Raw genomic sequence first — 57,671 nt, forward strand, 5'->3', positions numbered from 1 at the left:
CTTCTGTCGCTTTTCTTTTCGATAAACAGTACGCTCTTGTCGCAATCATTCTAATTGTCACCTCTTATTCTTTCACTATTTGATTACGGTGCATCACAATTTGTTTCGTCACTTGAAATTGCTGTTGACCATAAAACTTTATAAGTTTCTCTCCACAAAATAGGCTCACAATATTGATATGAGATATCTCTTCAAGCAACATTGTAAGCATCTTCTCACCAATATCTTTATTTCTTACACTCTCATGCACAACAACATCTTCTAAGTACGCTCGAAAAACACCGTCTGAAACAACTCTAGCAAAACCAATTAACTCATTTTCTTTCCATACCCCAATTGCTATACTGTTTTTTAACATTTTTTGAATATCGATTTCTTTTCTTTCTGGCCACCAACCGACAGAATCGTAAAGCCTCTTTAATTTTTCTGAACAGATTGGTTTCTCATCTTGTAATTTATACGTATACATTTTCTTTCTCCCATTTAACATATTATAAATTATTATAAATGATTTTATAAATTTATAATATGGATTTTACAATTGCAATATAAACAATTCTCTAATACCTTTCCTATCTCCTCTATTAAGTTAGATCATTTCAAATTAACAAATTTATGGAAATACAAAACAACTAATAAAATATTTACCTATTAAACTTTGAATTACTTGTAAGAAATGGCAGTAGTTTTAGTTAAAACTTTTAATTTGAAACCTACAGGTGCAGACGTCAATTTCCCTGATGTTCCACCTAATCATTGGGGTTACAATTATGTCAAAATTTTAGCTCAAAATAATATTACAGCTGAATTTCCTGATGGTACATTTGGTCCAGATGTAAAAGTAACTCGTGAACAGTTCGCTGCATTTTTAGCTCGTGTATTAGGACCTAGTTTCCGTCCGGCTTTTCCTAAGCCTAAAGGCGAGTTAGAAGTTCATTATATTGATGTAGGACAAGGTGATGCTACTTTTATTAAATCTCCAAGTGGCGAAACAATCCTTATTGATGGTGGTAACAACGGAAAAGGTAAAGTAGTAGCAAATTATTTAAAAGGATTAGGATTCCAAACTATCGATTATATGATTGCCACTCATCCTGATGCCTATAACCTCTTCTCTAAAAAGTGTTGACTATGCCCTTTAGGATGATCTTCAACAACACCATATTCTCGGTAGCCGTGCTTTTTATAAAATTCTGGCGCTTGAAAACTAAATGAATCTAATAATATTAATCTACAACCTTTTTCCTTCGCAATGTCTTCAATTTTATGTAATAGTTGACTACCATAACCATCATGACGAACTGAATCATCAACCCATAAAAAATCTATATGGAGATGATAAAAATACATCGTTCCTGTTACCCCGCCAAAGATTTTCCCAGCCTCATCTTTCAGAACAAAACTTACTTGTTCCATCGGCTGTTTTGCTTCATCTGTTAAAATAGACATGTTATATTGAATGACCTTATTTTTTATGTATTCTCCTTCAGCGCGAGTACCATTCTCTATATGTTTCATATATTTCTTCCTTTCAACTTAGTAAGTTACCTTTTATTTTTACTTTTCCTTTTTAAAATACTAATACATACGAATCCACCATAAGTAATAAAGCATGAAAAACCAATTATCCCTGGCACAGAAACATAGCCTACTCTTATATAACTTATAACTGCAAAAGAAGCGATAGATAGTAAAATAGATGGCCAAAATAGAAGACCTGTTTTTCTTCGTCTCTCTTTCGATGTACTTTCTTTCTCTTCAGAAACTCGTGTGCCAAAAAGTAATACAATACAAATGAGGATCGCTGCAAAATAAATGGTATCTAATGACAAATTGTGATCGTATAGTGCGATACCCACTTCAAGAGCAATAATCGTTACAATTAAAATAATGATTGTTGATGTCTTTAAGTTTCTTTTCAATTGCTCACTCCTAGCATACTTTCACTATATTCTTTGTATATGTATTTCAAAGCTACTGCAAAAGCTTCATCTACCTCTTTATTTTCACGTCGATTAGGTAAATCTTTTCCCCCAATAACATAAAGAAACGGGAATTTGTTGAATATTCCTATTATACCAATATTTATTGCAGCTGAAGATAGTCCACCTGTCATATGAGCTAAGTGATATGAATGTATTCCTTCATATTCACCTTGCTGTCTTACCATGCCGCTAATAATTGGTTCCCATAATTCTGCTTCTGATTTATAACCCTGAAAAATATGTACTAAAAGTGAAAGAATCTCATTTAATTCTCCAACATTTTTCTCATCCCTAGCGTCCTCTTGTATATGAATTTTTGAAAAGTACGTTTGGGCATACATTTTCACAGCATCCCATCCACCACAGTACATTACAACTGACTGTGCAACGTAACTATCATGACATGCTATCATTACTTCTACTGCTTTACTAAGTGTTAAAGTCCTTCTTCCTTGTAAATGTGGATACAACTGCGCACTATCTTCATTTGGATTAAATTTAACATGCTGAAGTATATCATTCCAATTACATGTATTTTCCTTCACCATTTGCGCTACTACAAATCCGATTACTACTTTTGCTGCCGATGCTAACGGAATATTTATTTCACTATTATATGAAGCAACTATACGATTGTTTTTTGTAGAATAAATAGCTATTCCAACATGATTAGATTGTATCTCTTTCATTTTTTGAATGACAGTTTCCATTTTCATTCCTCATTTCATATCGTTTTATCACCTTTAATAATTCAATATAGAATGTATAAACCCTTTTTAGTAGATTAAATCGGATATTACAAAAGGAAAAAGGTAACATGAATTGCTCCTTGCTACCTAAAAGATACATGTTTACGAAAAATCTCTATTCTTCTAAAGGATTTTTAGGGCCATTAAGCTCCAATTGATAAAAAGCTAAATCTAGCCATTTATTAAACTTATAACCAGCCTTTTTAATCGTCCCTGCATGAACAAATCCATAGTTTTCATGTAAAGCAATACTTCTCTCATTTTCCGCATCAATTCCAGCAATTAAAGTCATATACTCTCTTTCCCGTGCAATGGCTATCAGTTCTTTCATTAAAGATGTCCCAATTCCCCTTTTTCTATATTCCTTATTAATGTATATAGAATGTTCAATTGAATATTTATAGGCGGGCCAAGCTCTAAACGGACCAAATGTTGCAAATCCTACTACTTTATTATCTAGTTCGTATACAAAAATCGGATAACCATCAGCCTTTTTCTGTTCATACCAATCTATTCTATTTTTAAAGGTTACAGGTTTATATGCATATACAGCTGTTGTATTTAGTATGGCATCATTATAAATATCTAAAATGTATGTTACATCTTTTTCCGTTACGTCCCTTATCATGATTTTCTTCCTTTCAAAATGTTTACTCTGGTAATATAAATTCCCCTTTTTCCTTAGGAAATGGAACAACATCTATAATTGCATCTATATTAATTGCTCCGTAAACATGCGGATATTCTTGGCCGTTAGAAGCAAGTTCATATTTTATTTCTGCTTTCACTAAGGATGGATCAATTGTCAGTAATAAAACATCTTCTTCATGAATGAAATATTTTTCCGCAACGTTTAAAGCTTGTTCTAAAAATGAACAATGAATAAATCCCTCTTCTTTTAGTGAAACTTCATTAATCTCTCCATTTATCTTTGCGATTTCCCAATTTCTCTTTGTTATTACTTTTGTAATCATTATCATGTCTCCTATATATTTATAAAGTGAAACTTTAATCAGCCCGCGCCCCACCTAACTTCTTTACTTTCGCTGCATTTTGAGGTGGGGGTCTTACTGCCCATTAAAGCGTGATAAACTAAGAGGCTTTCCTATTCATTACTAGAAAAGCCTCTTGAATTTTTATTTCTTAATTAACGGAGATGCTTCCCCGCTATGGAAAATCCATAAATCATGAAGCGACCTTGTACATCCAACATATAATAACTTTGCATCATGTTTCGTATTTTTATAATGTTCTGCATCAACATCAATGAGTAGAACAGCATCAAATTCTAACCCTTTCGCTAAGTATACAGGTACTACTGAAATACCACCTTCATATTTACTTTGATCTGCTTCAATGAAGTTTACAGCCAATCCTGCATTTGTTAATTTCTCATATATATCGCGGCACTCACCGTCTGTTCTTCCTATTACCGCAATTGTTTTCACATCTTCACTTTGTAGATGTTTTAATGTCTTTACAATTTCAGTAAACTGTTCTTCTGTATGAATTATTTTCACTTCTTCACCACTACGGAAAACTGGCATTGCAAGCCCTACTGGAATCTCTGCATTTTTAATTATTCCGTTCGCAAATTCTATAATTTCTTTTGTAGAGCGATAACTTCTCGTCAGTTCATAATAACCTGTTTCTTGGAATACTTCCTTAAAAGCACTCCAATCTTCAATCCCTTGATAATCATAAATTGCTTGAGATAAATCACCTAATATAGTGAAAGAGTTACCTAGTGTAATTTCTTTTAATACATAAACTTGAAATGGTGAGAAATCTTGCGCTTCATCAATAACGACGTGATGAAATTTCTGCCCGATTTCAATACCTGTTATGCGATGATGTATGTAAATTAAAGCTGGCAAATCTTCTACATACACTTCTTTTTTACGACAACTCTTCTCCGTTTCTTTCACAAGTTCCTCGGGTAATACTTCGAGTATTTCTTTGCTTTTCAATATTGAACTATATATTGAAAGCGAGCTCATTTTCGGCCAAAACTTCATATAACTGTTCAATCTCTTTGTCGCTTCTTTTTTTAATAATTTCTTCTCATTTGTTTCTCCGTATTTTTTCAGTTCAATTTCAATCCATCGCTTCATTCGGCCAACTAAACGTTCTCTTCTTTTCTTTAATGGATAATGTTTATATTCAACTTGCATCCATTTTTTTATATCTTCCACTGGAATAACAGCCTTATCCCATGCCTCAAAATCACTTGTTGGTACTAGTTCTTTTTCAAATTGAACCATTTTCTCTTCAATAAAGGACTTAAATTCTATCGTACCTTTCAATTTACCAAGCATAATCTTTCTTTCATCACGATTAATAGAAAATGCTTCTTTCAATTTTTCTTCTGTCTGCTTCAGTTTCACCGAATCATCTAACGTACGTAATGCCCAGTCTGGAAATATTGTTTGACTAATATTCCCGACACCTAATTCAGGAAGTACACTCGAAATATAATCTAAAAACAGACTATTCGGAGCAAAAACAATCATTCTCTCCGCTTCTAATTGCTCACGATATTCATAAATTAAAAAAGCAAGACGATGTAAAGCGATCGTTGTTTTACCGCTTCCTGCAACCCCTTGAATAAGTAGTGGTAAGTTTCTTTCCGCACGAATAATATCATTTTGCTCCGATTGTATCGTCGAAACAATATCTTTTAGTTTATTATCTTTATTCTCACCTAATCGATATAGAAGAAAATCATCGGCATGCGAGACATCTTCATTTCCTTTCACATATGTATCAACAACACGTTCTAATTCTCTTTTTCGAATAGAGATGTTTCGCTTTAAATAAACATCACCTTCTACTAATCCGTCTGGTGATTGATAAAACGCTAATTCATCACCGCCGGTAAATGAATAAAACATACTTGCGACAGGTGCCCGCCAATCAATTACAATTGGTTTCATCGTATCTTTATCTGAAACACCTACTTTACCGATGTAAATCGGCATAACATCTTCCTTACCATCCTCTCGAAAATCTAATCTTCCAAAGTACGGCTCTTGTACACCAATACGTAAATTTTGTCTATTAGACTCCCTCATACTTTCAAGAATTTGTTCTTTAAAATCATCGCCATAATAAACCGGAATGTTTTCGAGCTCTTCTAATTGATCATCCATCGTACGTAATGTATCTTTCATTCTTTGTAACTCTTCTTCAAAAATGTTGTTCATATGATGATTCCCTCCTGTCCGTTCTAAATTTTCAGTCGAAATATAATTGTATTAAAAATCCATTTATAAAGTCAAGGACTTAATTTGTTTTTTCTGAAAAAACTTACTTTTCACCTTTCTAATATTGAAATTCAAATGATATTTTTACATTATAAGAATATATAACATCTAAATCATACAACTACACATATAATAAAGTGATTTATACAAAAGCTGCTATTTTCTATTGATTAAAAGGACTTTATACTATCTAACTAAGTTCCCCTTACATACTCTCCAGCTTCTTTTCTAGATATCTATTATTTCATTTATAAAATAACTAAAATCACAAAAACAAAAATAAAAGTAAAGGAGTCTATTCAAAATGACTGCTACCAAAAGAAAACCCCTTAAGTTACATTTACTTATTTTTGTGTTCATTGTATTGGCAAGTGGCTGGATTGGCGTAATTCTAGACTCTTTTCTAACAGATCAGCCTGAAGGAAACTCTTTAGGCATGGGGCTGTGGTTAATATTACCTTTCCTCTCATGTATTTTCCTTAGAGTTATTAGCCGTGATTGGAATGATTTTGGTATAAAACTAAATTTGAAGGCAAACTTTAAATGGTACTTCGTTGCGATACTAATTTACCCGTTCGTTACAGTAATAACGATAAGTTTAGCACTTATTTTTGGAGTAGCAAACATAACTAGTTTTGAAATATATTCGTTATTGTCACTCATATTCATGTCTACTATTGGTAACTTTATTAAAAATATTTTTGAAGAGTTTTCATGGCGCGGTTATTTAACTCCTAAGCTCATTGAACTAAAGTTAAACGATTGGTTTATTTATATTATTTCTGGTTTAGTTTGGGCTCTTTGGCATGCCGCTTATTATTTAGTTTTTTTACCAAATGAATATTTCGAATCTATTTCAAGGTTAAATATGCTTTTATCCGGTTGCATACTTATGGTTTCTTGGTCTATTATGTATGTTGAAATATATAGACTTACAAAGTCAGTATGGCCATGCGTTATCATGCATGCAATTGAAGATGCCGTTCCTACTGTTTTAGTTACAATAACAGGGATCATTGCACTTACTAACAGTAGTGATCTTTGGTTAAACCCTATTAGTGGAGTCGTTGCTACTATTATATTTCTTGGAATTGGGATCGTACTAAGATCTATAAGAATTAAAAAAGAACGACAATTAAATACGAAAGACAGTCAATGATTCACACTATAGAAGCAAAAAAGAGTAAGGAATTTAATCCTTACTCTTTTTTACTTTTATTCGATATGATAAACATTCATTTAACGACGCTTGCTCTTTATATTTTCCCTCTTCAAAGTCATACGCTCCTCCTGGGAAAATCCCAACTATACTTAGACCAGCTTCAGCACATAGATTACTAATCTCATCTACCGTATAACAACGTAAAGACTGTGTAACTATATCATTTGGATTATTAGGATGCCACCAATGATCTAACATTCTTTCATTTATGCTATCATATTCATATTTTCGCATAGCTGAACTTAAGAGCATTTCTTGTCCACTTACCTTTTTCCAATACAATGGTTGATAAATATCAATAAGTGCACATCCATCATCCTTCATCCAATTTTTAATCCGTTTCAATAGAATCAATTGTTCATCATCTGTTCCTACACCAAACCCATCTAAATAACTAACAACATCAAACTTTTCTTCAAAATTAATTTTATAAAAATCAGCGCAATGAATAGCAATATCATTAGTAGAATGCTCTTTTGCAAACATAACTAACTCTCGTACAAGCTCAACAGTAGTCATCTTTACACGTAACTTAGACATCGCCCTTGCAAAACCGCCATTTCCTGCTCCCAGTTCTAACATCGACTGAAATGGATGTCCAATTTGCTCTTTAACTTCTTTAGCGAGCTGCTCTAACCAGCTTTCTGTATTTATATCGTAATTCGACAGTTCAAATTGTTTTTGATAAAACTCCCTCACATCTAATTCGTTCATTATTCTCCTCCTGTAATAAGTTTTCCCGCTGTAGGTGACCGACTAATTTTCTGACACCTATGAAATTCCCTATATTCACAATTTATCAAAATAATAAGAATTTTGGAAGTAGTAAAACAAAAAGCAGATAACGGAAAATCCCACTATCTGCTCTACGGCTGCTCTTATTGTCCTTTTTGATATTCTACCCAATCACCAGAAATGATAACTTTCTTCAGCATCTCTTTGTCTTGAGCAACATACACAAATGCACGTATTTCTCTATCACTAAAGTATATTGTTTCGGTGATTCGGTCATATAAATCACTCTCTGCATTACCTGTGTATTCTTCCAGTTCATCTAATTTTTGCAGAACAGCATCATTTACTTCATAAACTTCTCCATATACCTTATCTTTATTTGAACAAATCATCGCTGGATACCCTTCGTTTGTATCAAATAATTCGCCATACGTCCATGCTTCGTCTGCAATGCATATTGCACCTTGCATATAATGAGCATTCGTTTGCTCTTTTCTTAGCGTGCCATACACAAAAACGTGATGCATAAATCCCTATCCCCTTTACATGTCACTACTTTCTAATTTGTAAATAAGCACGAATCATAAAGTAACTCACTTCATTCGGAAGTTGTTCCTTAATCGATTTCAGACCACCATCAGCATTTTGCACAGCAGTTTCAATCAGTTGTTCGTATTCTGCAGGAACAAAACTGTTCCAGTCTACTTCCATTCCATCTTCAAAACAACGAATTAAATGATTTTCAATCGTTTGTCTTGATAATCCACGTTCTTTCGCAATTTCATCTAGATTAATACCTTGTTTATACATTTCATACGTTTCCAAATGAGAATTTGCTGAAGCTTTCCCTGATTTTTTCCGCTCTGTCACCACTTCTGTTTTAATAGTTTCAGCATAGTTTGGATTTTCCTCAATAAAGTGCTGAACTGCTTGTAAGAAGTGCGAACCATACTTCACAAGTTTGTGTTCACCAATCCCTTTCACAGTTAAAAGTTCAGAGTCGCTTTGCGGCATTTTTGCGCACATATCTTTCAACGTTTGGTCAGAGAAAATAACGAATGGAGGTACCCCTTCTCCTTGCGCAATTTCTTTACGTACTTCGCGAAGTACTTCAAATAAAGGATGATCTTGAACGATTTGTCTTGTCTCTACTCGTTCTTTACGTAAAACATTCTCTTTACCAAGTAACACTTCTTTCCCTTTTTCCGTTACTTTTAGTGTCGGGTAAGTACCATGTTCAACTGCAATTAGCTCGTCTGAAATTAAAAACTCAATAAATTCACTCACTTCTTTTACACTACGATTTGATAAAAGTCCGTAAGTTGGCAAAGTATGAAAATTAAATTCAATGACTTTCTTATTTTTAGATCCAGTTAGTACTTGTGCAATCATTTGTTTACCAAATCGTTGGTTCGTCCTAATCATACAAGATAAAACCATTTGCGATTCTCTCGTCACATCGATACTTTCTCGGTCGTCTGTACAATTACCGCAGCGGCCACAATCTTCTTTTGGTTCTTCTCCAAAGTATTGCAAAATAAATGATTGTAAACATTGTTCTGTATGACAGTAGTCAGTCATATTTTGCAGTTTTTCAAGTTCATTTGAAAAACGAGACTCTCCTGTCGATTGATCAATTAAAAAGCGTTGTACTTGTACATCTTGAGAAGAATAAAGCAATATACATGCACTATCTAATCCGTCACGGCCAGCACGTCCTGCTTCTTGGTAATAACTTTCCATATTTTTTGGAAGCTGATAATGGATAACGTAACGAATATTCGATTTATCAATACCCATCCCAAACGCAGATGTGGCTACCATTACGCTCACTTCATCACGTAAAAAGAGTTCTTGTTGCTCATTTCGATCGTTATCACTCATACCAGCATGATATTTTGATACAGAAACTCCCGCTTTCATTAAATCCTCATACAACTGATCAACTACTTTTCTAGTAGCTGCATATATAATCCCAGATTCCTTTTGATTTTGACGAATATAATCCGCTAAATATGCATTACGATCTTGTCCTTTAATAACAGAAAATGATAAGTTCTCGCGCTCAAACGTTGTCATAATCGTGTTTTCTTGATTAATTCCAAGCGTGTTGCAAATATCATCACGAACTTGTGGTGTTGCCGTAGCAGTTAATGCTAATACGAGCGGCTTTTCTGGAAGATAATCTAATATACGGTGTATATGTAAATAGCTCGGACGGAAATCATGTCCCCACTGCGAAATACAGTGCGCCTCATCAATGGCAATCATCGGAATTTTCATATCGATCAGTTGGTCAACAAACTCCATTGAATCAAGTCGCTCTGGCGCTACATAAAGTAACTTATAATGGCCCTGTTTCGCTAATTGAATTCGTTGATTCGCTTCTGTAATCGAAATAGAACTATTAATATATGTAGCTGAAATACCATTTTGTACTAATGTATCTACTTGGTCTTTCATAAGCGATATTAAAGGCGATATAACTAACGTTGTTCCTTCAAATACTAATGCGGGAATTTGATAACAAATTGACTTACCACCACCTGTAGGCATAATACAAACTGTATCTTTCCCATCTAATACATTTTTAATTGTTTCATCTTGTCCTCTTCGGAATGACGAATAACCGAAATAAGACGCTAAAAGTTCTTGTGCTTTTGTAAACAAAAAAGAGTCACCTGCTTTTCTTTATCTTTCATCTACTCCTATTATATCATCTCTTATGGGTCATGAAAGCGATGAATACATGACTAACGTCCTGCTTTTTCATTATTTTATGCTTCTTTACGTTTTAGAGCTGGATTAACAACTATAACGAATTTCTAAATAAATACACATTTTATTAATTCTCCTTGAATACTACTAATCTTATACATATGAATTCAGGAGGTTACTATATGAAGCACCATAATATTAGTTTCATCAAACAGAAAAGCGTATCGAACCAACCCCAATTCTCAAATAATGAAGCGTGGAAATATGAATCATACTATAAGTACCAACCATTATTTTCTTATAGAAAGCTTTTTCATTTTCTTTCTCAACTTTTTAAACGTTAATACACGTGCGAAATAGATCGTTCCTAATAATTTTCTCAATATGAACCTTATAGACTTAATACAATACAGTTGTTAACATATGAAATATTCTGTTTGATCCCCCCCTTAAGTTGACCTGCTTATTTGTGCAGGTCTTTTTTGATTTATATATATTTCAGTACACTTTTAGATGTGATTGTAAATCTTTTCTCCATTTTATAACCATACTCCACTCACAACAAATGATGATAATAGCAAGAAGTAAAATATAAGTTTTTAACATTTAATAAAGTAAATCTTTTTTTCTCAATACACAAAACGAATTTCACTTGTTACTATTAAAGTACTCCAGATGAGTTTTTGCTCATCGACATTATCTAGTCAAAGGGATCTGCCGCGGGAAGCAGATCCCTTTGACTTTATTAAAGATACACTTTCATTTGGACACATTTACCAGGTTTTTTTAAGCGAATTTTATGATAATATTACGTAGTCGAGTCCGACATCTCGGCAATACCCTTTTGATGCTCTGCAACTTCCCTTGCAGAGCATCTTTTACTTTATATTCGTTTTATCTGTATATCACAATTAAAACACTCAATTTTTAAAAATAAGCGAGGACACGTAACTAAATATAAATTTCCATCATACTTTGAGTTATACATGTTCAAAGGAGTGTTACCGTTTATGTACCCTTATTGGCAATCGTATTACTCCCCCTATCATAACCCTTATGTACAGTTTGATACATCTGTACGTAATTACCGAATTAGTAAAAACGAGAATTTTTTAAAAGGTTATATGCGTTCCTTATGGGAACAACACGTTGCTTGGACGAGATTAGCTATTATAAGTATTGTTTTTAATTTACCTGACGTAAACATTACAGTTGGGCGGCTTCTTCAAAATGCAACACATATGGGACTGTCGCTTGAACCATTCTATGGTGAGGATGCTGTAAAAAAATATAGTGCACTAATTAAAGAACACTTAGTAATTGCAGCGGATCTTGTTAAAGCAGCAAAAGCTGGTGATCAAAATTCAGCTACTGCTATAGAGAAAAAATGGTACGCTAACGGAGATGAAATTGTTGCATTTCTTACTAGTATTAACCCATATATTGATAAAGAAGCATTTAGAAACATGTTTTATGAACATTTAGCACTAACTAAGGCAGAAGCACTGGCATTCCTAAATAAAGATTATGAAGCAGGCGTAAAACTGTACGATAAAATTGAAAAAGAAGCTTTAGAAATGGCCGACATGATAACAAACGCAATCGTAAAGCAATTCCCGCAAGTATTTCAATAACAATAAGCCGATTTGAAAACCAAATCGGCTTATTGAACTTTCTATCAATGATATTTCACCTGTCCTCTTTACATTTAACGTATATCGATATATTTTATTAATATCCGTTTTTTATAGGAGGAAACAGTTTGATTAACGCCATTGGTCTCGTATTTATACTCACAAATAAATATGAGAAAAAGAAGAAAGTTTATCTAAATGAAAAATTCGCATTAATAGACATTATTGATTCTAAGGAAGTAATTGATGATGAAGGAAACTCACTAGTAGAACTAACATGTAAATACAGTATATATTTAGATGAAAAATACTACTGTAAATCTCTTGATGATTATACTGGACAAGTCTTTCCTTTCTTAAGTGCTAAAATAGGAAAAGGAATTCTCAGAAACTTAAATTATTATTTTTCTTACGTTGATGTATACGATAAAAAACCACCGGTTAAAGAAATTAGACCACTTATGAAACAAGTAACTAACAGATAGCAAAAAATACAAAAAAGAAAGCATCTAACTCTGGATGTTTTCTTTTTTATTGAAAACTCAGCAAATTTCATCCTCTTCTAAAAGTATGTATCCAAGCATATTTTAAATTAAAAACATTGGAGGATTAGACTGAATGAAATACTCAGAAACTATTGTAAGTAAACGACTACGAACGCTTAAAATGACGGGTATATTTTTCATGCTAGTATTAATAGCATGGATTGGATATACAAAATTACTTTATAAAAACGGATTTCTTCAAGAAAAAAAGAATTCAGTAGAAGTAATGAATACTAGCATTACAGGAGAAATAGAGCAGTTTTTTCATATCAACTTACAAGGCTATCGAAAAACGAACCTTGATGCTGTTATAGAAGCAAGTAAAACAGATCCAAGCGAACTCTCCCTAATTGAACTAGTCAACAAATCCTGCTCGCGAGATTGCATAGGCGAACCAGTCACATATGTAAACTCAAACAATGGATATATCTTTTATAAGGAATCTAATGGAACTAATGTAGCTATAACGATTAAAAAGAAAGACACATGGTTAGTTGTAAAGCAATCTGTTCAAGATGGAATATAATCACCCCAAAAAAGAGTGCGTATCGTACTCTTTTTTATTATTAATACCCTTCCTCTTCATGCCTACAATGGCATTTCGCTTTTGTTTTACAATGACATTTTTCACACTCACACTTCGGTTTCTCTTTGCAACAACACTCGTGAAAATCATTGCGTTTACATCTATATCTCCCAAACATCAAATCATCCCAAAATTTATTACAATCTTGAAAATGTCCACAATGACAAGTATTTCTCATAAATATGCTTCCTCCTTGATAGAATGCATCATATTCTATGTTTAAAAGTATACAATGGCTTGTTTGTTAGTCTATTTTCTCCATATTATAAGTAGAGTTAAAAGATTACATAAAAATAAAAAACCGTCACATGACGGCTTTTTATTTAGCAAACTATTCTTTTGTATAAAAATATTTAAGTCCCTTAGCATCTAACCACGCTGTCGCTCGATCTAATTCATTCCCTTGGCGATATGCTGTTTCAAATCTAACTAATCCTTGTTTATCTCCATATGAGATAATACGAGATTCATACCCAAGAGCATCCATCATTCCTAACATTTCTACTACTAACGCTGTACCAAATTCATACGTAACAACTTTACTAAATTTATTCACTATAATTCCAACTCCTTCTTGTTTTGTCGATTGTTCAACAGTTTGATTAGTAAACCAAACTAACGGTTTATTTCCCATTAACTTATTTAAATCACATTTTCCTATGCCGGCTACATTCCCTGTTTCTGTGTATTGCCAAATATCACATGGGTAGGCTGGTTTGTTACCACCATAACGAGGAATCCATACAAAATCACAATTGACATTTGCCATTCCAAATGGAGCATACATATGATGAGCGATGTATAAACCGACTTTCTTAGCTCCTAATCTTCGTAATTCATCAATAAAAGCTTGTGTACCTGCTCTCATATCGTTCATTGTTTTTACTTCTATGTCAGCTACCCAAACTGTTGCATTTTTATCACCACGGTTCCAAAAGTCTCTCGCCTCTATCCGTGCATCCTCTACTGAAACGAAACGACAGAACGCATAATTACCAAACGGAATATTTCTTGCTTTCATTGCTTGTACATAATTTTTATATAAAGGATCTACATAATTTGAACCATCTTGCACACGTGCAATTACAAAATCTAATTGTGGAGCCGCGATATCCCAATTAATGTTGCCATTCCATTTCGAAATATCTACAATGTAACCCATTATTTAACATCTCCTTTTTCGTTATTATATTCAAAGCTTGTTTTTTTGCTATTATCATCTAATAAATAGTATGAGAAGTATTGTATTATTTAGTAATAATTTAAAATTCGGCTTATGTATTGAGAAAATAAAATATTATTACGGGTTTAATAAGTAAAGACTTACAAAGCTCTAAACTATAATCAGTAGGAGGCCACAAGCAGTGCAATTCCCAGCTAATTTCTTAGCTTCATCCGAATTTTGAGGTATGAATTTTACTGCCCATTAAAGCGGGATACACAAAACCACCTTTCTGACAGGTGGTTTTGTGTACTACTTTACATATACATTATCCATATTTATAGTTACATAATTATTAATTACTTAATATACTTGTTAACTAAAAATAAGACAATTTTTAGTTTTTAATCAAACTAATTTTCGTTTTATCTCAAGTACTCATAGTACCATTTACGTGCATCTAACCAAGCTGTAAATTTATCGATATTTCCGGACGGATAGCCATTCGTTATAGCATAACCAATGCCATCTTTCTGAACGACAATTTGTCCATCAATACCCGCATCAACCATCGCCTGAGCCAAAGCTTGTAAATTGCTAAATGCTACACCACCAGTTTTTACTTTGAGCAAGTCCGTTGCACCTCCTCCAGTTTGTCCTGTAAGAGCAAATACAATAGAATTAGCGATTTTATCAACATTCCATTTTGCCATGTCGGATTCATTATCAATAAATCCTAATTCAATAAGAATAGCCGGTGCCTTCGTTCCATTTAATACCGCTAAATCTGTACGTTGTTTCGCACCTCGATCACGCCATCCAATATCTTTTGCTAGTTGAGCTGATATTTTAGCCGCCAAATCTTTCTGATCATAATACAAAACCTCAACACCCTGTCCATTTCCATCACTTGCATTAAGATGAAAAGAAATAACTAAATCCACAGCATGGGAATTGCTATTCCGAATGATATTATTTAAATTTTGTGATTGAGTTGTCCCTACCTCGTCCGTATCGTCATAAACCGTGTGTCCTAGGGATCTTAACTTAGTCGCCACAGCATCTTTAACTTGCCTATCTAGAACGTGTTCTTTCCGATTCCCAAAATTAGCCCCTTGAACAATACTATTGTGTCCTCCATGCAAACTATATCTGGCCATTATTTATCAACATCTCCTTTCTTAATATCATATTCAAAACTTGTCTTATTGCTATTCCCTCTTACAATCTTAACTGTCCCCATACGTCCTACATTTTCTATAGGTGAAGGCAAATCGTTTTCGATATAAAAAGTGGTGACACGAACAAAAAGCATCACCTTTTTGGCGATGCTTAAAAACTCTATTTTACGTTTTAGCTCCTTAAAAACAGTTTAAGCTCATGGTGACCGAAACTATACTTATATTTCCTCCTCTTCCTTCACTGCCTCTTTCAACCTCTGCAACATATATCCAATTCCTTTACATCCTTCTAACGGATATGTAATCATTTCTTCTGGATATAGCTTTGTTACTACTTTTTTATGCTTTTTCCCTGCAAGTAAGACGATTTCGTCAAACTGTAGTAAACTTTTATCTACCATCTGTTTTTGTAATTGCTCTATACTTATTACCTTATCGCTCTTTGAATCAAACGCAAGATCATAGTTTTCTAGTACAATATCATTTGGCCTTAAAAATCCATGCTTCGCCGATAATATAACCCAATTCTCAAAAAACATCGTTGCATACGCCTGACACGCTTTTCCGAACGGGCTAATATATACATCTTTTGCCTCCATAGGCCCGTAATCCGGATACTTATCCCAAATTTTCTTCTTTCCGCATGGAATTATGCATAACCTTTTCATTTATCTCTTACCTCTTCTCTTGCATAAGTAAAATTAACTATTTTACACATTTTTCTCTCAACATGCTATATAATGATATTAAAAATAAAAAATATATCTTTTACCATAAAACCATCGTTTTTTACTTATAATTCACTTTTTTAAGATTTGAAATCCCATTGCCCTATTTAAACATAGTACACTTTTTGTAAATATTATAATACTACCAATAATGGTACATTTACTTTTCAAAGCTCTTAATGTTAATTAAAATATATGAATGACAAAATATTTTATCTTTAGAAGGAGGTGAATAAGTGAAAAATATACTCCCTGCACTAGTACTCTATATTATTGTTTGCGTAATCGCTATGATTGCTCCAGCATCTCAAGGTTATAATCATGTGGGCTGGAAGTTGTTTGTTGGGCAAGCGTATGCTATACCTATTTTTCTCATTACAGCTATTATTACATTTTATATAAACAAGAAAAAACCTACGAACAAACAGCTATAAGGATAGCTAATGCTATCCTTATTTTAATTCATTAATCAGATCAACAATTACACTTGCAGTACTTTCTATCCTTTCTTCCGAAAAATCAAACGTGACACCTGTTTTTTCATATATTTCTTGTATTGGTAGGTTCCAGTCTGCACTCGCTCCCTCTTTAAAGAAAGTAATCGCTTTTTCTGGATCCTCTCGATAAATTTGAAACAATTGCATTGCTCCTATTTGCGCAATTGCATATTCAATTTTATAAAAAGGAAACTGAACAAAGTGAAATGACTCTACCCAACTCGAACCAATTTCATCTTCTAATCCGTCAATATTGACTGATGAATATTGATACCTTTTGCATAGTTCAGCGTATTTCTTATCACGCTCTTCTGGTGTATGGTTTGGATTTGTATAGATCCAATGCTGGAATACATCTCCTGCAATTGACGACAATAATAAAGACAAAGCACGATATAATTGTACGCGCTGCACTTCTTTATATTCATCCTCTTGCTTGTAAAAAATAGTAAGCTTATCCATTACTAGTAACTCAAGACTGAGGGAATAAAGCTCAGCCACCTCTTCACGAAGATACCTTTCCTGCATGCTACTATCATTTTTAAATTGTTTATAAAAATGAAATGCATGTCCCACTTCATGTATGAGCGCATTAATCGCATAAAATGATGGACTAAAATTAGAATACACAAAAACCTCTTTACTATGAGGCAAGGTAAAACAAGCAGCTCCTGGTGCTTTATTTTCACGTTCTTCTACATCAATTAATCCTGCTTTTCGTATATGGATAAATTCCTCATAAAAATATAAATCTGTCTTCCGAAACATTTCTTCCAACCCATCCAATAAATCAATGGCATTTTGAAATGGAGCTTTTAGTATATTACATGGAGTAAGATCCCAAGGGCGATACGTTTTTACACCGAGATTCTTTTTAGAAATACTCCCTAATTGTTTCCAAATTGGTACAACATACTTTTCTATAGATTCATGGAGCTTATAGCAATCTTCAATGTTATAATCTCTGTTTTTTTGTTTATAAGCATATTCACTATAATTATGAAATCCTGCATTTAAAGCGAGCTCATTCCGTAATTGTACGAGCTCATTCATAATACAATCTATTTCCATCTTCACTGCACTTCTTGCTTCACATAAAGCGTACCAAGCTTTTTCACGAATAGCTCTATTAGAGTTATCTAGCTGTGCTTTAACGTATGCATACGTCTTTTGCTCTCCCTCCCAATTAATTGTTATGTTAGACATTATTTCTCTATACTTCGTAATAAGCTCTTGCTCTTTAATAGAAAGAGCAATATTTTCTTCATTAAACATTCTACTCTTCACAAATCTTGCTTTTTTCATAAATCCATATTTCTGCTCATCTAATAAGTCAGAAAACGGACACTCTCTAAATTTCTCGTCAAATTTTGCAGTGTATCTTTTTAAAAGTGGTTGAATTGTATTTTGATTATACATATGTAAATCACGCATATTTCTGTCATCTGTATCTCTATACGTGGCGATCAAACTACTTGTTATCTCCTCTTCTACTTCAGCGGTTACACGCAGTTCATCGAAAAGCCAACTTTCTAATTCTAAAACAGAAGTAATATTTCGCTCTAAAAGTGACTGTAATTTACTTTCGAATTCATTAAGCATACACAAACCCCCTATTAAAAATTCGAATTTTCTGTTTTATACAGATAGAAAAAGACAAGTAGCCAATCCGACTACTTGTCCTTTTCTATCTGTACTCAATAAAATTAAGCTTGGAATGCTTCTGTTAATACTGGTACGATTTGTTTTTTACGAGATACTACACCTTTTAATGTAGCAGTGTTGTTTTCTAGAGATACGTTGTATGCTTTCTCAACAACGTTTGCTGCTTTACCGATTGCAAGACCGACAGAATCGTTTGTTAAGATATCAGTTACAACAAATAAGAATAGGTCTAAACCTTTTTCTTCTACTACTGCAGAGATAACTTTTTCAAGTTCTGCTTGGTGTACAAGAACGTCGTTCGTATCAACAGCGTTTACTTGTGCGATTTCAACTTTCGCATTACCCATTTGGAATTCTTTAGCGTCAAGAGAGATTAATTGCTCCATTGTTTTTCCGCTTAAGTCAGCACCAGCTTTTAACATTTCTAAGCCGTAGTTATCAGCATCTACACCAGCGATTTCCGCTAATTCACGAGCTGCTGCTACGTCTTGCTCTGTGCAAGTTGGAGATTTGAATAGTAAAGAATCTGAAATGATTGCAGATAACATTAAACCTGCAACTTCTTTACGAATTGTAATGCCGTTTTCTTTGTACATCTTGTTTAAAATTGTAGCTGTACAACCAACTGGCTCACAACGGTAGTAAATAGGATCGCTTGTTTCAAAGTTAGCAATACGGTGATGGTCAATAACTTCTAACACACGAACAGATTCGATATCGTTAGCACTTTGTTGACGCTCGTTATGGTCAACTAAAATAACGTTGTCCACTTCGTTTGCAACTGTCTCAACAAAACGCGGTCCTTCTACTTTAAAATAGTCTAACGCAAATTGAGTTTCACCGCTGATTTCGCCTAAACGTACAGGCTCAGCATTCATTCCTAATTCTTTTTTCAATTCTGCATAAGCAATTGCAGAACAAATTGCATCTGTATCTGGGTTTTTATGCCCGAAAACTAGTACTTTTTCCATGTTTTCCACCTCTTCATGAAAAGGATATCTTAAAGAAGCAAATATGACAATATTTAAAGCATAATTTTTTATAAATAATTGCACTTTCTTCTATATTTTTCATCGTTTTTCGTAAAAAAAGATCATCTAAAATGAATTAGATGATCGAAATGTATATTTTATCCCGCTTTAATGTGCAGTAAGACCCCCACTGATTAAAGTTTCACTTTATTTAAAATAAGCTAGGAGCTTGCACTACATGATTTAGCGGAAAATTCGATGCCAAACCATTATTTACAAGGTTAACATCGATAACTTGATAAAATGCATTCCCAGTGTCTGCAATTTCCCACACAGCTAAAATAAGGTGATATCCATTTCTATCAGTAGGCACATTTGCTTCATGTGTTACGGAAGTTCCAGGTCTAGCTCCTCCATCATTTTTCACATAGAAAGGCACTAAATCTAAATCAGACCTCGTTAAAGGCTTATTTGGATTCCAATCTTTCTTCGTAATATAATATTTCCACTCTTTCGTACTATGAGGAGCCGTTAGTTTCCACTTGAATGTATTCGTCCCACCGTTTAAAGTAACTTTCTTCCACCTATCTACAGTCTGTACATCTAAAGCAGGGAAATGGCCAGCTCCTGCGATTTGACCATCCGAAGGTCCTGATTGCGGGAAGCCACCTATTCCTTCTACACTTTGCGGTTCATATTGAATCGGACCGCAATTTACATTTACCCCTTGCTTACATAAATAAGAGCGGCTCGCTGGTGATTCAACATATCCATGAGCGGAAGCTTTTTCTGAAAAACCGAAAGTTAACAATCCCGTAAGTAATATGCCACCACTTAATATAACTTTCTTCACCTTCTGTAAACCTTTCGTTTTCATCTCGTCATCCCCTTTCCCATAATAAAGCGAAAATAACTATAGTTGCCTAGTCATCTTCTCTACATCCATTATAAGTCGAGAGACCATACAAACAGAACCCTCTAAAAACTTTCTCAAATTCAATTTGTACATTAAATAAATTCAAATAACACCGCTAGAGAAATATAGACGGTGTTAAAAATGGTGGTTTATTATTTTGAGCATGATAGCTTTTTAATCGTAACTTATAAAACTTTATAATAAATAACTGTGGCATCTAAATTACCATTTGGAGAAATCGCGTATTCTGGTATTTTTCCAACTTCTTGATAGTCTAATGATTTATACAATCTATTAGAAGGGTCTCCTTCTCTCGTATCTAACACTAAAAGAGACCTATCTTCTTGCTTCGCTCGTTCCTCTGCTTTTTGCATAAGTAAACGTCCAATACCATTACGTCTAAAGTTGGGATGAGTCATTAACTTACAAATCTCGGCTCTATGAATTCCGTTAGGCTTTGTAACTAAATGTAATTGAATACTCCCTGCCAATTCATTGTTTATTTTAGCGACATATAATATCACTTCTGGCGCTAAAACAGTTTGCCAATACTTTGTTGATTCTTTTTGTTCCAGTGGAGGTAAAAAACCAATTGACGCCCCATCATCTACAACTGTTTTCAAAAGGTTAGAAAGCTCTTCCACCTCATCTTTTATTTGCTTAATCTCTTCAATTACTAAATTTTGCATTATTAATCCCCCTTTTGTTTCATTGTACCAAGTTTTAAAGAAGGAATAACAGAATACTAAAAGGAAATATATATTTAAATAGAGCATACTTTTAGAATGTATGAATGATGGAGGGATTAATCATTAGCAAAATAGGATTTGACTTAATACATCATAAGGACGACTTTGATCTTGGATATGAGGATATAGAAGCGATATCTAAGAACTGTAAATTTTCTAACTGCTCTCATACAAATGAACCACATTGCGCAATTAAAAAAGCTATTTCCGATGGAATTCTTACAAAGGAAATAATGAATAGTTATTATCGAGATAAGAATGAATTCAAATATGTATGTAATCAAAAAAACAAAACAAAAGCTATTGATTATATGAAACAATTGAAACTTTTTAGAAAATCTTAAAAATAAATAGTTGTTTCTCATTCCCACTATATTTAAGAATCTTACTTTGCTACATCACATACAAGCTAATTTTCATACTCAAATTTAATCTCACGTAAAAGAACGTTTTAAACATAAAGTTTAAAACGTTCTTTTCTATTCAATGCTTATGATTTTTCAGTTCTGTTAAACACTCTTGCACTAAAGTTACTGCTTGACTCATTGCAGCTCCACCAGCAAATGCTGCTGATACACCACACGCTTCCAGAATTTCTTTATCTGAACACCCTTGATCAAGACAACCTTTTGTATGATAAACGGTACAATATTCATCTTGCGTTGCTAGACTAATTCCTAATGCAATAAGTTGTTTTTCCCTTTTTGTTAAAGAACCCTCTTGAAAACAAGCTTGCGTGAATGCATTATATGTTTCAGCAATTTCAGGAATTTGGTTTGTAAAACTACCGATTCCTTCTTTATAATGATGTAGAACGTCATTTACTGAACTATGATGTTGTTCGTGTTCCATCTTATTATTACCCCCATTCAAATTATCTGTACCCACTGTAGTATGTGATGAAAAGAAGGCAATATACCTCATTTAATAGAACGAATATTCAGTTTATTTAAACTACAGTTTCAGACTATCATCCACTACCGCTTGTTCTTTAACGTTTTTTCTTTGAACCTCTTTACTTCTTTCTTCCCAAAATGTTAAACCTTCAATTCCTACATTTTTAGGATCAAATACTGGATCTTTCCCTTCTTTTTTCTGCGCTTCATAATCTTTTAACACTTTTAATGCGATTTTACTTAATAGTAGAATCGCAATTAAGTTTAACCATGCCATACTACCGATCCCTAAATCTCCAAGATTCCATAAGAGCGATGCTGATTCTACACTACCGATGTAAACCATAATTAAAAATCCAATTTTCAAAACTGGTTTTAACCAGCTATGTTTAAGCTCACGATCTAAATAAGTAAGTGTCGTTTCAGCGATATAGTAGTAAGCGAGTAAAGTTGTAAATGCGAAGAAGAAAATTGCGATTGAAATGAATAATGGACCAAACCCAGTCATAACAGTTTCAACTGCTTGTTGAGTATAAATTGGGCCAGCATCAACATTCCCTATATTTTTTACAATAGCGCTTTTCCCTTCCGGTATAACATTATACATACCTGTTATTAAAATCATAAGAGCTGTCGCTGTACATACGATAATTGTATCAATGTATACAGAAAAGGCTTGAACTAACCCTTGTTTTGCTGGGTGAGATACTTCAGCCGCAGCAGAGCTATACGTCGCTTCTCCAACGCCAGCTACATTTGAAAATACAGCGCGCTTTACGCCCCATGCAATTGCTGCACCGACGATTCCACCAAACATTTCATTTATACCGAAAGCACTAGAGAAAATTAAAGCAAACATACTTGGAATTTCCGTTACATTCGCAATTAATACGATACATGTAACAATTACATATCCAATTGCCATAAATGGAACAAGCATTTGTGAAACGCCTGCAATTCTCTTTACGCCACCAAAAATGATTGCTGCTAATAATAAGACTAACAATATACCCGTTATATATTTACTAATACCGTTAGAGTTTTCGAATCCCACTGCGATACTACTAGATTGAATACCTGGTAATAAAACGCCATATGAAAGTGTTACAACGACTGCTACAATGATTGCAAACCATTTCATTTTCAAGCCTTTTTCAATGAAATATGGTGTACCACCGCGATATTCATTTCCAACTTTACTTTTATATACTTGAGATAATGTTGATTCAACAAATGCACTAGCTGCTCCTAATAGTGCCATTACCCACATCCAAAATACAGCTCCAGGTCCGCCAAAAGCGATAGCTGTCGCAACCCCTGCAATATTACCTATTCCAACCCTACCAGATAACGCTAAACAAAATGCTTGAAAGGATGAAATTCCCGTCTCAGAGCTCTTCCCTTCAAATAATAGTTTAATCATTTCTTTAAAATAACGAATTTGTAGAAAACGAGTTGCAATTGTAAAATACACACCTGCTCCTAAGGCGAAAACAACTAATCCAATACTCCATACTTGCCCTACTAACCACTCTACTAATTGCTCCATCCAAATCCCCCTTATCATTCTTTTGAAAACTATTTTATATATAAGAAAACGGACAACTATTATTAAATCTTCCAGTTGTCCGCCTATCTCATTATTTCATTCCTCTATTTATTAACAAGTTAGATTCTCTATTACTTTATATTTACCCAAACACTCTTCACTTCTGTGTAATTATCAAGCGCATATGAACCTAACTCACGACCGATTCCAGATTGTTTAAACCCACCAAATGGTGCAGCTGCATTTTCTAAGTTATAATCATTAATCCATACTGTTCCTGCCTTTAATTTATTGGCAACTTGATGTCCAGTTTTAATATTTTGTGTCCATACGCCTGCAGCGAGTCCGTATGACGAGCGATTTGCTCTTTCGATTACCTCTTCTGTTGAATCAAATGGAAGTACAACGACAACTGGTCCAAAAATTTCTTCTTTCACAATTGTCATATCATCAGTAACATTTGTGAATACCGTTGGCTGTACAAAATAACCTTTTTCAAATGCACGTTCACCACCAGCAGCAACAGTAGCGCCTTCTGCTTTTCCTTGTTCAATGTAATGTAGTACACGCTCTTGTTGCTTTTTAGATACGAGTGGACCCATTTCTGTTTCCTTCTCCATACCTGCTCCAAGTTTCACGTTATTCGCCATTTTTACTAGTTCATTTACGACTGTTTCGTAATGTTTTCGGTGAACGAACACGCGAGATCCAGCACTACAATTTTGGCCGTGATTATACATAATACCTTGGAATGCGCCGTTAATCGCTTCTTCTAAATCAGCGTCTTCTAAAATGATATTTGGTGATTTACCACCAAGTTCTAACGTTACATGTTTAATAGTTTCTGCAGATTGACGCATAATATATTTTCCTGTAACTGTTGAACCTGTGAAGGCTACCTTATCAATATCATGATGGTTTACAATTGCAGCTCCCGCTTCAGGGCCGAAACCTGGCACAAAGTTTACAACACCTTTTGGAAAACCTGCTTCTTTAAAAAGTTTCGCTGTATATAATAACGATAAAGGCGTTTGTTCTGCTGGTTTTAATACGATCGTACAACCTGTCGCTAGTGCAGCTCCCATTTTCCAAGAAGACATAACGAGCGGAAAATTCCAAGGAATAATTTGTCCTACAACCCCAACAGGTTCATGGCGTGTATAATTTAAGTAATCTTTTGAAATCGGAATTGTTTGCCCGATAATTTTCGTAGCCCATCCCGCATAATAGCGGTAATTTTCTACAGTCGCTGCAATATCATCATCCAGTGCTACTTGATATGGTTTCCCGTTATCTAAAGCTTCTAACTGCGCCAATTCTTCTCCATGCTCTTCAATTAAGTCTGCTAATTTATAAATAAGATGTGCTCTTTCAGCAGTAGTCATTTCTGCCCAAGGTCCTGATTCAAATGCAGATCTTGCCGCTTTTACTGCGACATTAATATCCTCTTCTTGTGCTTCGCATACAACAGCTAAAACATCTTCAGTTGCTGGATTGTATGTCTCAAATGTCTTCCCGCTAATGGAAGGAACAAATTCACCATTAATAAACATTTTAATTTCATCATTTAAAAACGCTTTCACTTTTGGTTTTAGTTCAATGTTTTTCGTTAACATATATGCTCTCCTCCTTATTTAAACAGCTGCATGAGCAGCAATTTTTGAAATAATCATTTGAAGCTTTTGATCCTCTTCTTTAGTTAATCCGAGTCTCGGATAGCGAGAAGGCCCCCCAGCTTGCCCGTGTAATTCCATTGAGCGTTTAACGATTTGTACATATTTTCCGGACCCTTCAAGAAACTCACAAAGAGGTAAAATCGCATCGTTTATTTCCCAAGCTTTTTCTAATTCACCATTTTGGAAATGCTCATACATTTTCGTAACAAGTCCCGGTACGATATTACCTGCTACTGAAACCCAGCCCGTCGCACCAACTAAATAAGATTCCATAACTACATCTTCAGATCCACAGAATACTTGAAACGCACCTTCGCCTTGTCTTACTAAATCTCTTGCTTTTCGAATATCTCCGCTAGATTCTTTAATATGTGTAACATTTTCACACTCTTTTCCAATACGTAGCAGGAGTTCTGTACTCATATCAACACCAGATGTAAACGGGTTATTGTATAACATAATTGGAATATTTACAGCGTTTGAGATTTCTTTAAAATGAAAATATATTTCCTCTTCTTTCGGTTTACAATAATACGAATTTATAATTAATGCACAATCCGCTCCATGCGCTTCTGCATGTTTCGTATATTCAATCGTCTCTTTCGTCGTCTCCGCAGCAGTTCCAACAATAACCGGAATACGACCATCAACTTCTTTTAATACTGTTTCTACCATTTTAAATCGTTCTTCTTTTGACAAACTAACAAACTCTCCTGTGCTTCCGTTTATAATAATGCCAGCCAATTTTTGCTCAATAAAGTAGTTTACATTTTGTTTTACACCGTTCCAATTAATTTCTTGAAACTCATCCATCGGTGTGATTAATACTGGAAATGCCCCTTTAATATTTTTCATATTTATCTCTCCCTTTACTATTTTAATAAAAATCCTGTCGGAAACGGATCTGTAGGGTCTAATAGAAACGTCTGCATCCCTGTAATAAATCCTCTACTTTCAAAACGGAAAATGTAACCTATTTCTTCCTTCTTCACTTTTTCAACAGTTATAAAGCTATTACATATACTTTCATTTATAAAAGGTTTATCCGCTATATAATCATTTTTAAATAACGCGTGAACATAAGACACAATAGTCGAAACAAAACCTGGCGATCGTACGATAAAGTTATCTTCATGAAAGGTAATCGACTTTATATGGTTCTTTTCTTTTTGCGAAGAATCTACTAAAATAAGCCTTTTTATTAACGACTGTTTTTGTATAGCTTGTAGTGTACTTTCTCCCCATTTTTTCAATTCAGAAATGTTTTCAATATGAATTTCTGGTGAATACGCATCTTTTTCTACAACTGCGTATACTTTATCTGCCTGTATAAGAGAGTAACTTATATTACCAACCTGTAAATTTTTCTCAATCATATAACATACTTTACTTTCAAACGAAACAGATACAACTTCATCATTCTCTACATACGCATGGACTGAAAATATGCCAGATAACGTTTCGATTTTGTATTGATTCGTCTCTCTCTTTTTTAAATACCCACTTTCTAGTAACATCGTTATGACTGCGACAATACCTCCGTAATGAAGAGGTATTGACCCTTCATGATTAAAAAATAATACAGCTGCATCGATTTCCGGATGAATAGAAGGAACGACGATACATCCATTTAAACCGATAAAACCACGCGGTTCATTTAATAAAAGCTGCATTTCTTCTGCTAATTCACCTGAAAATTGTTCGTTTAATTGTTCTAAATTGTAGTAGTACTTGCATGGTACATCTTTTATTACACGGAATGCCTCGCCATTTACGTGTACGTCTACTGCTGTATACATTTTTTGAATGTTCATTTTACATCCTCCGTTTCATGTTCCATCGGCGGAATTAGCAAAAAGCCTTCTTTCAGTGGATCCTTTTCATTGTAAAAAAATCTATGCATCCCCATAAGCCAAGCTGAACCTGTAATTTTCGTTACGACCGCTTCAATATTTTCAACATTTGTCGTATTTATGACACACCCTTTAAATAAAGAACCAACGATACTCTCATGAACAAACTCTTCATCAATCTCAATTTTTTGGTTCGCATATAATACCGCTAACTTTGCTGATGTTCCTGTACCACATGGAGAACGATCAATTCCTCCAGGCGGAACGACAACTGTATTTTTTACATGAGCGCTTTCATGAGTAGGATCTGTATAAAATTCAACATGGGTTAATCCTCTAATGAACGAATGCTCTGGATGAATGATTTCAAATTTCTCATTAATGATATTTCTTATATGAATTGCCTTATCTATGATTGTAGATGCATTTTCTGGTACTAACTCTAACCCTACTGATTTCGCATCGATAATGGCATAAAAATTCCCTCCATACGCAATATCAGCCTCTACAGTTCCAATGTCTTCGACGTCTACTGTAATATTTTTCAGTAAAAAAGCTGGAATGTTACAAAAGGAGACTTCTTTCGCTTTTCCATCTTGAACAAATATATCGACTTCAACTAATCCGGCTGGTGTGTCTAACTTTAGCGAGGTAATCGGTTCAACTACCGGAATGAAACCTGATTCAATTAAAGCTGTACATACACCAATTGTATCGTGACCACACATCGGTAAATATCCACCTGTCTCTATGTAAATAACACCAATATCTGCTTCAGGATGACACGGATCTGTTAATAGTGCTCCTGACATTACATCATGACCACGCGGTTCATTCATTAACAATTTACGAATCCAGTCATACTCCTTTTTCATATGTAACATCTTCTCTGCCATCGTCTCTCCTATTAACTTAGGCAGGCCGCTAATCAATGTTCTCGTTGGATTCCCGCCCGTATGTGTATCAATCGTCGTAAAGACTCTTTGTGACCTCATCTGTTTAACACCCTTTCTGTAAAACGACTCAAACGAAGTGGTTCAATAGGAATGATTGTTTCTTTTTCGTTTAATAACTCTTCAATCACTTTCCCTGTAACTGCGGCAAGACTAATGCCATCCCCTTCATGCCCTGCTGCTATAAAGTAGTTCGGGATATGTTCCACACGTGAAATGATTGGCAAATGGTCTTCTGTCCACGGACGTAACCCAGCATAGGAACGAATCACCATCATATCCACCATTTTTGGATAAAAGCGAATTGCTCTGTTCGCAATACATTTAATAACCTCGTTATTTATCCTCGTATGAAACCCTACAAATTCTCTACTACTACCAATTAAAAAATTTTGGCTTTCTGTCGGCTCAAATACAAGAGCTACCCCGTATTTTTCAGTTAAAGCATCCACTTTTCGTTGTCCGCCAAATTTAGAAATTAAATAACCAAATTCCATTACTTTACGGCAACCAACGTGCTGTTGCCTTGAAGCTACAATAATATGCCCTTTTCTCGGTTCAATTGGAATATTTACATCCAACATTTGTCCGATTTTCGGAGCCCACACACCGGCTGCGTTTACTACTTGGTTCGCAGTAAACGTCCCATTTGTCGTTTCTACAATAAAGGAACCGTCTATATCTCTTTTCATTTCTTTTACTTCCGTATGATTAAAAGCTTTCGTACCAAATTTCTTCGATTCTGCAAGAAGTGCAAAAGCAAGAAGATACGGATTTACAGTCGAATCTGTTGCGCATTCTAACCCGCCTAATAAATCATCTGCGAAAAATGGTGATTCTTCCCTTATATCTTGCCTATCAAGCATTCGAAACGGTAAACCAGCTTCTTTTTGACGATTTACCCATTGCTGCGCTGCTTCCATCTCTTCATCCGACTCACATACGAGAATACTTCCTGGTGCCCTATATTCAAATGAGTGCTCTAACTCTTCACTTAAATCCGTTACTAATTTTTGACTTACTAACGACATTTGACTATCAAATCCTGGGTCTTTATCAATAGCCAAAATATTTCCGTCACACCGTGAAGACGTCCCGCTGACAAATTCTCCTTTTTCAATGATTGTTACGTCTCTTCCGTATTTCGAAGTGTAATAAGCGATCGAGCAGCCAATAATACCGCCTCCAATTATTAAAACGTCGCAGTGCCTCACAAAATATTCCTCCTTCCCCTAAAGCTCTCACTTTCTTTTATGCAATTGACGTGCCAACTGTACATATATACAATTTTTATAAATAATATTTTTATTTGTAAAAATATTTTAAATTTATCGTAAATAAGTGTATTATTTTTTTATCACTGTCAAAATTTTTATACATAATAGGAGGACAATATGGCATTCTCATTTCCCACAATAAAAGAATTTCTAAAAATTTTATCCATTGACCATACATACTGCTTGCAACATATTAAGCAAATTAACGAAAAGTATTATTACCGCCCTTCTACTACAGAAAAATATAACTGCGCAGTAATATATGAAGATGATTCATTCACCGCTTTAATTGACGCGTTTTCCAATGAAATAGTGGTTATCATAATGAACGAAAATAAAGAGCCTATATGCTGTATAACAGCTCAGCAAATCATCCCGTTTCTTGTTAAGTCATACAATGAACTGCAATCTTTTTATAACACCGTAATACAAACAACGGATTCTTCCGTTACAGTCATCGATGATAAAGAACGCGTTTGCACCTGGACAGATGGCGCCGAAAAGATCTTTTCAGTCAAGCATAATGAAATTATTGGGCAACCTATCACTCATTTTTTTGACTATAAAGATTTGGAAATTTTGCAATCATTACATGACGGAAAAAGTATAATCGCTCAGTTCCATCAACCTCGTCCAGATTTGTTCGTATTAATTAATTCAAATCCAGTTTATTGTAACGGTGAAATTATAGGAGCAGTCGTTTCAGAAACTGACGTTACAAATCAAGTCGCATTAAATGAAAAACTATTCAATATGTCACATGAAATGCACCGTTTAGAACAAGAAGTAGCAAAGTATAAAGATGAATCAGATCCTTTTCTTGCGATGAATGGAAAGAGCCCTGTTATACAAAGAACAATACAATTAGCTAGAAAAGTTTGTTCGGTGAAATCAACCGTTTTAATACTCGGTGAAAGTGGTGTTGGAAAAGAAGTATTTGCGAAAGCAATTCATGAAGCTAGTGAGGCAGCGAAGGCACCTTTTATTTCAATTAACTGTGGTGCCATTCCAGAGGCGTTATTTGAAAGCGAATTATTCGGGTATGAGCGCGGGGCGTTTTCTGGTGCAAATAGTAAAGGTAAGAAAGGTAAAATAGAGCTCGCCCAAGGCGGCACATTATTTCTTGATGAAATTGGAGAAATGCCGCTAGATATGCAAGTGAAGCTTTTGCGCGTACTACAAGAACGAAAATATTACCGAGTTGGTGGAGAAAAAGAGATTCATATTGACTTTCGTATTATCGCTGCTACCAATCGTGATTTACAAGAAGAAATGAGAAAAGGCACGTTCCGAGAAGATTTATACTATCGCCTAAATGTAGTTAGTTTGCATATTCCACCGCTGCGCGAAAGACGCGAAGATATTATTGAATTAACCTATTCTTTCCTAAACGATTTTTCAATTAACTATAACAGACCCATTCGCGACTTACCTTCAAGCATTATGCATGAACTGCTTCATTACAATTGGCCAGGTAATATTCGCGAGCTCCGTAACGTTATTGAAAGACTTGTCGTATTTGCGACTGACGGTATTATAAAGCAAGAATATTTACCATTTCATACAACCGAAACTTTAGATAATCATGCGGCTCATTCCTTATTACTCAGCAACAATCATACAATCCTCTCTTTGCAAGAAGAGATGGAGGAACATGAGAAAAAAGTCATTGAGAGGGCTTTACGCATTTTAAATGGGAATAAATTAGAATGCGCAAAACAACTTGGTGTTACGAGAGCCACCTTATATAATCGTTTAAAAAAGCTTGGGTTACAATAAACCTCCCCTCCTCTATATTGGCATAGTTTTTGCATTATATAATTTGTGCAAATCGAACTAGAGGAGGAATACATATGACGAATAAAGATCACTTAATTGTTTGTCGATGTGAAGAAGTTACATACGGTCAACTTCAATCGACAATTGCTGATTATAAATGCTCGGCAAGAGAATTAAAACTAAGAACACGTGCTGGCATGGGGTTTTGCGGTGGCCGCACATGTAGAATGATGATAGATCGAATGATTGAAAATGCAAATCCAGGGGTAACTACAAATGATATTCCATTGAAATACCAACCACCGGTACGAGCAGTTACTTTTGGATCGGTAGGTGAAAGTAAATGAGTAGAATTACACATCACCCTATTTTAGGGAGTTTACATAATAGTAATCGCATCACTTTTCAATTTAACGGTCAACAATATGAAGCATATGAACATGAAACGATTGCAGCTGCTTTACTTGCGAACGGAATAAGAACATTAAGAGTGCATGAAGATAGCGGGACGCCACGAGGTATTTACTGTAATATTGGACATTGTTCTGAATGCCGCGTCACAGTAAACAATCAAGCAAACGTACGAGCATGCTTAACTGTTGTAGAAAACGGTATGGTTGTTATTAGTGGTAAACAACATCCAAATATCGTGAGAGAGATGGTGAAAAAGCGATGAACGATGTCATTATTATCGGTGCTGGCCCCGCGGGTTTATCAGCCTCTATCTCTTGTGCCCGTTTTGGACTAAAAGTACTTGTTATTGATGAATTTATGAAGCCTGGCGGAAGATTGTTAGGACAATTACATCAAGAACCTACTGGAGAATGGTGGAACGGGATAAAAGAATCCAAACGCCTTCACGAAGAAGCACAATCTCTTTCAGTTGATATTCGATGTGGCATTTCCGTCTATAATTTAGATAAAGATGAAAGTTCTTGGTTCGTCCATACGAATATCGGTACGTTAGAAGCACCTTTCGTTTTACTTGCTACTGGCGCTGCTGAGTACTCTATCCCTCTTCCTGGTTGGACACTTCCTGGGGTGATGTCAATTGGAGCAGCTCAAGTTATGACGAATGTACATCGTGTTCAAGTTGGGAAAAAAGGAATCATTATTGGTGCTAACATATTGTCATTTGCCATTTTGAATGAATTACAATTGGCAGGAATTAAAGTGGAACATATCGTACTTCCTGAAAAAAGTGAGTTAAGTCAACAGGCTGGTGAACCAGAAGAAGTTTTAAATTCTCTCTTACACGCTGCACACCTTGCCCCGTCACCTTTATTACGTATTGGTAGTCGATTGATGCAATATAATTGGGCGAAACAAGCTGGATTAAAGTTTTACCCTAATAACGGTATGAAAATAAACGGTACACCTCTTCATCTTCGAAAAGCAGCTCTTGAAATTATCGGGACAGATCAAGTTGAAGGTGTACGCATTGCTAATATTGATACGAAAGGAAACATCATCACTGGATCGGAACAAATATATGAGGCAGATTTCGTTTGTATTGCAGGTGGCTTATATCCTCTTGCTGAGCTAACTGCTGTAGCTGGCTGTCCATTCCGTTACATTCCGGAATTAGGCGGGCACGTTCCTCTCCATTCTGAAACAATGGAAACCCCTCTTCCTGGTTTATTTGTAGCCGGTAATATAACTGGCATTGAAAGCGGGAAGATTGCTATGGCACAAGGAGCTGTTGCTGGATATTCAATCGTAAAACAAGCAAATAAAAACTCCCCTTCGGTGGAACAACAATTGCAACAAGCAATCCAACATGTACATGCCGTACGTCAACAAGCTGCCATTCAATTTAACCAGGGTGTTGATGTCGGTAGACGGAAAATGAATGAAATTTGGCGTGATTATTCCCTTGCATTTGCACATACTAAAAAGAGCTGCTGAGAATACTCTCAACAGCTCTTTTTCCTACTCATCTGAGTTATTAAATTTCGCTAACGCGTAAATACCTTCTTCATCATCTAATTCAAGTTGTAATCTCGCTGCAAATGAATTGACGTTATATTCTCTGTCAAGTAATAAGCGTAGTGCTTCGATTAAGTTCGCTTGAATTAAAATTTGCTGGCGACCATTTACCTCTACTTCAGCAGAGAAACCATAGTCATCGTCGTACATAAGTTCAACTAAAACTTCTTCTGGACCAACTTGTCTTTTTTCAGCGATATATACGCAAAGGGCGTTGATCAGTTCTTGTTCAGAAATTTTTATCGTTTCCATGCTACTTCATCTTCCTTTTTCTTACGTTGATCTTTGAAGTATTTAAATGCACGAATTGCTAACATTACGATACCAGCCATTACTAACATATTTACCATAAACGCTAATACAGAACCAAGAGCTCCCATATTTGCAAATAAGCTACCCATTAGTAAACCACCAAGACCACCTAGTAATAAACCTTTCATAAAGCTTCCTTTATTACTTTTTGGTGCTGTATTTGTTGCTTTTGTTTTTGAATCTGGAGTCGTTTTTTGCGAATTTACATTTGAGTCTTTTTTGTTTAAATCAACTTTTGACTTTTGACCTGAACTTGGTGTAAATGACTTTTTACCAGATTTGTAACTCTTCGCTGCTGCGTAATCTACAAACATGAAGCTACTAGCTCCAAAGATAACCATGAATGCTGTCATGACTGCTACAAGTTTTTTCAACATATTATATCCATTCTCCTTTTATATAGATATATGTGAAATCTACCTTTCTAGTAAATTCAGAATGATAGATTTATTTTTAAAAACATTTTAAAGGTTCTTATGAACTTATTATATGAACTTTTGTCGAAATATGCAAGTGTTATTTACTTCTGACAGTTTGGTGACAAAGGAAAAATTAAGCAAAACAGAATTGACTTTAAATGAAACAAAACATATTATAGGTTCATAAGAACTTTTTATTATTTATGGAGGTGAAAAGATGGAAACATTTCATCTCACACGAAACGAAATGGCTACCCTTCTTCTATCGTTAAGAGGATGGAATACGAAAAAGCCTCTCGGTATTTTACAAGAAGCTTGGGCAAAGTCACATAAAAAAGATATTGAAAGCGGACAAAGCGTAACTGCTTTTATTACTACCGCACTTTCACCTATTTTTGAAAAACTGATAAAAATTGACGATACAGACGTCGGTTTCTCTTTAAATGAAATAGTCGCGCTTGGCAATCAGATCGAAAACACAAGTTTCTCTGTAACTGCCATGCAAAACTGGGTGAAACGAGATATAAAAGAAATGATTGGCTCTCCTCAAAAAGGAAAAAAATATTCAATTGAACAAGCAGCCTTACTATTCATTGTTGAAGATTTAAAAACAGCACTTGATTTTGAATCCATTCGTAAGCTATTACGCCTTATCGTAAATGACCCAGCCGATCGAAGTGATGACTTAATCAATCCTGTTCATTTATATGGAGCATACTCTTCTCTATTTGAAGAACTCAATCAAGGGAATTGCTTACAATTAAATGCAACAGATACAATCCATACAATTGAAAACATCGTAAAAGAAAGAGCTGATAAAATTGCAAGCAAGTTCGATCAGGTTAATAACGAGCAACGCGAAGCAATCCGTAACGCCATAATTATCGCCACACTTTCTGTACATACCGCTTATGTACAAATGTTAGCGAAACGTTACGTAACAGCAACTTTATTTTTACAGAACTTAGATGTGAAGCCTTAAAAAATAGGAGCAGAAATGCTTCTATTTTTTTATAACGAAAACAAGCATCAACCTGTTACATACTTAGAACAGGTTGATGCTTATTTCTCTATGTATTAATTATAAAAAACCATAATCGCCTATTATATTTCGAACAACTTTTCTCGATAGATTTAACGCCTTCATCTTCGTAACTCTTTATAAATTTCGATTTGAGCTTTTGAGCTATTAGCAAAACTTAACCAATCCTGTCTCACATTACTAATGTTTTCAGTTACCAAAAGTTCAACGATATCTAAATGTGAAACATTCGTTGTTATCGGTTTATTTATACCATTAACTTTAGCACCTGACATATATTTAGCAATCTCAGGGTTTAATGCGAAAGCAAAATCAATTACAGTTGAACCTTGCGGTAAGTTCACGGAATCTAACTTAGGAGTAAATGCTACAATGTTATCTTGAAATAGTTCATATGAAACTAAATCATAAAATTCAATCGCATCTTGAGTTACTAGATCATTTGTCTTAATAAAATGATCCATCAATTTATGAATTATATTTTGCATATCCTTATCAGTTATACTTTTTGTAAGAATATGAAATACCCCTTTATATCGTCTCTCCTGATTTATTTTTGTTTCAATCCATATCACTATTTCATGGTTATCGATTACCACTTTGGTCTTTAAGTATTTGTTTAACACATCACTTTCAATTGCTATATTATCTTCAAATTGATATGGAATTGGTTGGTATAGTTGATGTATAACTCCTAATATTTTATAACAGTCTAAATTATTTGAGGCCGTGATAATTATTTTTGACACCGCTGTAATGTCTTGAATTTCTTGGAGACGAGAATAGGCTGTATAAATAGGGCTTACTTCATAGTTAACTTCAAATATTAAAGATGAATTTAGAAAATTATTTATATCTTGCATGATATTTTGAGACAAACCGTCTAATAACTTAACATAATTTTGTAAAAGAATTTTCATTCCCTTATATTTAGAATGGTTAAGATAATAAAAACCTAAATCTTCTAACTCGTGTTGAATATGTAATAGCCCTAGTCTTTTACAAATCGGAGCGAAAATTTTGAGTGTTTCATTTGCATAAGGAACTTGTTTCTTTACAGCTTTCACCTGTAAAGTTCTCATGTTATGTAGACGATCTATCACTTTTATAATAGCTACTCTTATATCTCCTTGCGTAGCTAACAATAATTTCTTTAAATTCACTGCTTCATACTCTTCTTTATTAGGGGTTTGTTTTTTATCAATTTTAGTTAACCCTTCTACAATATCAGCCACTTTTTTACCGAATATATCACGTATATACTCAATTGTATAATCTGTATCCTCCACCACATCATGTAATAATGCTGCAACTAAAGTTATTATATCTGCCTTACAATCTAACAAAATTTCTGTAACTGCAAATGGATGAGTAATATACGGCTCACCCGAAACGCGAAATTGTCCTTCATGCGCTTTCTCGGAAACTAATATAGCTTTATGTAATTGTTCTAATTCTGCTTTATGTAGATATGAGGCTTTTTCTAATAATGTTTTTTTCATATTTTCACCTTCATCACGTTAATTTTCTATAAAAATTTTATTACCATTATAATTCGTTATTTGAAAGTGAAGTACCTGTCTAGGTGATAAGGGAATTTCTAAATCAACTCAAATTGAATACGCACATTTTTTTGTAGGTAACCTTACTATTTCTCGAATAAAAGGTGATTTTTCTATAATATCCTCTAACTCTCCCTTACTATAAACATAAATACCACCTACATATGAACTGTAAGCTTTTTTTTCAGTGATTACGACTAAGCTGCTATTTCCCTTATTAAAATCACCCTCTATTCCTTTTTCAAATGCTAAACTTTTAGTTGCCGAAAAATATAGCTGAATTAATGTTGCTATTTCTACGTCTTTTGATTTTTCAAAACACTTTAATTCATTGAAAATTATTCTATCATGTAATGGAAGAAAATCCTCTACTTCTAAATTCTCTCTTTCATAAAAGAAGTTTTGAAGCTCAGGAGTATAGAAAGAAAGATTTTTCTCTTCTATCTTTTTAAAAATCTTTTGCAACAATAAATCTTTTCCTATTACAAACGGATGACCAAAGCCATTATTATAAAGTCCTTCTTTCATTTTCATTAGTTGTTCAATCAAAGGGATTCCCGATTCTTCAATGACAAGTTTACCGTTTATAAAACGCATACTAGCTATCAGTTCTTCTATCTGTAATCCACCTATCTCAAGCGATGAATAATATAAATCCCTATTCCAAAAATCTAATTGATCCATTCCTAATGAATTAAACAAGAGCTCATCTATAATCGGAAAAACACCATCTTCTGTTAAAGCTTTCGTTACATCATCTAATAATCCGGCGGTCTGATTTAAAATCGTTCGTATTTCTTCATCCTCTTGAATGATTCGTATAGTCCACTCACCATGATCTTCGCCTGATATTTGTTGAAAACAATGCGAATATGGGCCATGGCCAACATCGTGTAGAAGTGCTACAACAGATAATAATTCCCTCTCATATTCTGATAAACGAATATCACCAATATCCGTAAGATGTTCTATCACTTTATTTACAAGTACATATACACCTATTGAATGTTCTTTCCTCGTATGTATTGCGTTTTCGTGTAAAAAATATGTATGTCCTTGTTGTTTAATATACGCCAATCTTTGAAATGCTTTTGTATCCATCAATCGAAGGATATGTCTATCACAAATAGTAATTTTCCCATAAATCGGATCATTAAATTGCATGTATTCTCCTCCTGTTTTTACAAATTAAAAACCTATATAATTATACTTAATTTTCAGTTTATTATCATTAATATATGAGAAATTTTTAATAATCTTTTCATTATCTCTTCATGAAAACGGAACTTACATACTTTATGATAATACTTATAAGAGACATAAAAGAATTGAAATAGCAATCCCCTATACAAATAAGGTATAATCTACACATAGTGAATCTTTTATATTATTAACTATAAGGTTCACCTATTCCAAAATACATAAACTAGAAGGTGCAACAATGGTAAGTAGTTTTATTCACTCAGTATTAACATTTTTTGAAGGGCTAGGTTATTGGGGCATTATGCTTGGACTTATGATTGAGATTATTCCAAGTGAGATTGTCCTTGCTTATGCGGGATACTTAGTATTCAATGGTAGTATCTCATTTTTAGGCGCAGTTGTGTTCGGTACAATTGGTGGTGTTATTGCTCAAATCTTTATTTATTGGATTGGCCGATACGGCGGACGCCCTATATTAGAACGTTATGGAAAATATATTTTCATACATAAAAAACAAATAGATGCTGCAGAAGATTGGTTTAATCGTTACGGAACTGGCGTCATTTTTACAGCACGCTTCATTCCAGTAGTGCGTCATGCGATTTCAATTCCTGCTGGTATTACAAAAATGTCATTCCTACGTTTCACTACGTTAACAGCACTTGCAATCATCCCTTGGTCTATCATTTTCATTTATTTAGGTGAAAAACTAGGTGAGAATTGGGAAAATATTAACGATGTTGCTGGACCATATGTGAAATCATTCGCAATTGGTGGCGTCATACTTATTCTTTTATACTTCGTTATAAAAAAATGGACAAAAAAGCGTAAAAATCTTGCGTAAAAATATAAATAAAAACCGCTATACATTCATTACGAATGTTAGCGGTTTTTATTATAGGCTTGATTTTGTATTAGAAATTGTATTATTTCTTCTTTGTGCTTTAAGTCATGTTGAATGAGTGATGAAAAGTAATGATTTAATTTCACTTTTTTAGTGCCAAATTGGTAGACATTATAAAAATATTTGGTGGGAATTCGCTCAATTTCATCCACTAACTGTTTACGAGTAACACTGAATTGATTTAATAGTCCTTCTTTTGAAATACCAGATCTCGCATATTTAATTGCTCCCTTATTTATTTCCTCAACATCTATTGGAACATTTGGTACAGATTGTCCACTTATAAAGTATGGAATTCTATGCTTTATTAAAAACGTATCCCAAACGATAAAATGTGAAATCACATCTGCAATTCCCCACGAACCATTTTTAAATGATCGAAGCCACATATCATCACTTAATCCCTTCAATGTTTGACACCATTCTATTAAATTTAATTTTTCTTCCAAAATATTCTCTTTCTTCATTATTCAATCCTTTCTCGCACTTATAATTCATTCATATTAATATCTTCTAGAAATTGTATAAAAAGCCTCCATAATTATGTGGATAAGCTACAATTCACTCATTCATTTCGTATATTATCTCAAAAAGGAGTGATTCCCCTATGCATTGGCAACAAAAAATACAATACTTAATCGGACGCCCTATCGGTATTTCCTTCATTAATGGGCAAGGAACCTCTGGTGTATTATGTTCAGCACATGATGGTCAATTGTATGTATATGAATACCTTTATCAAGCGCAGTTCGTAATGAAACATTATGATTTTAGACAAATTCAAGATATACACGCCTTTCCGAATTGCCCACATCAAAATACTCTATACTAAAAAAAGAACAGCTTATAGCTGTTCCTTTTTATCTACACTTATTTCTCTGTATAAAAGTTTTGCACTGCTTCATCAAAGTAAATCCAGCCTTTCCAACCTAAATGAATTGTATCTTTTAAGAAATACTTATCATATTCATGGCCAGAGAAATCCACTACTGGGTATCCTGCTTTCTCAACTTGTTCCCTAACTTTTTTATAATACACTTCACGGCGCTCTTTAGGGAAACCAGCGTAATCATACCACGGTCCGTTTACAGGTACAGAAATAAAGAGCGGCTTGACATTTTTCTCTTTAAAAATATTTAAAACAATTTGTAAGTCATCATATTCTGGTGATTCTTCATACGATTCATTTGCTCTAAAGTTTTTTAGACCTTTTAACTTTTTCTTCAAATTATGTTTATAGTAATATGGATTTTCAATTCCGAATGTGTTTGTAGTAGATTCCGCTTTCCCTTCTTCTTCCGCATGTTTACGTGCATCTACCCAAGAAATTGAACGTAGTCCCACATTTGTTTTTTCTTTCATCGGCTCAATCTTAAATATAGAGTTAAATAAATCTCTATGATCTAAAATATTTCGATGCATATAAGCAAGTGGTTTAACTAAGCCCGCTTTTACGTTATGTTTCGTATCATTATATACAATACCTTCTAAGGAATTTTTTAATATATCATCTTCTTGAACAACTTTATAATCTAAAAGTCGTTTCGCAATTTGCTTCTTCATTTCTACATTTATTTTATCATTAAAAATAAAATGATATGCTTGTTGTTTGGAGAAATTGTTCGTAAAATCCCCTTGGGAAACCCCAGTCTTTGTAAACCATTGTGGCGATAAAACAAAGACTACTTTTTTACCTTCTAACTCATCCATAGTAGACGTCATATTTAATATATGAGCTAAACTTTGTGTACCGCCAATTCCGATTAAATATGGCGTAAAACCTGCAGGATTCACTTTAAAGTAATTAGATGGATGATATGCATCCATTCGTAAAAATTCAGATGAACCGTACATCGGTAAATACTGCGAATTCTCTAACATTTTCTGTTGCAAGAATACACTTTGTAATTTTTCTTTTTGTAAAGAAGTTGCCGCATCTTCTACCTTCTTATCACTAATCAGTGATACTAAACTTTTCGATGGGATGAGTATGATAATAAAAAACAGCACACACGCTAAAATTATGGGACCAAAGGCATGCTTCATTTTCATTTTTTATTCCTCTTCCTATCGCAATTAAATTGTAACCCTTGTCTTTGACACGTCATCATTTCTCTCCTTTTTCTCTATACATGTTCCATTCTATTTATCTATTATATACATGTATGTATTTCTTTCCTTGTTCTATTAAGACCTATATAGCGCAAGAAAATGTTTCCATAGAAACACGTTAATTATACAAGATTCTACATACATTTCACACTGAAATTTTAGTAATAATTTTATTTTTTAACAATGAAAAAACATATGAAATGTCTAGAATTCTTCGGATGATGTATTGAATTCAAAATATGATAATAAGCGCCCGCTATAATCAACTTCATGAGTATATATAAACCCTAGGTTTCGTAAAAGTTTTTTCGAGTTCTCATTTGCTACTTTTACTCTAGCAATTATTCTTTTTACATTCATCATCTCTTTTGCATATTGAATGGAAGCCTTTGCTGCTTCTGACGCATATCCATTTCCCCAATATTCCGGATCAAGTAAATACATAATTTCTATTTCACCTGTTTCATCTATTTTTCTTAAACCACAATGTCCTAAAAGCTCTCCTGTATTTCTATTAACTAACAACCATACCCCGAAACCATACTGTTCCCAATGTGATATTAGTTGCATAATATAGTCCTTTACTTCTTCCTTTGACATTCCCTTTGATTTAGGAAGCCATTTGCCAACAGCCTCTTCTTTTACTATGCTATAAAATTGATCAACATCTTCTATAATGGGCTTTCTCATGAATAACCTTTTTGTATGCATTACTTTCTTTTCTTCAAACATAAAACTTCATTCCCCTCCAAAATTTTATACAGACTAGTAAATTATACCATGTACTATTTACCCGACTTTAACTAAAAAACAGACTACCACAAACGTGGAGTCTGTTTTCTCATCCTTTATTTTTGTACATCTGCCCACTTTAAACTTGTTGCTGGTCCAAATTGATGTACGTATAAATCTTTCACATATGGCTTTTGTAAGTAAGATAATCCACGCTGGAATACTGGAGCAATTACCGCATCATCCAGCAACATCTTTTCAGCATCTTGCAATGCTTTCCAACGAGTTTTTTCATCATTACCTAATTCTGTTTTAATCTTCTTAATTAACGCATCATATTCTGGATTTGCATATTCAGTATTGTTCACACTGCTTCCAGAAAGGAATACTTCTAAATATGTCATTGGATCTGGATAATCCGGTAGCCAACGTGATAATGACATTTCATATTCTTTCTTCTTCTCTAGCGCTAGCTTTTGCGTATGTGGTTGTAATTTTACATTTACCTTTAAGCCTGGTAAGTTTTTCTCTAGCTGTTCTTTAATGTATTCTCCTACTTTCTTAAAGTTTTCTAAATCATAGTTTAATAACTCAAGCGTTACTTCATTTATACCAGTCTCTTGCTTCGCCTTTTCCCAATATTCTTTCGCCTGTTTTACATCCGTTTTATTAAACTCACCTGCTGTACTTCTAAAATCTTTGTTATCTGGACCTTTTAAAAATCCTTTTGGCACGTAATAGTTTGCAGCAACCGAACCATCATTTAAAAACGAAGTCGCAAGTCCTTTCTTATCAAACACTGTACTTAGTGCAAGACGTGCATTTTTATTTTTAAGAATCGGCACATTTTCATTAAATCGGAAGAAGTACATAACTGGATCTGTATATTGTTTTAGCTCTTTATTATTTTTATATTTATCTACGAATTCTGTAGAAATGACAGCTCTATCAACTTTATCTGTTTCATATAAATTTACCGCAGTTGAAATTTCTTTAACAATTTGATAGTTTACTTCATCTAACTTCACTTCTTTTTTATCCCAATACTTATCGTTTTTCTTCATTGTAAAGCTCGCTTCATGCTTCCAATCAGATAGTGTAAAAGGCCCATTATATACCGTTTTATTTGCTTCTAATCCGTATTTATCACCTTGTTCTTTCGCATATTTTTCGTTAATCGGATAGAATGATGGTAAAATAAGTAATTTCGTAAAATACGGTACAGGATGTTCCAACTCTACAACGAACGTTTTATCATCCTTCGCTTTTACTCCTAATTCCTCTACCCCTAGTTGTTTCTTATTTATTTTCTCCGCATTTTTCACATCGTACGCAATGTATGCATATTGAGAAGCAGTATCCGGATTAATAAGCTGCTTCCAAGCATATACGTAATCTTGCGCTGTTACTGGATCTCCGTTAGACCATTTCGCATCACGTAAGTGGAATGTATATGTTTTTCCATCTTTGCTCACTTCATATTTTTGTGCGCCAGCTTCAATCACTTCATCATTTTTCGATAAGCGGAATAATCCTTCCATTACGTTATTTAAAACGTTAAATGATACTGCATCTGTTACTTTCCCTGAATGTAATGACGGAATTTCACCCGTTTCTAGTAACTGTAATACTTTCTTCTCATCTTTCGGCTTTGTCGTTGTTTTTTCTTTTGCGCAGCCAACTAAAATTGAAGAAACTAACAGAGTACTAACTAATGAGTAACGAACAACTTTTTTCATTTGAAAACCTCCCTCTATTTTTTAAGGTAAGTAACGACGCGCACCAGCGTATTCTTCTATATATCCTGGTGTATTTAGTGGTATAATCTCTACCGATCTTTCAGCTCTTGGTGAGTGAATCATATTTCCGTCACCAATATACATAGCAACGTGATGAACACTACCTTTCCCTTGATCATGTGCGAAGAAAATTAAATCTCCTTTTTGTAAATGTTCTTTATCCACTGCAACTCCATTTCTCGATTGCGGTCCAGAATCTCGCGGAATGGTAATACCGTACGATTTATAAATTGTATGTGTAAATCCAGAACAATCAAATCCGAAGCCACTTGTACCAGCCCAAATGTACGGTAATCCTAAAAACATTTTCCCTGTGTTTATTAAATCATCGGCCGCCGGGGTTGGAATATCATTTTGAGAACGGTAAACCGTTCCGTCATTTTTTCGTAGCCAAGCTTTCTGTCCATTTGGTAACAACACGCGATATGAAATTGTATCTTCACTTAGTAGCGGCAGTCGCGTATTATAGCTCACTTCAAGCGATTTATGTTTTTCAGAAGGATTTATATATATAATTGCTGTCGGTTTCGTTACTAATACGAAAGGTTCATTTGTTTTATCTGCAAATTCTTGATTATAAGTTAACTGTTTTTCAGGCATCCACCCTGGGTAACCTTCCTCATTTCGTGGTGTTGGCTGACCATGGACTAACACTTTCACCCAGTCCCCTTTTTTATCAACAACCGTTACTTCTTGACCTAATAGCGCTTGCGTTTCTAATTTATTTGCGTTTGTTAACCAAAGTTTTTCATCAAGCGTCATCGATTTCGTCCACTTCCACAAATCAACTGGATTTGTAGCGCTTGGTACATCAATTGGCCGTAATGAATCAGGTGTAGTCCAAAGTGTTGCGGCAGACACATCGATAAACGCCTTACTATCTTTCTTCTCTTCAGCATGTGCTGATGTAAACGATGAAAATATAAATAAAGTTGTTAAAAATGCAGTTCCTACTTTTTTCATACATATCCCCCTTAAAAGATAGTTTACTAGTCTCTTCTCCTAAGATTTACTATTCACTGTCGATTGAAGGTTTACCTTTGAGCCAGAATAAGTCATTCCTTCTGGTTCTTCCATTAACCAAAGCGGTGCATCAAGATCGAAGTAATGAATATTAGGATGGGCAGCTGCTAAATGGGCTACAGCACTAACAGAAAGTGAGGATTCCATCATACTTCCGACCATACATTTTACACCAGCTGTTTCTGCGATATCAGCAATACGCCACGCTTCACGTATACCACCGCATTTCATTAATTTAATATTGAGCAAGTCTGCATATCCTCCTTGAACGATTTTCAATGCATCACCCGCTGAAAATATGCTTTCATCTGCCATAATAGGCGTTTGTACATGATCTTTGACGTACTTTAAACCATCCAAATCTTTCGCATGAACAGGTTGTTCAATAAATTCAATATTTAAATGACGATTTTCCATCTCTTTAATGATAGAAACTGCCTCTTTTGGATTCCAACCTTGATTTGCATCTAATCGTAACGTCGTATTTTTTGGTACGCTATTTCGAATCGCTTCAATACGTTCTAAATCTAAAGGGGCAGATTTCCCCACTTTAATTTTCAAAGTTTGAAATCCTTTTTCTACATGTTGCTTTGCCTCTTTCGCCATAATGAACGGTTCATCTACACTTACAGTAATATCTGTGTGAATTTCTTTTTTTCCACCTAATAATGCGTAAAGTGGAACGTTATGATATTGACAATACACATCATATAAAGCGATATCTACCGCCGCTTTTGCACTTGAATTTCCAATACAACTCATTTGAATGTGCTGTAGTAACTGCTGAAACTGAGTAATATCTTGACCAATTAAACTTGAACGCATCGGACCTAAAATTGCTTCTTCAATCCCACTAGCGAAATCCCCCGTAATAACTGGTGTTGCAGCTGCAGCACCCTTGCCAACAATTCCTTCATCTGTATGAATATATACGTCTATACTTTCTATTTCGGTTACAGTACGAAGCGCCGTTTTAAACGGTGTATGCAGATTTACACGTCTACGATTTACTTTTACATCAGTAATTTTCATTTTGTTCATCCTTTCGTTTTCTCGCAAAATAGAACCTTAATTCTCAATGATTTTGGAGCAATACATCTCCTCTTTTGCCTACTTTTCATGTGGAAGGTTAATGGGAAATAAAAAAATCCAGCCATAAGAAGATTCTTACGGCTGGATTTTGTCTATGAATGTGTAGACAAAGCAGCGATTTGATTATATTTTTTCTGTGCATCTTTTAATGCTACAAGTAGTGCTTTTTGAGACGAACCGAAATAACGATCTTTTATTTCCATTACTAATTCTGGGTCATTAATATTTTTATGTAGAAATAAATATTTAACGAATTGAGATGTTAATGCAATTGTCGCTGAGCAATCTGCATCTACAATTTCCCCAGTCTCCTTAACAAGTACAAACGCTACAAAATAGCTTTTAAACTTTTCGGTAATGGGATTATTTTGAGGTGCTTTCGCATCCCCTACGACATAAATTGTATTTGAAGCGTACACAGCTCTCTTCCTTTCTAATACGGGATAACGGTTTTCTTAATAGTCGTATGAGTGATAAACTCAACATGGATTAAAAAATGTATCCGCTTACCTTGTATTATAATACAATTGACAGAATTTTAACAACATTTATTTTCGTATATATTCCATAAGTACAAAAACAGCTCGAGCTCTTCATTTTTACAATATGTAATTGTTTCTTGTACCATGACATCATACATGAAAAAACAGCTAGCTATTGCTAACTGTTCTATTACACTACTTCGGCAACACAAATATAGTTTCATTTGATTTAGAAAATTGATATTCTTTTCTCGCAAACTTTAAAATTTCTTCTTCATCGTCTGTTAAATTTTCTATGTTAGTCTTTAAAGAAGCCTTATCTTTCTTTAAAGAAAGCAATTGTTTTTTTTGGTTCGTTATTGTATCTTTTTTTTCTACAATTATTTCTTGTTGTTTCGTTAAAATAAATTGAACGTACAAAGTAGCCGCCGCAATAAATATAAACATGAATATAAATCGCCTTAGTTTTTTCTTATTAATTGCTCGATTCTCATTAGACTGTGATAGTTGTTCTTGTATATTAGGAACATTTATTCGCTTGAGTTTCCTCATTATGAAATCCCCCTAACACATATATTTTCACTACCATCGGCATGATTTCTTATTAACTTTAATTCTATTCTTATAAAATAAGCTCCTTCACAAAAATATCTCACTAATTAACCAATTAAAGATAGCATTCGACGACATTTCCATATTTATATTGCACTTTTTTATGTATACTGGCATAAAATAGTAGTTTCTGTTATTCTTTTTCTACTATTGTAGAAGAGTTTTTTTACATACAAATTTCTCCTTGTTTTAACTTGATTACAAGGAGAAAAGAAATGCATTGTCGTATATTTGATAAAACCAGAATGACTATTTAAGAGCTTAAGTTTAGAGCATAGATCATACCTATATACACTTAAAATAAGAAAAAAGCCCAATTTGGGCTTTTTTAATTTTGTAAATCAATATCATATTCCATACTTTTTGCCGTATCCTCAGCAACCTCCACACCTAACAAATTTTTCACAATATGAAATGACATATTAATACCAGCTGAAATACCTGCCGATGTAATGATGTGCCCTTCATCTACAAATTTCACATTCTCCATTACTTCTACATTCGGAAAATCTTTTTTGAACGTTTGAATACTAGCCCAGTGCGTTGTGGTTTTTAAGCCATCCAGTAAACCGGCTTTCGCAAGTAATAACGCTCCAGTACAAACTGAAGTCATTAGTTTTACTTCTTTCATTTGCTGACGAATCCAATTGATTATAATATCATTTTGCACTTCATTTTCCCGAACGCCTTTACCACCTGGAATAAGTAAAATATCAACTGGTGGTAAATCTTCAATACTATAATCCGGCTGTACCTTTAATCCGTTTCTTGCTGTAATCATTTCTCCATTTTGACTAACTGTATAAACAGTAAATGGTTTTTCTTCATCTGCTTCGGTTACAGAAAAAACTTCAAATGGCCCTGCAAAGTCTAACACTTCTACATCATCAAATAAAAATACACCTATACTCCATTTATTCATCATATGTTCACTTCCTGATGCAAATAATGTAAAAGGTGCTCATGTCCTTTTTCTAAAGCAATATCATAGGCTGTTTTTCCATCATTTTTCTCAATCATCTTATTAGCTCCATTTTTAAGAAGCAATACGATAATTTCTTCATTCCCTAATAATGCTGCTTCGTGGAGACCCGTCCAACCACCACTTTGTATAACATTTACATCTGATCCTTTTTCAATTAAGAAAGCAACAAGCTCAATTTGCTTATTCGCTATTGCCGCTTGTAAAGGTGTATTTTCGTTTTCGTTTTTTGCTCTAATATGTATATCTGCACCACTTTCTAAAAGAAAACTCGCTATCTCTTTTTGTCCAAAATAAGCCGCTAAATGAAGTAGTGTCCAACCATCTTCACTAAATTCATTAACTGCACTTGGATTCGTCTTTATAAACTCCACTACTTTTTCCTTATTACCACTTATAACAGCTTGTGTTATTGATTGTAAAATCTCCATAATAATCTCCCATCATTCAAAATATTTACTTACACTCTTCTATATGTTCTATTGATTATTATATTTTCCTCTTAAAATAACAGTTTACATAACAATATTATCTATCGTATTTCTATCTTTTATTTTAAATATTAAAATATTCCGTTAAAATATCAATAATCATGTTTTATAAGGAGGAGAAATTATGTTACAAGTAATGCCTTTAAATAGTGAAGACTATAATTTAATTACAGCTGCTGAAAAAGTAATCGAAAAAACTATAAATATGGTCGTCATCATATCGGTTCAGCTGTACGAACTAAAACGGGTAATATTTATGCAGCAGTGCATGTTGAAGCGAATGTTGGAAGAATAACAGTATGTGGTGAAGCCATGGCAATAGGAAAATCTATTTCCAAAGGTGATCATGAATTTGATACCATTGCAGCAGTTGCACACCCACACCCTCATGAAGATATAGAAAAATGTTGGGTTGTTGCTCCATGTGGGATGTGTCGAGAATTAATAAGTGATTACGGAAAAAATACGAATGTTATACTCTCTTATAATGGTGAACTTGTAAAATGTAACGTAATGGAATTATTACCTGAAAAGTATACAAGTGAAGTAGAATAATCATTCCTGTTTTCCATTCATTAAATAATATTATTCCAATAAAAAACAATCCATTTTAAAAACGGATTGTTTTTTTATTTCTGTTTTTTGCAGTTTATTTTATTTTTCTATTTTCAATAACGATAGAATTACATTAATAAAAATGAAATTGAAATATGCAAGCGAACCTTGTCCTGTATTTTTCATTTGAAAACCAAAATAGAATTTACCCTTACATTCAAAAAAACATTAATATGAGATCTCTAAAATGAGGAATCTTATCATACCAATCTATAACAATTCTGTCTTCTTCCCTTGCCTGTTTCCTTTAGTACATATGATTTTAAAACTAGTGCTGTTAATGAATCCGTTAATGTTTTATATGATAAATTAGATAATGCTAATAGATCGTTCGTATATAACATTCTATGCTTCTCTAATAATAATAGTACTAATCGTTCAGACGGTTTTAATGCCTCATCACTTTCTAGTATAAAGTCGATATTTTTCATTTCTCTAATTATTACTCCTTATATAAAAAAATACTTACACAACTAATTTAATATAAAAATAATACACAACAAAATCTGAAATATATTAAAATAACATTGTTTTGAAACACTATTATACTATAACATAGAAAAAGCATTTCCCGAAATAGGAAATGCTTTTTCTATATTACTTATAGGTTTCTTCTCAATTAACTCCTTAAATATTTCTTGCGATATGCGGCTTACTGTAATGACTTGTTCCACCGCCACCTACTACTACTTTACCGCCTTTTTCAAAAATTAATAATTTACTTGAACCATCTGCAAGAAGTACTGTTACTTCAGCATTGTTACTTGTTGCTACATAAATTACATAACCACTTTTTGATATACACGTTTCCCAATTCGCATCAAATTCTGATCTTACTACACGATTTGAATACACTTGATTCTCAATTCTATCTTGTTCTACGTTTTCCAAATTTATCCCCCTACTTCTCCAAAATAACATTTATAGAAAAATAACAGTTCTATTTAAAATAGTGACTGTCTCTAATATAAATATCATATGTAGTTAATAGAAAGATGCTTGGACGATAAAAACGAAATAGCATGTAAATAATATACGATTAAAACAAGGCAATCGATATTATGTCGATCGCCTTGTTTTCTTAGGTAGTTCTTTATTTTTCTTTTCGCACGGCTTCAAAAGTAAACATTTGATTAGCATTTGACGGTTCATTTTCATAAACATAATCAGCAGAACAAGCAATGTTAGAGAAACCTATACTTTCTAACAGAAGTTTAAACTCTTCTATTCCATACCAGCGCATCGCAAAGCGTTGTAGTTCTGTTTGTACTAACTGTCCTTTACTCCATTTTTCATATTTTAAATATGATAGAGTAACTTGGTTCAGCCAATCTATTTCAATTGATTTATTTTCTAATGTAATTCCGTCTCCGCTCGGTAAAGAAAAAGTCGATGTATGAATCTCCCCAGTCTTCCAATCATGTGGAAGCATAATATCTACGATTAATCGCCCGCCTGGATTAAGATGTTCATAAAAACATTTTAATCCATTTATAGAATCTGTACGATTTTCAATTAAACAAAAAGATCCAGTAGGAATGATAATTGCCTCATATTTATGTGGCAGTGAAAATTGTTGTAAACTTCCTTCATATAAATTAGGATGTAATCCTCTCTCTTTACACCGTATATGGCAAGAATCTAGCATTTCAGGTGAATAATCTATCCCATCTACTGTAAAACCAGCTTCAAGAAGTGGGATAATGACACGCCCTGATCCTACTGCCGCTTCGAGAATTCTTCCGGTGCAATTTTTTAAACGTTCTTCGTAATACTCAATATCACCATTTAAAGAATAACCGACAGGCTTTGTGAAATCATAAAGTTCCGTGCAAAGTGTACTATAAAAACTAAACATTTATTTTCTCCTCCGTTTTTTACGTACGGAAGATTTTCTTTCAATTAATCTTCCTGTACCTTTACTTTTAATGAAAATTCGAAAGAGCTGACTGTCATAATATATCACTCGCTTTCCATACAATATAATCATATTATATAACATTTCCTTGCGAATGAAAATTCAGAATTTTACCAAGAGGAGCCTATGATGAATTCATTCATTATATTTTTTTTACTTCTTATTGCTTTTAATGCCGTAATTTTCTTTATTGCAAAGAAGTATAGACGAATATGGAAAATTACAAGTGGCATTTTCATTCTTTCTTCCCCCATCGTTTTCTTTGCCACTTTGCATGTAATTGGTGAAAAAGTAGGAGATGGATTCGCTGGAGGTTTTGCTGGGCTTACATTTAGTGGCCTATTGATCATAAATGCAATTTTTTTATTTATTGTAAGCCTTTTTGTATCTACCAATAAAAAGTGAAAGGCAGAAACGTTGATTTTATAACGTTTCTGCCTTTTCAATTTCATGTGATCTTATTTCACAATTGGTAATGTCACTTCACTTAATTTTACTGTTAACTTTGTTCCCGCTTTCGGTCTAATTGTATAATCATAGTCGCTAGCAATTAAAACGACCCCTATTTGATGCCCAGCTTTAAAGACATAATCATCTGGCTGCATGTCCCATGTAAATGTATAATCTTTGCCCGGTTGAATCGCTGTTGAAGTTTCTATACTCTTTAAGTTTTGTGGATCCATCCAGCCTCGTGTTACGATTTCCGGCTTCGTTCCTCCATAGTCAACAAGTAATGCTGTTAAATTTGATACAGATCGATCAATATTTCCTGTAATTGAAATCTTTGGTGTGCCACTTATGCGCATATCTTTTTGCAGTACAGGCATTGTATACACTAATCGATTGGCTACTTCTAATTCTGGGCTTGCTATTAATTGATTTGATTTCATTTTTGCATCATCTGCGAATGAGAAAACTTTATTTGCAGAGCCCATACTTAATGGTAAATTAACTGCTTTGTTACTTAAATACATACGAACTTTGGACGGCACCGCTGATGGATCTGGCCAGTTTTTTAATTTTTCCCAAGTTTTATTTTCACGTTGTACATCAACCATTGGTTCATTCATAATCCCATTTTCAATTCCATACAGCCAGTAATCGAACCATTTATTTTGTGTTCTTTGCCAGTCATTCGTTGATGTTCCACCGTGTCCACCTTGATGTAACCACATTTTACGAGGGACATCATTCTCTCCAAGTGCTTCCCACCATTGCGCAAACTGCTTCGTCTTTACATTCCAATCATTTAAACCATGAACAACAAATACACTCGCTTTTACGTTTTTAGCATCTTTTACATAATTACGTTTGTCCCAAAAATTATTATAATTACCAGTTTTCCGGTCCTGTCCTGCTGTTAACTCTTTTATTACTTGTCCACAAACTTCAGGATTTTCTCTTGTTAGTACTGCTTCTGCCATATTATCTGTATCTTCTCCTTGGTATCCACCTGGCGCAATGACTGCACCATTTGCACGATAATAATCATACCAACTACTAATCGCTGCAATTGGTATAATTGTTTTTAACCCTTCAACGCCTGTCGTTGCAACAGCATTCGGTAACGTACCATTATAAGGGACTCCAGTCATACCTACATTTCCTGTTGACCAATCGGCTTTAACTTCCTCACCATTTTCTGTATATGCTTTCGCACGTCCATTTACCCAATCAATGACAGATTTCGTCCCTAATATTTCTTGTTCGTCCCCAGTAGTCGGACATCCATCTGATTTTCCAGTTCCAATACTTTCACCTAAAATGACTGCATAGCCTCTTGGTACATAATAATTTCCGTATGAACCAAGATTAACAGCTCCATACGGTTTGCCTTCATACGCATACAATTCTTCATCTACATTATATACAGGAACGTCTTTTAAACCCGCTCGATATGGACTCATTTCATATATAACAGGAACTTTCACATTTGGATCAGTTTTTGGACGCATAACTTTTACTGATACTCGATCTTTTTTTCCATCTCGATCACTATCTACTTCCGTTTCTACAAATAAATTTTCAACAATCGCTTCATCAAGCGAGTAAATCGGTTTTGTCATCCCATTCTCTAATTCAATCTTCGTGTTTGAACGTAACGCTTCTGAGATTTTTCCATTTAATTTAACGTCATTCTTATTTATGTAGTTTGTGTCTTTATTGTCCGCATACGCAGTCATACTAGAAACACCTGATGCAATTGATAAAGATAATATTGCTGATAGTGTAGCTATTTTCTTTTTCCCCATACTCTTTCCTCCCCATATATTTCTCCTTTTACTATACAACAAAATCACTGAAAATTCAGTTAATATCTCATACAACCACTTGAGAAATTTGCAGAACACTCTTCCAACGATTTTTTGAAGTTATTTATTCTCGTTTACTACTCACATATAATCAATTAGAAGCATCGCCTATTAATAGACGATGCTTCTAATCGTATTAAATTATTCATTCTTCATAGTTATATAAAACCGTATTTCTCCCTCTATAGTAGATACACCATAGTCAAAACCATGCCTTTCTAAAATACTTTTCACGATTGCTAAACCTAGTCCTGTACCTGAATGGTCTTTACTACGAGAAGATTCTAAGACGTAAAAAGGCTCCCAAATTTTATCGATATCTTTCATTTGTTCAGCATTCATACCATTTTGAATTTGAAAATATACACTTTCATTTCGATCTTCTAAAGTAATTTTTATATTTTGATTTGTTGTATATTTTATCCCATTGGAAATTAAATTTTGTAATACCATACTCATTTTATTTACATCTGCATAAATAATTGCATCGCCAACATTATAATTCACATGCAAATCAATTTCTTTTGAATCCAGTTCAATCTTATGCTTATCTATAATACTTTGGAGTAGTGATTTAATAGAGAATTCTTCTTTTTGCAAAACATCTCTTTCCAATTTAGAAAATCGTAATAATTCTTCAATTAAATTTGATATTTGATCTGTTTGTTTAATGATTGTATCTATGTACGTACCATCATCTAGACCATCTTTTATTCCCATAGAATATGCTTTTACTAGTGCTATTGGTGTTTTTAATTCATGCGTCACATCACCCATAAATCGTTTTAAATGTTCATTTCGATCTGTTAAATCTTCATGGGCTTCATGTAGTTTTTCACTCATGATATTAATACTAGTGGCTAAGTCTCCTATTTCATCATTCGTTTTCACTTTTGTCTTTTTAAACTTTAAACGTGAAATATCTTCTGCGACATCACTTAATTCTTTCAGTGGTGTCGTAATTGCTTTTGACAATATCCATACAAGTACAATAATAAGTAAAATCGTCATACCTAAAATGAATAAATACAATGCGTTTAACGTTTTTATTATTTCATTCGAATGTGCGATAGAAACCCCTACTAAAATCAACATATCGTTTTTCGCAATATATTTCACAAAAAAACTAGATTTGGTTTTCTCTTGATCATATATTTTATTCAATTGTCCGAAGTTCTTTACTTTTATTATTTCACCTTTTGTAATCCAAAGTTTATTAAGGGCAACTCTTTTCCTTGTAAGTTGCAAGCGTAACTCATCATTAATATGATCTTCCGAATTGTTAATTGATGTATACGCAATCGTAACAGTTCCTTTATTTTCAATGCTAGAAATTGCTTCATCTATTTGTTCGCTCGGTATGGACTGTATTTGTGCTGTAATACCTTTTAAACTTTCTCGTGTTTTGTAAATATTATATTTCGGTAAAAGATAGTTAATTAATAATAAAGAAATCGTAAAAATAAGAATAACAGTTAAAGAAATGCTGAGAAATAGTTTTTTTCCAAGTTTATTCACTCTGTTCCTCCAAACTATATCCTAGCCCACGATGCGTCTTTATAATATTTTCTCCAACTTTTTTACGTAATCTTCTTACATGTGTATCAACAGTTCGCTCTTCTCCAAAGTAGTCAAATCCCCATACGATATCTAACAATTTTTTACGAGTTAAAATCATGCCTTTATGATTTAAAAAACACTTTATTAATTCTAGCTCTGTTTTTGTAATATCTAACTCTTTGTCATTTTTATAAACTTTATTTTTCGTAAAATCAATTTTCAAATCTTGAACTTGAATGACATCATCATGTTGTATTAGCTTTTTCGCTCGAGTAATGAGTACGCCTGGATGAAATGGTTTTTTTACGTATTCATCTGCTCCGCTTTGAAGCGCTGCTAATTCATCTTCACTTTCACTTTTTGCCGTAAGCATTAATACCTTTACGCTTGAATTCTTTTTTATTTCTTGACAGACAGTAATACCACTATGTTTCGGCATCATCCAATCTAAAATAGCTAAATCAATTTTCTCATCATAAAATATTTGAAGTGCTTCCTCTCCATCTTTCGCTAATAACACTTCGAAGCCTTCTTTTTCAAAATAAGCTTTTAAAATCCTTAACATATCTTGTTCATCATCTGCAATTAATACTTTCATGAATGATCCTCCATTACTTTTAAACAAAAACCAAATGTATTATACAACTTCTTTGTTACATAAATGTGACAGAAAAATATTTGAACTTTTTAAGGGTATAGTAAAGACGAGGTGTTATATTATGATTAAAAAAATCGGGGTCATTACTCTTCTTTGTTTCTTATTATCGACAAACGTGTTCGCAAATAGTAATCAACAAATTGAAGTATTTGATTGCAAAAAAGAAATGGTCGTTCAAAAACAATCTTTAGATTCAGCTATTCAAAAAGAAGCTGTTCAATATGCTAAATCCATTACTGGCCCGTTCAAAAACTTAAATGTCGTTCCAAAAGATGGTCACATGATAAAAATCCCTTTATCTAAACCAGTTTCGATTACAAATCAATGGCTACAAACTACAATTGATGAAGTACTTATTCTTCTACCACTTAACGAAAAACCTTATATTATGCTTTACGACGATGAAAATAATCCACACTTCTATTATGTAAAAGGTGATCCGAAGGGATTATTGAAAGAAATGAATGTTAAATTATAATGTAAGAAAGATCCCATAAATATCATTTGTGGGATCTTTCTTTATCAGTTAGCAACTGCATTTTCATTTAAAAAATGAATAATCTGTCTTTTATGATGGTTATCATGCTCTATAAATTCTTTAATAATATAAATAAGAGAATACGGCGTTCCAGTATGAGGACAGTATGATACCCCATTGGCCGTTAAAGGTTTCTCTAGATTTCCAGCAGGCAGTAATCTAAGTTCTTTTACAAGTAACTCTCTTTTAGCTTCTGCTTCTTCAAGAAGTTTCATTTTAGATATACCTGATTTGGCATAATTAGATGCTAGTTTATTATATGTATCAAAATCAGGAAAATCCATTCCCTGTCCATCTCTCACTGATGATAATGTCTCACGTAGAAGATAGTCATCCCAGTTCATAATATGAGATACGATCTCACCAACAGTCCATTTCCCTTCTGATATTGGTGCCACCCACAATTCCTCTTTCATACCTTTCAATGTATTTATCCAAATTGAATATTCATTGAAATCATTAATAATTTTATTTTCTCCCATTATCCAATTCCCCATTCTAATAGTAGATTCATATAAATTATACCACCCATCCACCTAAAAAACAGAACAAAAGTTCCGATAGAAGAGATAAATAATAATTAACTATATCCTTTTATATATGTTCACATAATGACTCGCTCCTACATATTTTGTCCCTTTCACAAATCCACTTGAAGTATAAAATTTGTCTCCCTGTTCTGTATCTGTATGCAAGACAACAATATTAAAATATTTTTTCGCATCGCTTAAAATTCGCAATAACAGTAACCTCCCTACTCCTTTCCTTCGGTATTCTTTTGCAATATAAAATCTCCTTACCCCACCAATCTTATAGTTTTCTGTATATGGATCTTCATTTAACCCTCCTATTCCAATTAACTTTTCTCCTTGAAAAATACCATATAGACATTCACCAATTTTATTAAATGTGTTTATTTTATTTTCATATTCACTTATTAGTTTTACTAGAAAATTAAATCCTTCTTCTTTGCTTTCTTGGACAAGATAATCGTGTTCATATATCATTAAATCTTCAATTTGTTGAATATGTATATCTTTCAAATAAATTCCCCCTTAATATGAAAATATATAAAAATGCTCAAGAATTTTTTATTCTGAGCATTTTTATGGTTATTATTTTATTCAATTCGTAGCATGCGTATTTTGCACTTTAAGTAAAATGCCCTTAAGCTCCATTAAATCATCTATTACTATATCCGCCTGAACAAGTTCATCTTCTTGTGCAAAATCAAAATTACATCCAATCGCAAATAAGCCATTATCTTTGGCTGCGTTTATATCAGATAATCGGTCCCCAACTATAGCTGCTTCTTTTATATCATATTTGTTCAAAATACTTTTTACTAAGTCGCTTTTATTAAGCGAGTTTATTTGTTCAATACTAAATGTTTCAGTAACCCATTGGTCTAAAGCATAATAAGATACGATTGCTCGTAAGTATTCAGTTAAACCATTACTTGCAATATAAATTGAACAATTATTTTCTTTTATATATGTAAAAATCTCTTTTACATTCGGATATAAAGCACCTTTTCCACTCTTAATGTTTTCAATTAATCTTTCTAAAAAATATGCATCAGTTTGTTCTCTTACTTCAATAGAATGATTCGGTAGTAACACTTCCCAAACTTTCGGTAACGGCACGCCCATAATTTCACGGTACTTATCAATAGGTGTTACCGTATCCCATAATTTTAATGAACGTAAATGATCAAAAGTATCATCTAACGATAATTCTAAAATTTTATCTGTTTGAAATAACGTTCCGTCCATATCAAAAATGAATGCTTGTAACATTTCATTCCCTCCTTTTGAACTATAAGTTTTACTCGATATATTTTTCAACATCTCAACGATAATTTCTGAACAATAGTTTGCGGCCGTTTTCGCGAAGTCATCATAAGAAATTTGTGCTGCATCGTCTGCACTGTCAGAAATGCATCGTATTACGAGAAACGGTACTTCATTTATGTAAGCAACATGTCCAATTGCTGCACCTTCCATCTCTGTACAATGCGCT

General features: G+C 33.8%; 63 protein-coding genes and 2 pseudogenes (2 of these 65 cut by a window edge). 17 read left to right on the forward strand and 48 right to left on the reverse strand.

Annotated features, from left to right (window positions below):
- Together MKY00_RS13725 and MKY00_RS13730 are read right to left on the reverse strand one after the other, a co-directional pair.
- Positions 1-49, reverse strand: partial view of an MmcQ/YjbR family DNA-binding protein gene (locus MKY00_RS13725; RefSeq protein WP_016717687.1) — the 5' end (the start) only. The gene continues 305 nt to the left of window position 1, outside the view; 49 of the gene's 354 nt are visible here — the first part of the coding sequence; it begins with the start codon at positions 47-49; its stop codon lies beyond the left edge, outside the window.
- 15 nt (positions 50-64) lie between these two features.
- The gene (locus MKY00_RS13730) at positions 65-469 is read right to left on the reverse strand and encodes a GNAT family N-acetyltransferase (protein ID WP_016717688.1); all 405 of its coding nucleotides are present in this window, start codon (positions 467-469) and stop codon (positions 65-67) included.
- Between the two features lie 204 nt (positions 470-673).
- Here MKY00_RS13730 and MKY00_RS13735 point away from each other — a divergent pair.
- Positions 674-1,102, forward strand: a pseudogene (locus MKY00_RS13735) (S-layer homology domain-containing protein); the annotation flags it as partial.
- On the opposite strand, the gene MKY00_RS13740 reads toward MKY00_RS13735, so the two are convergent.
- From MKY00_RS13740 to MKY00_RS13765, 6 genes are all read right to left on the reverse strand, one after another.
- Positions 1,102-1,518 (reverse strand): GNAT family N-acetyltransferase, encoded by a 417-nt coding sequence (locus MKY00_RS13740; RefSeq protein ID WP_000680402.1) that lies wholly within the window; start codon positions 1,516-1,518, stop codon positions 1,102-1,104. The pseudogene MKY00_RS13735 and the gene MKY00_RS13740 sit on opposite strands and share 1 nt — an antisense overlap.
- Before the next feature lie 26 nt (positions 1,519-1,544).
- On the reverse strand, positions 1,545-1,922 hold the full coding sequence (locus MKY00_RS13745) for a hypothetical protein (RefSeq protein ID WP_016717690.1): 378 nt from the start codon (positions 1,920-1,922) through the stop codon (positions 1,545-1,547).
- Entirely contained in the window at positions 1,919-2,695 is a 777-nt protein-coding gene (locus MKY00_RS13750; RefSeq protein WP_016717691.1) for a serine hydrolase, read from the reverse strand. The genes MKY00_RS13745 and MKY00_RS13750 overlap by 4 nt, the downstream gene beginning before the upstream one ends.
- Before the next feature lie 154 nt (positions 2,696-2,849).
- The gene (locus MKY00_RS13755; RefSeq protein ID WP_016717692.1) at positions 2,850-3,362 is read right to left on the reverse strand and encodes a GNAT family N-acetyltransferase; all 513 of its coding nucleotides are present in this window, start codon (positions 3,360-3,362) and stop codon (positions 2,850-2,852) included.
- A gap of 22 nt (positions 3,363-3,384) precedes the next feature.
- Positions 3,385-3,708, reverse strand: coding sequence for a DUF952 domain-containing protein (locus MKY00_RS13760; protein ID WP_016717693.1), 324 nt, complete (start codon positions 3,706-3,708; stop codon positions 3,385-3,387).
- Between the two features lie 162 nt (positions 3,709-3,870).
- Positions 3,871-5,940 carry a HelD family protein gene (locus MKY00_RS13765; protein WP_016717694.1) on the reverse strand — a complete coding sequence of 690 codons (2,070 nt, stop codon included), beginning with the start codon at positions 5,938-5,940 and terminating at the stop codon, positions 3,871-3,873.
- Positions 5,941-6,304: 364 nt separating this feature from the next.
- Between MKY00_RS13765 and MKY00_RS13770 the strand changes: the two genes are divergently transcribed.
- The gene (locus tag MKY00_RS13770; RefSeq protein WP_016717695.1) at positions 6,305-7,159 is read left to right on the forward strand and encodes a CPBP family glutamic-type intramembrane protease; all 855 of its coding nucleotides are present in this window, start codon (positions 6,305-6,307) and stop codon (positions 7,157-7,159) included.
- Positions 7,160-7,192: 33 nt separating this feature from the next.
- On the opposite strand, the gene MKY00_RS13775 is transcribed toward MKY00_RS13770, so the two are convergent.
- The 3 genes from MKY00_RS13775 to recQ form a co-directional block, all read right to left on the reverse strand.
- A complete protein-coding gene (locus MKY00_RS13775; RefSeq protein ID WP_016717696.1) occupies positions 7,193-7,936 on the reverse strand; it encodes a class I SAM-dependent methyltransferase in 744 nt (247 codons plus the stop codon).
- Between the two features lie 164 nt (positions 7,937-8,100).
- Positions 8,101-8,484, reverse strand: coding sequence for a gamma-glutamylcyclotransferase family protein (locus MKY00_RS13780; protein ID WP_016717697.1), 384 nt, complete (start codon positions 8,482-8,484; stop codon positions 8,101-8,103).
- 25 nt (positions 8,485-8,509) lie between these two features.
- Positions 8,510-10,627, reverse strand: a complete 2,118-nt coding sequence (gene recQ / locus MKY00_RS13785) for a DNA helicase RecQ (protein ID WP_000494287.1) — start codon at positions 10,625-10,627, stop codon at positions 8,510-8,512.
- A gap of 1,058 nt (positions 10,628-11,685) precedes the next feature.
- Between recQ and MKY00_RS13790 the strand changes: the two genes are divergently transcribed.
- The 3 genes from MKY00_RS13790 (at position 11,686) to MKY00_RS13800 (ending at position 13,380) form a co-directional block, all read left to right on the forward strand.
- Positions 11,686-12,309 carry a hypothetical protein gene (locus tag MKY00_RS13790; RefSeq protein WP_016717698.1) on the forward strand — a complete coding sequence of 208 codons (624 nt, stop codon included), beginning with the start codon at positions 11,686-11,688 and terminating at the stop codon, positions 12,307-12,309.
- 128 nt (positions 12,310-12,437) lie between these two features.
- Complete coding sequence (locus tag MKY00_RS13795; protein WP_000606242.1) at positions 12,438-12,794, forward strand: hypothetical protein; 357 nt, start codon at positions 12,438-12,440, stop codon at positions 12,792-12,794.
- 133 nt (positions 12,795-12,927) lie between these two features.
- Positions 12,928-13,380, forward strand: a complete 453-nt coding sequence (locus MKY00_RS13800) for a hypothetical protein (RefSeq protein WP_016717699.1) — start codon at positions 12,928-12,930, stop codon at positions 13,378-13,380.
- 391 nt (positions 13,381-13,771) lie between these two features.
- Here MKY00_RS13800 and MKY00_RS13805 read toward each other — a convergent pair whose 3' ends face one another.
- From MKY00_RS13805 to MKY00_RS13815, 3 genes are all read right to left on the reverse strand, one after another.
- Positions 13,772-14,602 carry a GH25 family lysozyme gene (locus tag MKY00_RS13805; RefSeq protein ID WP_016717701.1) on the reverse strand — a complete coding sequence of 277 codons (831 nt, stop codon included), beginning with the start codon at positions 14,600-14,602 and terminating at the stop codon, positions 13,772-13,774.
- Between the two features lie 425 nt (positions 14,603-15,027).
- Positions 15,028-15,762 carry an N-acetylmuramoyl-L-alanine amidase gene (locus MKY00_RS13810; protein WP_000135295.1) on the reverse strand — a complete coding sequence of 245 codons (735 nt, stop codon included), beginning with the start codon at positions 15,760-15,762 and terminating at the stop codon, positions 15,028-15,030.
- Between the two features lie 239 nt (positions 15,763-16,001).
- The gene (locus MKY00_RS13815; protein ID WP_016717703.1) at positions 16,002-16,451 is read right to left on the reverse strand and encodes a DUF6884 domain-containing protein; all 450 of its coding nucleotides are present in this window, start codon (positions 16,449-16,451) and stop codon (positions 16,002-16,004) included.
- Between the two features lie 296 nt (positions 16,452-16,747).
- Between MKY00_RS13815 and MKY00_RS13820 the strand changes: the two genes are divergently transcribed.
- Positions 16,748-16,945: a DUF4017 family protein gene (locus MKY00_RS13820; RefSeq protein WP_016717704.1), complete on the forward strand. Its 198-nt coding sequence runs from the start codon at positions 16,748-16,750 to the stop codon at positions 16,943-16,945.
- An 18-nt stretch (positions 16,946-16,963) separates the two neighbouring features.
- On the opposite strand, the gene MKY00_RS13825 is transcribed toward MKY00_RS13820, so the two are convergent.
- The 4 genes from MKY00_RS13825 to MKY00_RS13840 form a co-directional block, all read right to left on the reverse strand.
- Positions 16,964-18,610 carry a M3 family oligoendopeptidase gene (locus MKY00_RS13825; protein ID WP_016717705.1) on the reverse strand — a complete coding sequence of 549 codons (1,647 nt, stop codon included), beginning with the start codon at positions 18,608-18,610 and terminating at the stop codon, positions 16,964-16,966.
- A gap of 104 nt (positions 18,611-18,714) precedes the next feature.
- Positions 18,715-19,644: a manganese-dependent inorganic pyrophosphatase gene (ppaC, locus tag MKY00_RS13830; RefSeq protein ID WP_016717706.1), complete on the reverse strand. Its 930-nt coding sequence runs from the start codon at positions 19,642-19,644 to the stop codon at positions 18,715-18,717.
- 211 nt (positions 19,645-19,855) lie between these two features.
- Complete coding sequence (locus MKY00_RS13835; RefSeq protein ID WP_000850067.1) at positions 19,856-20,521, reverse strand: lytic polysaccharide monooxygenase; 666 nt, start codon at positions 20,519-20,521, stop codon at positions 19,856-19,858.
- Positions 20,522-20,745: 224 nt separating this feature from the next.
- Positions 20,746-21,249 carry a GNAT family N-acetyltransferase gene (locus MKY00_RS13840; RefSeq protein ID WP_016717707.1) on the reverse strand — a complete coding sequence of 168 codons (504 nt, stop codon included), beginning with the start codon at positions 21,247-21,249 and terminating at the stop codon, positions 20,746-20,748.
- Between the two features lie 107 nt (positions 21,250-21,356).
- Here MKY00_RS13840 and MKY00_RS13845 point away from each other — a divergent pair, with 107 nt between their 5' ends.
- A complete protein-coding gene (locus MKY00_RS13845) occupies positions 21,357-21,653 on the forward strand; it encodes a hypothetical protein (protein WP_000398675.1) in 297 nt (98 codons plus the stop codon).
- A 139-nt stretch (positions 21,654-21,792) separates the two neighbouring features.
- Here MKY00_RS13845 and MKY00_RS13850 read toward each other — a convergent pair whose 3' ends face one another.
- The 7 genes from MKY00_RS13850 to MKY00_RS13880 all read right to left on the reverse strand — a co-directional run bounded on the left by MKY00_RS13850 (position 21,793) and on the right by MKY00_RS13880 (position 29,450).
- Entirely contained in the window at positions 21,793-22,233 is a 441-nt protein-coding gene (locus tag MKY00_RS13850; protein WP_162837244.1) for a carboxymuconolactone decarboxylase, read from the reverse strand.
- Between the two features lie 30 nt (positions 22,234-22,263).
- On the reverse strand, positions 22,264-23,754 hold the full coding sequence (locus MKY00_RS13855) for an alanine/glycine:cation symporter family protein (RefSeq protein ID WP_016717708.1): 1,491 nt from the start codon (positions 23,752-23,754) through the stop codon (positions 22,264-22,266).
- A gap of 131 nt (positions 23,755-23,885) precedes the next feature.
- Positions 23,886-25,370, reverse strand: coding sequence for an aldehyde dehydrogenase family protein (locus MKY00_RS13860; RefSeq protein ID WP_016717709.1), 1,485 nt, complete (start codon positions 25,368-25,370; stop codon positions 23,886-23,888).
- Between the two features lie 18 nt (positions 25,371-25,388).
- Positions 25,389-26,285: a 4-hydroxy-tetrahydrodipicolinate synthase gene (gene dapA, locus MKY00_RS13865; protein WP_016717710.1), complete on the reverse strand. Its 897-nt coding sequence runs from the start codon at positions 26,283-26,285 to the stop codon at positions 25,389-25,391.
- Between the two features lie 17 nt (positions 26,286-26,302).
- Entirely contained in the window at positions 26,303-27,244 is a 942-nt protein-coding gene (locus MKY00_RS13870; protein ID WP_016717711.1) for a proline racemase family protein, read from the reverse strand.
- Positions 27,241-28,278: a proline racemase family protein gene (locus tag MKY00_RS13875; protein ID WP_001257524.1), complete on the reverse strand. Its 1,038-nt coding sequence runs from the start codon at positions 28,276-28,278 to the stop codon at positions 27,241-27,243. Before MKY00_RS13875 ends, MKY00_RS13870 begins: the two co-directional genes overlap by 4 nt.
- Complete coding sequence (locus tag MKY00_RS13880) at positions 28,275-29,450, reverse strand: NAD(P)/FAD-dependent oxidoreductase (RefSeq protein WP_016717712.1); 1,176 nt, start codon at positions 29,448-29,450, stop codon at positions 28,275-28,277. Before MKY00_RS13880 ends, MKY00_RS13875 begins: the two co-directional genes overlap by 4 nt.
- Before the next feature lie 180 nt (positions 29,451-29,630).
- On the opposite strand from MKY00_RS13880, the gene MKY00_RS13885 reads away from it, so the two are divergent.
- From MKY00_RS13885 to MKY00_RS13900, 4 genes are all read left to right on the forward strand, one after another.
- Positions 29,631-31,292 (forward strand): sigma-54 interaction domain-containing protein, encoded by a 1,662-nt coding sequence (locus MKY00_RS13885; RefSeq protein WP_016717713.1) that lies wholly within the window; start codon positions 29,631-29,633, stop codon positions 31,290-31,292.
- 74 nt (positions 31,293-31,366) lie between these two features.
- Entirely contained in the window at positions 31,367-31,639 is a 273-nt protein-coding gene (locus MKY00_RS13890; RefSeq protein ID WP_016717714.1) for a (2Fe-2S)-binding protein, read from the forward strand.
- Positions 31,636-31,968, forward strand: a complete 333-nt coding sequence (locus tag MKY00_RS13895; RefSeq protein ID WP_000087050.1) for a (2Fe-2S)-binding protein — start codon at positions 31,636-31,638, stop codon at positions 31,966-31,968. Before MKY00_RS13890 ends, MKY00_RS13895 begins: the two co-directional genes overlap by 4 nt.
- Positions 31,965-33,200: an NAD(P)/FAD-dependent oxidoreductase gene (locus tag MKY00_RS13900; protein WP_341035072.1), complete on the forward strand. Its 1,236-nt coding sequence runs from the start codon at positions 31,965-31,967 to the stop codon at positions 33,198-33,200. The genes MKY00_RS13895 and MKY00_RS13900 overlap by 4 nt, the downstream gene beginning before the upstream one ends.
- 24 nt (positions 33,201-33,224) lie before the next feature.
- Here MKY00_RS13900 and MKY00_RS13905 read toward each other — a convergent pair whose 3' ends face one another.
- A complete protein-coding gene (locus MKY00_RS13905) occupies positions 33,225-33,533 on the reverse strand; it encodes a YxcD family protein (RefSeq protein WP_000447759.1) in 309 nt (102 codons plus the stop codon).
- Positions 33,521-33,970, reverse strand: coding sequence for a hypothetical protein (locus MKY00_RS13910; RefSeq protein ID WP_016717716.1), 450 nt, complete (start codon positions 33,968-33,970; stop codon positions 33,521-33,523). The genes MKY00_RS13905 and MKY00_RS13910 overlap by 13 nt, the downstream gene beginning before the upstream one ends.
- 259 nt (positions 33,971-34,229) lie before the next feature.
- Here MKY00_RS13910 and MKY00_RS13915 point away from each other — a divergent pair, with 259 nt between their 5' ends.
- Positions 34,230-34,994, forward strand: a complete 765-nt coding sequence (locus tag MKY00_RS13915) for a DUF1836 domain-containing protein (RefSeq protein WP_000447224.1) — start codon at positions 34,230-34,232, stop codon at positions 34,992-34,994.
- Positions 34,995-35,155: 161 nt separating this feature from the next.
- Here MKY00_RS13915 and MKY00_RS13920 read toward each other — a convergent pair whose 3' ends face one another.
- Positions 35,156-36,556 carry an HD domain-containing protein gene (locus MKY00_RS13920; protein ID WP_016717717.1) on the reverse strand — a complete coding sequence of 467 codons (1,401 nt, stop codon included), beginning with the start codon at positions 36,554-36,556 and terminating at the stop codon, positions 35,156-35,158.
- Positions 36,557-36,664: 108 nt separating this feature from the next.
- Entirely contained in the window at positions 36,665-37,780 is a 1,116-nt protein-coding gene (locus MKY00_RS13925; protein ID WP_016717718.1) for an HD domain-containing protein, read from the reverse strand.
- Positions 37,781-38,057: 277 nt separating this feature from the next.
- Between MKY00_RS13925 and MKY00_RS13930 the strand changes: the two genes are divergently transcribed.
- Positions 38,058-38,663, forward strand: a complete 606-nt coding sequence (locus MKY00_RS13930; RefSeq protein ID WP_016717719.1) for a DedA family protein — start codon at positions 38,058-38,060, stop codon at positions 38,661-38,663.
- Positions 38,664-38,701: 38 nt separating this feature from the next.
- Here the strand turns inward: MKY00_RS13930 and MKY00_RS13935 are convergent, their stop codons facing one another.
- Complete coding sequence (locus tag MKY00_RS13935; RefSeq protein ID WP_016717720.1) at positions 38,702-39,190, reverse strand: DinB family protein; 489 nt, start codon at positions 39,188-39,190, stop codon at positions 38,702-38,704.
- 140 nt (positions 39,191-39,330) lie between these two features.
- Between MKY00_RS13935 and MKY00_RS13940 the strand changes: the two genes are divergently transcribed.
- Positions 39,331-39,555 (forward strand): hypothetical protein, encoded by a 225-nt coding sequence (locus MKY00_RS13940; protein ID WP_016717721.1) that lies wholly within the window; start codon positions 39,331-39,333, stop codon positions 39,553-39,555.
- 38 nt (positions 39,556-39,593) lie between these two features.
- Here the strand turns inward: MKY00_RS13940 and dltD are convergent, their stop codons facing one another.
- From dltD to MKY00_RS13985, 9 genes are all read right to left on the reverse strand, one after another.
- On the reverse strand, positions 39,594-40,775 hold the full coding sequence (gene dltD, locus MKY00_RS13945; RefSeq protein ID WP_000782324.1) for a D-alanyl-lipoteichoic acid biosynthesis protein DltD: 1,182 nt from the start codon (positions 40,773-40,775) through the stop codon (positions 39,594-39,596).
- Positions 40,776-41,039: 264 nt separating this feature from the next.
- Positions 41,040-41,567, reverse strand: a complete 528-nt coding sequence (locus tag MKY00_RS13950) for a GNAT family N-acetyltransferase (protein WP_016717722.1) — start codon at positions 41,565-41,567, stop codon at positions 41,040-41,042.
- A 116-nt stretch (positions 41,568-41,683) separates the two neighbouring features.
- Positions 41,684-43,306 (reverse strand): peptide ABC transporter substrate-binding protein, encoded by a 1,623-nt coding sequence (locus MKY00_RS13955; RefSeq protein ID WP_016717723.1) that lies wholly within the window; start codon positions 43,304-43,306, stop codon positions 41,684-41,686.
- Positions 43,307-43,327: 21 nt separating this feature from the next.
- Positions 43,328-44,329 carry a C40 family peptidase gene (locus MKY00_RS13960; protein ID WP_016717724.1) on the reverse strand — a complete coding sequence of 334 codons (1,002 nt, stop codon included), beginning with the start codon at positions 44,327-44,329 and terminating at the stop codon, positions 43,328-43,330.
- 39 nt (positions 44,330-44,368) lie between these two features.
- On the reverse strand, positions 44,369-45,430 hold the full coding sequence (locus MKY00_RS13965; RefSeq protein WP_016717725.1) for a dipeptide epimerase: 1,062 nt from the start codon (positions 45,428-45,430) through the stop codon (positions 44,369-44,371).
- 143 nt (positions 45,431-45,573) lie between these two features.
- Entirely contained in the window at positions 45,574-45,900 is a 327-nt protein-coding gene (locus tag MKY00_RS13970; RefSeq protein WP_000271328.1) for a DUF3870 domain-containing protein, read from the reverse strand.
- A 258-nt stretch (positions 45,901-46,158) separates the two neighbouring features.
- A complete protein-coding gene (locus tag MKY00_RS13975; RefSeq protein ID WP_001228718.1) occupies positions 46,159-46,515 on the reverse strand; it encodes an FtsB family cell division protein in 357 nt (118 codons plus the stop codon).
- Positions 46,516-46,903: 388 nt separating this feature from the next.
- Positions 46,904-47,500, reverse strand: a complete 597-nt coding sequence (locus MKY00_RS13980) for a DJ-1/PfpI family protein (protein WP_341035074.1) — start codon at positions 47,498-47,500, stop codon at positions 46,904-46,906.
- Entirely contained in the window at positions 47,497-47,988 is a 492-nt protein-coding gene (locus tag MKY00_RS13985; RefSeq protein ID WP_016717726.1) for an ankyrin repeat domain-containing protein, read from the reverse strand. The genes MKY00_RS13980 and MKY00_RS13985 overlap by 4 nt, the downstream gene beginning before the upstream one ends.
- Before the next feature lie 184 nt (positions 47,989-48,172).
- On the opposite strand from MKY00_RS13985, the pseudogene MKY00_RS13990 reads away from it, so the two are divergent.
- A pseudogene (locus tag MKY00_RS13990) lies at positions 48,173-48,603 on the forward strand (cytidine deaminase).
- 260 nt (positions 48,604-48,863) lie between these two features.
- Here the strand turns inward: MKY00_RS13990 and MKY00_RS13995 are convergent.
- From MKY00_RS13995 to MKY00_RS14005, 3 genes are all read right to left on the reverse strand, one after another.
- Entirely contained in the window at positions 48,864-49,094 is a 231-nt protein-coding gene (locus MKY00_RS13995; RefSeq protein WP_000789031.1) for a hypothetical protein, read from the reverse strand.
- A 196-nt stretch (positions 49,095-49,290) separates the two neighbouring features.
- Positions 49,291-49,554 carry a hypothetical protein gene (locus MKY00_RS14000; protein WP_000432426.1) on the reverse strand — a complete coding sequence of 88 codons (264 nt, stop codon included), beginning with the start codon at positions 49,552-49,554 and terminating at the stop codon, positions 49,291-49,293.
- A gap of 202 nt (positions 49,555-49,756) precedes the next feature.
- Positions 49,757-50,521: a class I SAM-dependent DNA methyltransferase gene (locus MKY00_RS14005; RefSeq protein WP_341035075.1), complete on the reverse strand. Its 765-nt coding sequence runs from the start codon at positions 50,519-50,521 to the stop codon at positions 49,757-49,759.
- A 189-nt stretch (positions 50,522-50,710) separates the two neighbouring features.
- Between MKY00_RS14005 and MKY00_RS14010 the strand changes: the two genes are divergently transcribed.
- A complete protein-coding gene (locus MKY00_RS14010; RefSeq protein WP_016717730.1) occupies positions 50,711-50,986 on the forward strand; it encodes a hypothetical protein in 276 nt (91 codons plus the stop codon).
- A gap of 53 nt (positions 50,987-51,039) precedes the next feature.
- Here the strand turns inward: MKY00_RS14010 and MKY00_RS14015 are convergent, their stop codons facing one another.
- The 3 genes from MKY00_RS14015 to MKY00_RS14025 form a co-directional block, all read right to left on the reverse strand.
- The gene (locus MKY00_RS14015; protein ID WP_341035076.1) at positions 51,040-52,833 is read right to left on the reverse strand and encodes a Xaa-Pro dipeptidyl-peptidase; all 1,794 of its coding nucleotides are present in this window, start codon (positions 52,831-52,833) and stop codon (positions 51,040-51,042) included.
- A 201-nt stretch (positions 52,834-53,034) separates the two neighbouring features.
- Positions 53,035-54,411, reverse strand: coding sequence for a sensor histidine kinase (locus MKY00_RS14020; protein WP_016717732.1), 1,377 nt, complete (start codon positions 54,409-54,411; stop codon positions 53,035-53,037).
- Positions 54,404-55,051, reverse strand: coding sequence for a response regulator transcription factor (locus MKY00_RS14025; RefSeq protein WP_000865980.1), 648 nt, complete (start codon positions 55,049-55,051; stop codon positions 54,404-54,406). The genes MKY00_RS14020 and MKY00_RS14025 overlap by 8 nt, the downstream gene beginning before the upstream one ends.
- 121 nt (positions 55,052-55,172) lie before the next feature.
- On the opposite strand from MKY00_RS14025, the gene MKY00_RS14030 reads away from it, so the two are divergent.
- The gene (locus tag MKY00_RS14030; RefSeq protein ID WP_016717733.1) at positions 55,173-55,589 is read left to right on the forward strand and encodes a hypothetical protein; all 417 of its coding nucleotides are present in this window, start codon (positions 55,173-55,175) and stop codon (positions 55,587-55,589) included.
- A gap of 44 nt (positions 55,590-55,633) precedes the next feature.
- On the opposite strand, the gene MKY00_RS14035 is transcribed toward MKY00_RS14030, so the two are convergent.
- From MKY00_RS14035 to MKY00_RS14045, 3 genes are all read right to left on the reverse strand, one after another.
- Positions 55,634-56,131 carry a DinB family protein gene (locus MKY00_RS14035; RefSeq protein WP_061182514.1) on the reverse strand — a complete coding sequence of 166 codons (498 nt, stop codon included), beginning with the start codon at positions 56,129-56,131 and terminating at the stop codon, positions 55,634-55,636.
- A 102-nt stretch (positions 56,132-56,233) separates the two neighbouring features.
- Complete coding sequence (locus tag MKY00_RS14040) at positions 56,234-56,692, reverse strand: GNAT family N-acetyltransferase (protein ID WP_016717735.1); 459 nt, start codon at positions 56,690-56,692, stop codon at positions 56,234-56,236.
- 81 nt (positions 56,693-56,773) lie between these two features.
- Positions 56,774-57,671, reverse strand: partial view of a 5'-methylthioadenosine/adenosylhomocysteine nucleosidase gene (locus MKY00_RS14045; RefSeq protein ID WP_029141135.1) — the 3' portion only. Its footprint extends 494 nt past the window's final position; the window shows 898 of its 1,392 coding nt (coding positions 495-1,392); its start codon lies beyond the right edge, outside the window — the gene reads right to left on this strand; it ends in the stop codon at positions 56,774-56,776.

Source organism: Bacillus sp. FSL R9-9834 (genome assembly GCF_038006905.1).
Taxonomy (GTDB): Bacteria; Bacillota; Bacilli; order Bacillales; family Bacillaceae_G; genus Bacillus_A; species Bacillus_A pacificus.

Excerpts from the sequence above, each read along its gene's own strand:
- MKY00_RS13800 (WP_016717699.1), top strand. The coding sequence starts at position 12,928 with ATGAAATACTCAGAAACTATTGTAAGTAAACGACTACGAACGCTTAAA.
- MKY00_RS13835 (WP_000850067.1), bottom strand. The coding sequence starts at position 20,521 with ATGAAAACGAAAGGTTTACAGAAGGTGAAGAAAGTTATATTAAGTGGT.
- MKY00_RS13790 (WP_016717698.1), top strand. The coding sequence starts at position 11,686 with ATGTACCCTTATTGGCAATCGTATTACTCCCCCTATCATAACCCTTAT.
- MKY00_RS13935 (WP_016717720.1), bottom strand. The coding sequence starts at position 39,190 with ATGAAGAAAGAGAATATTTTGGAAGAAAAATTAAATTTAATAGAATGG.
- MKY00_RS13770 (WP_016717695.1), top strand. The coding sequence starts at position 6,305 with ATGACTGCTACCAAAAGAAAACCCCTTAAGTTACATTTACTTATTTTT.
- MKY00_RS13765 (WP_016717694.1), bottom strand. The coding sequence starts at position 5,940 with ATGAACAACATTTTTGAAGAAGAGTTACAAAGAATGAAAGATACATTA.
- MKY00_RS14005 (WP_341035075.1), bottom strand. The coding sequence starts at position 50,521 with ATGTTTAGTTTTTATAGTACACTTTGCACGGAACTTTATGATTTCACA.
- MKY00_RS13840 (WP_016717707.1), bottom strand. The coding sequence starts at position 21,249 with ATGCAAAATTTAGTAATTGAAGAGATTAAGCAAATAAAAGATGAGGTG.
- MKY00_RS13845 (WP_000398675.1), top strand. The coding sequence starts at position 21,357 with ATGGAGGGATTAATCATTAGCAAAATAGGATTTGACTTAATACATCAT.
- MKY00_RS14025 (WP_000865980.1), bottom strand. The coding sequence starts at position 55,051 with ATGAAAGTATTAATTGCAGATGATGAACAAGATATGTTAAGGATTTTA.
- MKY00_RS14010 (WP_016717730.1), top strand. The coding sequence starts at position 50,711 with ATGAATTCATTCATTATATTTTTTTTACTTCTTATTGCTTTTAATGCC.
- MKY00_RS13740 (WP_000680402.1), bottom strand. The coding sequence starts at position 1,518 with ATGAAACATATAGAGAATGGTACTCGCGCTGAAGGAGAATACATAAAA.
- MKY00_RS13825 (WP_016717705.1), bottom strand. The coding sequence starts at position 18,610 with ATGCTTAATGAATTCGAAAGTAAATTACAGTCACTTTTAGAGCGAAAT.
- MKY00_RS13855 (WP_016717708.1), bottom strand. The coding sequence starts at position 23,754 with ATGGAGCAATTAGTAGAGTGGTTAGTAGGGCAAGTATGGAGTATTGGA.
- ppaC (WP_016717706.1), bottom strand. The coding sequence starts at position 19,644 with ATGGAAAAAGTACTAGTTTTCGGGCATAAAAACCCAGATACAGATGCA.
- MKY00_RS13885 (WP_016717713.1), top strand. The coding sequence starts at position 29,631 with ATGGCATTCTCATTTCCCACAATAAAAGAATTTCTAAAAATTTTATCC.
- MKY00_RS13985 (WP_016717726.1), bottom strand. The coding sequence starts at position 47,988 with ATGGAGATTTTACAATCAATAACACAAGCTGTTATAAGTGGTAATAAG.
- MKY00_RS13965 (WP_016717725.1), bottom strand. The coding sequence starts at position 45,430 with ATGAACAAAATGAAAATTACTGATGTAAAAGTAAATCGTAGACGTGTA.
- MKY00_RS13975 (WP_001228718.1), bottom strand. The coding sequence starts at position 46,515 with ATGAGGAAACTCAAGCGAATAAATGTTCCTAATATACAAGAACAACTA.
- MKY00_RS13900 (WP_341035072.1), top strand. The coding sequence starts at position 31,965 with ATGAACGATGTCATTATTATCGGTGCTGGCCCCGCGGGTTTATCAGCC.
- MKY00_RS13940 (WP_016717721.1), top strand. The coding sequence starts at position 39,331 with ATGCATTGGCAACAAAAAATACAATACTTAATCGGACGCCCTATCGGT.
- MKY00_RS13805 (WP_016717701.1), bottom strand. The coding sequence starts at position 14,602 with ATGGGTTACATTGTAGATATTTCGAAATGGAATGGCAACATTAATTGG.
- MKY00_RS13890 (WP_016717714.1), top strand. The coding sequence starts at position 31,367 with ATGACGAATAAAGATCACTTAATTGTTTGTCGATGTGAAGAAGTTACA.
- MKY00_RS13775 (WP_016717696.1), bottom strand. The coding sequence starts at position 7,936 with ATGAACGAATTAGATGTGAGGGAGTTTTATCAAAAACAATTTGAACTG.
- MKY00_RS13860 (WP_016717709.1), bottom strand. The coding sequence starts at position 25,370 with ATGTTAACGAAAAACATTGAACTAAAACCAAAAGTGAAAGCGTTTTTA.
- MKY00_RS13780 (WP_016717697.1), bottom strand. The coding sequence starts at position 8,484 with ATGCATCACGTTTTTGTGTATGGCACGCTAAGAAAAGAGCAAACGAAT.
- MKY00_RS13875 (WP_001257524.1), bottom strand. The coding sequence starts at position 28,278 with ATGAGGTCACAAAGAGTCTTTACGACGATTGATACACATACGGGCGGG.
- MKY00_RS13750 (WP_016717691.1), bottom strand. The coding sequence starts at position 2,695 with ATGGAAACTGTCATTCAAAAAATGAAAGAGATACAATCTAATCATGTT.
- MKY00_RS13930 (WP_016717719.1), top strand. The coding sequence starts at position 38,058 with ATGGTAAGTAGTTTTATTCACTCAGTATTAACATTTTTTGAAGGGCTA.
- MKY00_RS13910 (WP_016717716.1), bottom strand. The coding sequence starts at position 33,970 with ATGTTGAAAAAACTTGTAGCAGTCATGACAGCATTCATGGTTATCTTT.
- MKY00_RS13850 (WP_162837244.1), bottom strand. The coding sequence starts at position 22,233 with ATGAGGTATATTGCCTTCTTTTCATCACATACTACAGTGGGTACAGAT.
- MKY00_RS13920 (WP_016717717.1), bottom strand. The coding sequence starts at position 36,556 with ATGAAAAAAACATTATTAGAAAAAGCCTCATATCTACATAAAGCAGAA.
- MKY00_RS13755 (WP_016717692.1), bottom strand. The coding sequence starts at position 3,362 with ATGATAAGGGACGTAACGGAAAAAGATGTAACATACATTTTAGATATT.
- MKY00_RS13915 (WP_000447224.1), top strand. The coding sequence starts at position 34,230 with ATGGAAACATTTCATCTCACACGAAACGAAATGGCTACCCTTCTTCTA.
- MKY00_RS13810 (WP_000135295.1), bottom strand. The coding sequence starts at position 15,762 with ATGGCCAGATATAGTTTGCATGGAGGACACAATAGTATTGTTCAAGGG.
- dapA (WP_016717710.1), bottom strand. The coding sequence starts at position 26,285 with ATGAAAAATATTAAAGGGGCATTTCCAGTATTAATCACACCGATGGAT.
- MKY00_RS14035 (WP_061182514.1), bottom strand. The coding sequence starts at position 56,131 with ATGGGAGAAAATAAAATTATTAATGATTTCAATGAATATTCAATTTGG.
- MKY00_RS13955 (WP_016717723.1), bottom strand. The coding sequence starts at position 43,306 with ATGAAAAAAGTTGTTCGTTACTCATTAGTTAGTACTCTGTTAGTTTCT.
- MKY00_RS13960 (WP_016717724.1), bottom strand. The coding sequence starts at position 44,329 with ATGAAAAAAGTAGGAACTGCATTTTTAACAACTTTATTTATATTTTCA.
- MKY00_RS13905 (WP_000447759.1), bottom strand. The coding sequence starts at position 33,533 with ATGGAAACGATAAAAATTTCTGAACAAGAACTGATCAACGCCCTTTGC.
- MKY00_RS13895 (WP_000087050.1), top strand. The coding sequence starts at position 31,636 with ATGAGTAGAATTACACATCACCCTATTTTAGGGAGTTTACATAATAGT.
- MKY00_RS13815 (WP_016717703.1), bottom strand. The coding sequence starts at position 16,451 with ATGAAAAGGTTATGCATAATTCCATGCGGAAAGAAGAAAATTTGGGAT.
- MKY00_RS13760 (WP_016717693.1), bottom strand. The coding sequence starts at position 3,708 with ATGATTACAAAAGTAATAACAAAGAGAAATTGGGAAATCGCAAAGATA.
- MKY00_RS13995 (WP_000789031.1), bottom strand. The coding sequence starts at position 49,094 with ATGAAAAATATCGACTTTATACTAGAAAGTGATGAGGCATTAAAACCG.
- MKY00_RS13980 (WP_341035074.1), bottom strand. The coding sequence starts at position 47,500 with ATGATGAATAAATGGAGTATAGGTGTATTTTTATTTGATGATGTAGAA.
- MKY00_RS13950 (WP_016717722.1), bottom strand. The coding sequence starts at position 41,567 with ATGTTTGAAGAAAAGAAAGTAATGCATACAAAAAGGTTATTCATGAGA.
- MKY00_RS13925 (WP_016717718.1), bottom strand. The coding sequence starts at position 37,780 with ATGCAATTTAATGATCCGATTTATGGGAAAATTACTATTTGTGATAGA.
- MKY00_RS13870 (WP_016717711.1), bottom strand. The coding sequence starts at position 27,244 with ATGAACATTCAAAAAATGTATACAGCAGTAGACGTACACGTAAATGGC.
- dltD (WP_000782324.1), bottom strand. The coding sequence starts at position 40,775 with ATGAAAATGAAGCATGCCTTTGGTCCCATAATTTTAGCGTGTGTGCTG.
- MKY00_RS14015 (WP_341035076.1), bottom strand. The coding sequence starts at position 52,833 with ATGGGGAAAAAGAAAATAGCTACACTATCAGCAATATTATCTTTATCA.
- MKY00_RS14030 (WP_016717733.1), top strand. The coding sequence starts at position 55,173 with ATGATTAAAAAAATCGGGGTCATTACTCTTCTTTGTTTCTTATTATCG.
- MKY00_RS13730 (WP_016717688.1), bottom strand. The coding sequence starts at position 469 with ATGTATACGTATAAATTACAAGATGAGAAACCAATCTGTTCAGAAAAA.